This is a genomic window from Providencia sp. PROV040, from assembly GCF_032706145.1.
Classification (GTDB): domain Bacteria; phylum Pseudomonadota; class Gammaproteobacteria; order Enterobacterales; family Enterobacteriaceae; genus Providencia; species Providencia hangzhouensis.
The window spans coordinates 164,192-219,105 of the sequence record NZ_CP120531.1 but is presented as its reverse complement, the minus strand read 5'-3'; the positions used below and the strand labels follow the sequence as shown (position 1 = coordinate 219,105).

The following is a 54,914-nucleotide window of genomic DNA, read 5'->3' as shown; positions in this document are numbered from 1 at the left end:
ACGGTGACAGTCGAGCCCGCTCATTAAAAAACCCGCGATATGCGCGGGTTTCTTTTTTGATTCAGTAAACAATCTTACCGAATTAACTGCCGGTTGTGCTGAATAGTACAGACCGCACCAAGACCCGCATGCAGCACGAAGACTACCAACACAAACCATCCAGTGAGCGGGATCTGTAACGAACTCTGGGATGCCGCTGACACGGTCAATATCAAGCCTATAAGACCAACATATTTAACCGCCAGTGATAGGCACACCACTGCGGGACTGCGTAGCCCTGGCTGCTTGTGCGTTTCGTGATACTGGTACTTTGCATACAGCCCGCACAGCACCAACAAAGACAATGTCATTAACGTTAAAGTACCGATCAGTAATGCCAGCATGACAACCCCCTTTCACCAGATTTTGTCAGCCAATATGGCAGACGCTTTTCCACAGCTTGCGTGCATCACCGCCCACGTCGAATGAGTAGCTCTCGCCAAATTCCTTATCGTCGAATTTGCACACTAGACCATATGGCGTAATGAGCATGTGGGCACCCGCCACGCTGATCCCAAACAGTCTGATACTGATATGCACGGGAACAGACACTACGCCCTTACCGCCCTGGCGAAACCGCTCCAATGCCGAACTGAACATGCCGCGATTAATCAGCACCTCCAGTAAGTGCTCGTTGACCCAACTCCCCTGGTCACCAAAGACGGTTGAATTCGGTTTAACGCTGATGATATTTTGTGGCTTCATCTCTCCCCCTGTGCTATTTCAGCACCCTATTCTGGATGGACGTTTTCCCGGATTTGGGATCTTTCCAGTATCGCTCCGCTAACGCTACTGACGAAAAAACCGCCCGTAGGCGGTTTTGGTGTTGGTGGTTAAAAGTCGATTTCCAGCAGAACAGTTTTCACCAGCGTACCGGACTCTTTGAAGGCCTTGTCCTCCAGCTCAGTGAATGAGCCCCCGAGCAGCTTCACCCGTTCACGGAAGGCCTTGGTCAGGGCATCTTCTCGGAACAGCACGCCAGCTGACAGGATGCCCCGCAGGCGACCGCCTTGCGTATACATCCCGCCAGACAGCAGCAGATCCAATGCCCGGTTCGTGTGCTTGATATCAGCCTTATTTTTGAAAGGCGGGTTCATGATGATGACATCGAATTTCTCATCCATTTCAAGGCTGAGAAAATCAGCATTGACCAGTTCAAGGCTTGTGCCCGTCAATTCAGGGTTTACCAGAGCCATGATTTCAGGATCATTGTTCAGTTGCTGGACACGCTTTTCATCCAGTTCAACGGCGACAATATTGAGGTTTTTTGCCGCTTTAGCCACCGCTTTGACGATGCGACCATCTCCGCAGGACGGCTCCAGAACGCGATCCCCGTCCTGAATATTGGCGCTGGCGACCATCGTATTGATAATTTTTTCCGGCGTCGGGAAAAAGTTGAAGTCGTCTTTCGGCACCACAACCGATCCGCTCAGGATGATGTCGTCGATACGACCTTCCGCACTGCCGTCAAAAATATGGGCTTTTTCTTTACGGTTCCACTTCCCGCCAGCGGCTTCCAGCACCTTGTTGGTGTTGGTGTACAGGCGGCGATCTAGTTGACCTTCCAGGAAGAGTTTATTGCCTTCTACTCGTGCTTCTGACAGAACTGCGAGGACGTCGTTTGATACTTGCATTTCTTACCCCAACCTTTGCTATTGAAATTAGCCACCAGCCCCACGCTGATGGCCTGAGTTTTGTTACCCGATCACCTCGACAGATTGATAGGTTTCATCTGCCAGCACGTCGTCTTCGTTGCTGTCCCGCCCGAAAATTGCAGGTAGGCGATCAACTTCAAGATGGCTTGGCATCCATCCCAAAGTACGCGCCACCCAGAAACTACGGGTATACCCAGCATTATCGACAACGGATACCCGCGCACCTTCGTAGCCCACCAGCTGAGGACTCAGGTTACCATTGCACTGCAAACCGGTGCGTTTGGCGTGCTGATGGCCTTTTTCCATCATCGCCATACACTCGGTGTAATGCTCGAAAGAACCTGCTTTACTCTTCGGTTCGGCAACACCCATCCACTGCGCCACAGCTTTTGCACGCTTTGCCAGCAGGGCAATTCCGATAGGGAAAACACCACTGCCTTGAGTGAAGATGTATTGCTGTTTCTGTTTGTCAATTTTCAGCTGGTTCATAACGGGTTTCCTCGTTGCGATAATTGTTCGGCCTGCAATCAGACCGAACGGCTAATGACTAATACATAAATTGGACGTTTTTTTCGTCGTAAATCTGCTTAACCACCGTTTCACCACTTAATTCCATCGGTTCAATCCCATCAGGAAGGCTGACTGCCGCAGAAACTTCGGTATGAAAGAATCCGTTCTCACGGTAAAAAACGCTGTTCATGACAATTGAATCGGCACCGTCTTCCACGAGCTCAGCCAGAAGCTCTTCCGGCGTCCACTCCATCGCGTTGATAGCGTCACGCAATTCCGTCAGTTCCTGCTCATTCGGTGATTCGGATGCCAACAGTGCATCTAATTGCTGAATGTAGGGATGTTGCGGCTTAAACCGACGCAAGAACTTACCTGCTTCACTTACGCCATCAGTACGATTCAGACCAAAGGTCATGCTGCGTTTATCGGCGCTGATGGTCTTTTGTTTGCGCTCTTCACTGATAACCCAAGGAATTTGCGCATCACGCTTGTAGGTCACGAAATAGCACTGAGTACATGTTGAAGTTGTTGACATAAAAAAACCTCTTTTTATTGGTATCGTTGTTTTGTTTACCAAACCAGTAAAACACGACCTAAGCCGCTGACGAATAATAAAAAAGAGGTTATTTTGAGAAACAATATCGGCCGCTGAATATGGTATTAGCGGAAGGATCCCACGGCAATTTTTCCGTGGTAATAATGCAGCGCGCGAACGCTTTCCTTGTGGTCGTCATCACCCGCCTTGCCCGATTGGCTATTTATTTTGGTTGTCTGGTACCGCTCAACCAAAGCCATGTACTCCGGATCATTTGCCCGGTCATAACGGACAGCAAAGCGACGGCTGACTCCGAATTTATTTCTGCGATTGGCACCCATAGGACATCCCCATTAAACCCTGTTGGCTTGATGTGATAATCATCTCATAGGCGAAGTTCTGGCAAAGGGGGGGAAGACTGACTGATACTCAAAGCAGCTGCCTACTCAAAATATTTGCTTCTAAAAAAGGCTTGATCTTTTACCTTCTAAAGGTAAATTTTATTTAACTTTAGAACAATCTCACTGGAAAAGGAATTAAAGTGAATCCCAAAAAGAATCCAACAAAAACACAAAAAGGCATTTTCATTTTTTTAATTGCGTTATTAGTGGCTCATATTTGTATAACAGCGAAATACAACAGAGAGTTTCGGAGCCAACCCTACACTGATTTTTTTGACGATTTAAAATACAAGTTTGAGCACGTAAAACTCAGTGAACTACAACAATATCCCTCTTATGGAACCTTAATAATTACATCGAATGACAAGATATGGGCAAACCAAAATAGTGATTTGACGAAAAATGTTGAAGTGATGTTCTGGTATGAAAAAGCAAGCCTTATCAATGGTGTTCGTTTGATAAGTGTAGTTGACCCACCATTTAAATCCCCTAACGAAACAACATTCTCAATTCCAATTCCTGAACTTATTGGCTACAAATTGACGCACATAAACCTAGGGGAATTAACTATTCCTTTTGACCGTAATTCGGGAAGACAATTCCCGTTCAACCAGCCTAACACAATAGGTACGGCTTATGATTATTACACCCAAAAATACTCAACCGAAGAAGAAAAAAAACAAAACTGCTGGGCTGGCTATGATTGTCTACATCACCGACTATTTACTGAGATGACGATACAAATCGATTTAGAGGGAACAAAAAAATTATCCTCTTCAGACACATTTATAATGTATGACAGTTCTAGCAGCAAGGGAGCTGCCGCATACTGACCTTTTTCATTTGAAATAAAAGATTACTGCCCCATCAGAGCGCGTATAATCAGGTCACTACCTTTGTGGGTGTAATGGATACCGTCCTCAGTTCGTACCTGAACGCCTCGGATTTCCCTTGCATATCCTTCCCCCAAGGCTACCTTGGGGTCGAACAGCGAGATCCTCGTTTCTTCAGCAGCCTGCCGGATAGCCTCTCGGGTATACTTCAGGGCATTTTCCATTACCGTATTTTTCATTGCAGGAGGCAGCACCCAAACAACAGAGGCTGAGGGGTTGTCTTGCTGAATTCGACGAATGAACTGAGTTGCTTTATGGCGATACCCCACGATTTGGCTTTCACCTATCCCATCATTGGCACCAAGTGAGATCACCACAGTCTCGTAGTCCTGGAAAGATATCGTTTGAACGTATTCATTCCACTTCACCGCACTGCGATCGGTAAGGCCTGTACTCTCTTTGTAAATGCCTTCAACTGGCAGATGTTTTTTGGCGCTGGTGGCAAGGCTATAGGTCAGGCTGTCACCGATAAATAGCGGTTTGGCAAAGGCAAAAACAGGCAGGTACAGCATGAACATTAACACGGATTTCATCATCTAATTTCCTCAGCAGAATACAGCCAATGATTTTAAAAAAGATGTTTTTTTTAATCCACGTTAAACTCCGACACTTTGCAGACAAAAAAGCCCACGCCATTTGGCGCAGACTCTTAAAGCTATTTGTGGTGGCTACTCGTCAGGCCACGGCTTCCTTAGCCATTGCCAAAGCTTGCTCTTGGGTTTTCGCCACGCCGAACCACAAGATCCGAGCTGGAGGGAAGTCGCAACGTAGCATGCTAAGAACGCGCTGTTCACTTTCGGCGAGTTCAGGCTTGTACGCGGCCACACAGCGTTGGTATTCTGGCCCTCTACGTAACTGCGGGATAGCAAAAACAATGAAGCAGCGGTCTTCTGGCTCAGCGCTTTGCATACCTATCTGCGACACCGCATAGTCATACGCAAACTTTTTTACGTCGTAGAAACTGCCGCTTCCATCGTGAAACATCGTGTATTCGATTTTAGTACCGGCTTGCGCACGCTTCTTCATATGCTCAGTTTGCTGGCTATTGTCCCAACGGTGCATCTGCATACGGCTGGCTTCTTTGCCCTTCAGAACAGCCTTGGCATTCGGTTTGTAGCCTTGTGCGATCAGCGCGTCAATCCACTCACGGACAGTCACTACTGAGCCGTTGAAACGGATTGCTGAAGCTAAATGGTTTTTAGCGCGTTTTTCGTTTGCATTTACTAATGCGATCATTGTGGTTTCCTCTTCTTGTTCATTTTGTTTACCTAATTATTTAAGCATGAGCCGCACCACTGACGAAGGGATTACCCAATGATTTTTATAATAAAAAATGCCCATCGAGGGAGATGGGCATTAAGGGGTATCGTGGGTTTGGGAAGCCCACTTCATGATCGGACGCTAAGCATGTGTGGCAGCGTCGAACTCGGGTGAAAACTCAGGGTTTATGCGGATGATAGTTGCCATTTCGACTCTCAAATTTACCTCCACATATTCCCCGTGCTTTAGAAACTGGACTCTTTGGTCGATACGACGCATTCCAATGCCGTTGGATTGAGCCTTAACCCACCAATCGACGTCTGACGGGATTGTCAGTGTTAATCCCTGCCACTGGGTCATGAACACGTTACCCATCGGCTTATACGTTTTCTGAGGCTTGCACCAGAACGGAAACAATTGCTGAACCAACTTTCCATTGCGCGGATCTACAAACTCCAGGAAAACACCAAAAGGCGACTCGCTTAAGATGGTTTTAAAATCCATCCACGCTGCGTGACAGAAGGCGTTATCTCTCAATATCTTTACTGTTTTCACGTCGTTCATTTCGTTTTGCCTTGTTGGTTTCTATGTAATAAGTAAAGCATGACCCCAATCGCTGACGAATAGTGAAAACTATATTATTTTGAATTATTTCTTTCGTGGTTGATTTTGCTTCAGGTAAAAAAAACGCCCACCGAAGTGAGCGTTTCAAAATGGAGGGACTTAACCTTTCCCGTTGATAACCCGGATCAGTTTTTCATTCTGCTCTTGGACCAGCACTTCTGCCCTGGACTGAACATCCATCATCCGCCGGGTTGGCATCGCCTCACCGAATAACGACGCGGTTGCAATGGCCTGAAGATACTCAGACTTCAGGTGGCTTGCCTCTGAGTCCGCAATAGGAAAAGCAGGTAACGGCACCCGTTTCACGATGGAAACGGCCACTGATTGCTGCGTTTTCATCGCAACATTGGTCACCTCGAACAACAGGAGGAACCCCGCGAATGAGCAAAGAGCAATTTTTGCGATCTTTGCTTTAATTCCATCCACGGTCAACCAGACTATCGCGGAACAGGGAATGCCGAGAACAATGAAAAGCAATGCCCCACCAGGCGTTGAGGCTACTATTGTGAACAAGGTGATCATATTTCCTCACTTAAAGGCTGTAGTTGACCAGGACATTGTCCCCCGCTGACAACCGCTAAAGAAATTTTTAAACACCAAATCACGAGCCTCCCCTTACTTGACATCTTGGCGAGTGTCGTTAATGTTGAGATTAAAATTAATAACAAAGCAAATAATATGGATACTCGTCTTCGTAACCTCATCAACGATTACCTAAAACGCATTTCTGAAGCCATTGAATTAATGAAACTCTCAGGGATCGCGTTACCTAAGTCTAACAACGAATGGGCATGCAATGCTCTCCCTATCAAAGGTGTATTAAATGGAGGGGTGAAGTATTTCAAACACGGTTACGGCTGTGCCGTGCATTTAAAATCAGGCGTTGTAGATTTTGACTTTGGTGAGCATGGAGAGATAAATGGATTTGACTATTGGCGGTTAAAAAGCATTTCAGATAATAGTTTAAACCAGTACGGATTCAACTCCCCTAATGAATTAAAAGAATGTTTTGAAACTGAAATATCAAATGGCAACCTGATATTTTCTGGCTACATTCTCTACTACAAGAAAAACACGTCTGTCTGATATGGTTAACGACCAGTTTCCTGGTCGCTAACATTACTTCATATTATTTTTGTTCTGATGCAAGAATTGCTTGGATGGCTTCATCTATTTTCTCTTGAACTTCTTTATCTATACGAGAGAATTCATAAGAAAACGTTCGATTTTTCGGGTTTACTTTACGACGTGCATAAATCCGTCGATCTGAACCTTTAAATAATTCAGTGGTAACAACCGGGCTTACCGCTGATGGCGGTTTCCGGCTTATCTGTGCATCCCTGAAATAAAGCATAATTCTGGCTTTAACTTCTTCCGGAGACATTGAAACGATCTCATCATCTCCGTCTATTTTATCCATTATTTCAAGGGTGATTTCTTCCAGATCAGCATCTTTAGCTTTCACCTCTTCAGAAAAATCCAGCAAAAATTTGTAATCTGGCAAAGTCAGTTCTGACACGACAGGGAATAACGACACCATAACACTAGGGACAGCGGCCGCCTGAAAAGCTCGCGTAACTTTGGCATTCGAAATACCTTCCGCTTTTGCAATCTCAGATTTGCTCATGCCTTGGTCATGCATGACTTGAAAACGGAGACCAAGCTCACGCAGATTATGTTCTTTTGCAGTTTGAATATCAGCTGCGAGTTGCCGTGCATCATCAACACTGATAGTCTCTGATGCCACCAACACTTCAAAATCCACGTTGGCAAATAAGCAGGCAGCGCGACGGCGAGAGCCATCCAGAATTTCAATTCGATCACCAACCACTCTGCCGATAGCTGGGAAAAACTGCTGTAAAACAATGGTTCTGACAATATCTTTAACGGACTCTTCAGTTAGCGTGTCCTGATCCCGGCCATTGATTTTTGCATCGACAAAGGTACGTGATTCTATTTCAGCCGCTGGAATGATTTGTCTTGAAAAAGTTACTTTCAGACCAGATGCGAGCGTAAACACCTTGCTCTGGTTTATGCCTGATTCAAGCATCGTAGTTATCGGGGAACTCCCCATTTGGCGACCAATTTTTTGGACTGGTTTGAATGCTGATCCGCTCACTTAGAACTCCTTAAATACTCAATTCTGTCAAACACTGCGCGCGCAAACTCATCGGCCTGCCCTTTTGCCTTTCTGAGTGCGTCAGCACTCCCTGGATATGAAGCGGGGTTTGCGCTGATAACTGTATCGAACGATTCACCACATCGTTCAAATCCATCAAGGCGTGATAATGATGCATCAAGCATCGAACCGGCATAAACCTCCCTTGCAAAGCTATGAGAAGTCTGGTGATCCTGTTTTGTGCCCATTTTTGACATAAAACCAATATTGCCGAGCAACTTCAGATCAATACCTTCATTTTCAATTCTTTCTACCATTTCTGGCAGTCTTGTCAGGTATTTCATTGTTGAATGAAAGTCTACCTGAGCTGGAGGTGTCGGAGTTAAAAGCAGATCACTGGCTGCTATGCCATTTAGCATAAATGCATCTAGATGAGGACCGGTATCGATCAAGATAAAATCATAGTCATCTTTCAGACGCTCTACGATGTTTTTGCGCAATACCTCACTTGGCGAAGTACCTGGCAAATATTGTTCCACTAAAGACCCCCATTCACTCGCCACAAAGGCATCATCAATAGAAGCAGGGATAACATCAACACCAGGCATAACAGTTGGCTTAACAAACTGCTCAATTAATTGTTCTCTGCTTAGATTGTTAAGCATGGCCTGCGCCGCCGTTTCGGCTACTGAGCCGATACTATTTTGATGGCTAAGAAACATCGTGCTCGACGCTTGGGGATCGAGGTCTATAACAAGGATCCGTAAATCGTACTGAATAAGAGATGGGTGAGCTCTCATCCCATGAGCGAGAGTAACCGTACTAACAGTTTTTGATACTCCACCTTTAAGGTTGATAACAAATATCGCGAATCCGCCCTCACGCTTTTCTCTGTAAGTTTCTACTCCGCGATGTTTGTAGATATCAATAACGTTTTGTAGGGTTAGCGCATATTGCGACGTTCTTCCTGTCTGGCGTTTATTAAACTCGTACCCACTTTCTTCCATCTCAGCGACCGCAGAATCTACAGCCCGTTTATTAAGCATAGGCAGCTTAGCTACGGCGTTTTTAGTGAATGTTTGGTAATAACCGGTTTGATTAAACTCGAGCCGCTGTTGCTCGATTTGAGTGCTTAAACCGTTCAACATAATATCAGCTCGTTGAGCAGTTTCTAAAATGCCACCATAGCTTTTTTTCATATATAAGCCACCTAATAATGTACAAAGTTAATTGCATTGTACATGTTTTTTGTCTCAGTACCAGTTTTCTTGTACGGTATCTTTTTTTTATATCAGGACAAAAAAAGTAGTTCCATTCCCAATAGTTGGTCTCAAACCTTTATCTATCATTTATTTCCGAAGAATAAGGGTGTAATTTGCACATAAAAAAACCGCCGAAGCGGTTTTATTTTTTGAGCTATACGTCACATTTAACCGTGAAAGAAAATCGGCATATTCAGCACCCCGCCAATAAAGTCCTTTTCATCACTTAACTCTCGATAAAACGGAGAGTGAGCCTCTGCCAGTGCCAACAGCGCTCCACGCTCTGGCCCGAACTCATTGACCTTTTGGGTGATCTCCGCGAATATTTTACGGACCGTTGCCAAGTGATTTTCGGGCAAGCCATCTTCCTCCAATAATTGAAGGAACTCCGTGAACATCACATTGCGTGGGATCGGGCTGTACTCTTGAGACATGTTCCCCTCCAAGTTTTGCCCCGCCAGGGGCGGCTGATAAACCTATTCATATCGGATATTAATAACGCGATTTCCAGCGCACGACGCCTTCTGGCAGCTTCGGCTCGTTGTCATTGCCAAAACCACTGTGAAAATCGTCCTTGTATTTTCTGACATCAGGATTCCGCGCGATGATGTATCGCATCGCCAATTCCTTATTAGCAAACGTCATGCGGGTAAATGTTCTTTTCGGTGCGATCAACCCTTCAAGGCAGCGAGTCTCATCAAAACCAACTGGGCAAATATCAAACCAGTGTGATAAACCGAATGGTGCTTTGGTCTTAGCAACCTTAGCTTTGGCCTCATCGTCATAACATTGAGGTAATACCACCTCAATGACATCGACCGGGTCGTCAAGCTCAAGCGCGCTATTGCCGATCAGCGCATCCATCATGGGTTTCCCATTTTCGTCACGTAGCGAATTCGCCAACCATAACGCTTTAATGCCATGTTGCGGTTGTTCTGCATATGCTTCAGCATAACGCCAGCGTGCATCGAAGCTGCTGATTTCGCCGACTAAGTTGACATGGATGTCATAGTCCAGCCCGCCGTAATCCAGATCTTTATTCGCACTGAACATATTTATATCCGGCATTTCTTTTGTTGCAAAAAGCCAAATATCAGCTAACTGAGTGCCCAGCTCCTGCTTCCGTCCTTCAGGGTACCGGTAAGGAGACGCGTACATTTCTGCCAACTTATCCTTGGTGCTTTCATTTTCCAGTCGCTGGTAAATGCAATGAGCCGCTTTGCTCAGCGAGCCCAGGTATACGAATTCCCATTTCACTCCAGCATAGCCGTCTTTAGCGATTCGAATACCGATCGGGAACATCAACGCGGGTCGCTGTACTTCCCCGCCTGTCGCTCGGTTGTAGTTCATCTCAACGTAGGCCTCTTTCCACAAATGCGCCATTTCCGCCAAGCGGCGTTGATTTGCTGGGTTTAGGCGATGTATCTCGACAGCGCCTTCTTCGACGAACTGGAACGCTTCTTGTTTTTCTTCGTAGCTCCCGAATGCAGCGGTTAGATTTTTCCACTCTTCCGCTTCCGGCCATTCGTAGAGGGTGGTTTCTGCCACATTTGAGGCGATCAACGTTACCCAGGAGCGTGACACTTCTTTGATGCCTGTTTTGGTCAAGTTAAAGTTAACCCGCTGAACCCAGATATGTGGCTCCAAGCGGTCATCACGCTCATCTGGACGAGGGGCTATGTATAGGGATAATTTACCACTAGCGTTAACAATCAAACGTAGTGGCTGCGCCTGGTTTTCGCATGCGAAATCGATCACCTTCGGCAGTAAATGCATGCCACGGCAGGCGATCATGTCCATCATGTTCAGTAAACTTTCCCACTGTTTTTTATCGCCCATCGCATCCGAGAGCGGCGCGCCACGGTTGGCTGCACGCCAGGCTAGTACCGTTTTATCAATGATGCTGTCATGTTCGGTTAACTCACCGACCCGCCCGGCCACCAGCGCTGCATTAAGTAAGTCACGATATTTTTGTTCAGACCGTCGTTCTTCGCGCAGGTATTTCGCCAGCGATTTAAACAATGCAATGTAATACGAGTGGTTAGAGCGTACCGAGCGGGAATAAATGTAATATTCCAAATCTTCTGCCGTTACTGCATCCAGACACAAGTATGGCAACCGTTCACAGCCTTCATCCCATTGTTTATTATACTTTTCAATACACACGTTCACGTTATATTCACGGGTGGTATTTCCCCGACGTGAATAGCTGGTTTTCTTGACCGGTGCTTTTACCGTTAATAAGCCGTCTTTAATAAAAGCCACGGCAACGTTACGTTCATCCTTAAAATCAACGGTGAAGCTGTACGAGCCGTATGAGCGGTCGTCATTCTCTTTAGCAGCTCCTGGTGCGGTTGTCGGATTCACCAATGAATGCCATTGGCACATAACACGCGAACCGCTCCGCATATGGCTGTTTGCCCATTCAATGTAGCTGTTCAGAGACATGCGCTTGCTTGCTTCGGGATTGCTTAACAAGCTGGTTCCATCGGCATCATGAATGAAACGGCAATACTGCTCCTGGAATTTCATTGATACGAAATTCACACCGGAAGTCTGGTCGTAGAAATCACCAAACAGCTTTTCACGATGGTCCAGACCACAGCACATGATCAGAAAACGTTTATAATGAAGAGCCATGCGTTCATGAGACTTCAGGCGGTCGGAGTACGCCACATCCTGAAATTTGATTTGCTCCCCGTCGATACCTCTGAACAACCGTTCTTGTTCATCCTGAGACGGGAACAGCATATTGGCACCCAGGTGTGATTCGACAGGTGAGACGATGCGATATAGATTTTCACCATCACGCACCATCAGGAAGACTTTGGCATTTTCAGCATTGTTGATGATATTTTCCAAGCGATCCTTATAGTCAATGTAACGACGGGTTGAAGCCATTACTAAAACGCAACGCGGTGAAGGAAATATCTGGTTTACCAGGGCGTCATTTTTACAGAGCGCGTCAAAGAATTTGCCAATATCGCTGAAGTCAAACCAGTCATTGAGATCGTAATGGATCGCCAGTTCTTCATCGACCATTAACTTTTGCTGGACAAAAGTCAGCGGCTCGTCGGCCGGTGCAGACGCTCCCTTGCGGATCACCTTCACATTGACATCTTTGCCAATATAGAGGTCCAGCGACTGAATGCCATCCATTAGCTTATCAACTTGGGTCCGTGCATCTTCCGTGGTCGCCAACTGCGCCGCTGCCATTTCAGAAAAATATGGCACTACCGCCTGCACGGCCGCAGTAATTTCCTTGTTCCGTTCTTGGATCCATTCCGATTGAATGGTTGCTATCTGGAGGTTTTGTTTTGCAGCGTCCTGCATGCTTTTAATATCATTCTCAGTAATACCCGATGCAAGTGCCTCCCCCAGAGACCCAGTAGCCAGGCGCACTGCATTATTACTGATTGCTGGCATTGTGCTGGCACTTTCCCCTTTCGCAGCTGCTTGCTGCTCGATACGTTGAGTCACTATAGACTTCATCGACTCTGGACTGGCGAGAGCATGAGAAAGCGCATTAGTCAGTTCGGTAACACGCTTTTGGCAGGCAGCAACTTCTGCATCACGGATCTCTTTTGCATCATCTGCGAATTCAAAGCGCTCAACAAAGTCGTTAAACAGGAAGCGGTGCTCTTTGACGGTACGCTTTACACTTCGGGAAACACCATCTTTATCAACACTTACAAAGGTAGCGTATTGGTCGTAATGCTTCGGATGGGCCCGCAGAATAACAGTATGCAGCTGGTTTTCGACCCAGCGTAGAGACTCAATGAGAAGTACCTCATCGCCCAGGATTGCCTCTTCTGGGATATCCTGCTTTGCGCGCCAGTATTGACCGCTCTGTAGGGAGTTGAAGCGTTGGATGCGCTCGACTTTCTCTTCGCGAACTATGATACCTGTCATGGTGCTACCCTCAGTTATGATTCATTTTCTTTCATTAATAGTCACATGACCACAACAGGTAACGAAGCTTTTGAGAGTTTTTAACGCACAACCCCCCTAATAAATTGTTACTTTATCCAATCCGATTTGATCGCAGCAAAGTCAACATGATTGAATATTGTTGATGCTGGACTATAAACCCTCCAACCCTGTCACTTTTCATGTAACTTTTCACAAATCCACTAAAATCGTTGATGCTAGACGATTTTAATATCGTTGACGCTAGATTATTTATGTAACAAATAAATTGTTGACGCTAATCGAATTGAAATTATTTTTGTTGATGCTGGTCTATTTTTGGGGCGAGGATGTGTTATTTAACAGCTCAAATAACCAGGAAGGGATAACGGGATATACACCGCAAAAGTGAGCAACAAGCAGTGATACCGCTAGTTCAAACAAGGAGAAGTTTCACGAAACTTAGGCCTAAGTTATAAGTTTTACAGCCTTTTTAGTGCATCGAAAATCGTCTTGCTCCAACGATTTTCGCCCAGCGTTAACACCTTGAATCGTCTTGCTTCTACGAATATCGTCCAGCGTTAACACCTTAAATCGTCTTGCCTCAACGAATATCGTCCAGCGTTAACACCTTAAATCGTCTTGCTTCAACGAATATCGTCCAGCGTTAACACCTTGAATCGTCTTGCTTCAACGAATATCGTCCAGCGTTAACACCTTAAATCGTCTTGCTTCAACGAATATCGTCCAGCGTTAACACCTTAAATCGTCTTACTTCAACGATTATCGTCCAGCGTTAACACCTTAAATCGCCTTGCTTCAACAATTATCGTCCAGCGTTAACACCTTAAATCGTCTTGCTTCAACAATTATCGCCCAGCGTTAACACCTTAAATCGTCTTGCTTCAACAATTATCGTCCAGCGTTAACACCTTGAATCGTCTTGCTTCAACGATTATCGTCCAGCGTTAACACCTTAAATCGCCTTGCTTCAACAATTATCGTCCAGCGTTAACACCTTGAATCGTCTTGCTTCAACGATTATCGTCCAGCGTTAACACCTTAAATCGCCTTGCTTCAACAAACATCATTCCACATCATAATCAACAACATAATTCATTGTTATTTATGATTAAAAATATACTCATGGGTTTCGTTTGTGTATTTTAAATTCAATTTTATGCCCAGCTTTCTTCTCTGTATATTCTAAATATCCAATCTCTTCAAGTTGCTTCATAGCTTTACGTATTACAGAGTTTTGAACATTACTAGCGGATTTTAGGGCAAGACGATCTTTTAAACGTTGCATACTGATCGGATAAGGGTTTTCAGGAAGAGCCTCTAAAAAAAGATACAAAGCTTTCGCGGTTTCTTTTCTTCCAAGTTTTTCAAGGGTTCTTACTTTAAGAATCTTTTTATAATCAACAGAATAAAGCTCTGCTAACTCTGGTGTGGGTTTGATATGAACCATATCATCTGCATGGCTGAACTTCCCTGCCTCTATAAGATGAAGTATGTGAGAGTTGATTCTATCGTCATCCGTGGCACGACTGAATTTCATCGTTGTTGATGCTAGTCGATAAATAGAGTCTTCAATTAGTTTTCTAAAACGTTTAGATAGACGGCTTTTTGGGTAACCACATCTTTCGATGAATTCATCGAAAGGAATAACAGCATACCCCTTGTGATTAGGCTTGTAATCGAACAAACAAGAAACAATACCCATCCAAACCTTAAAATCAGTTTCTACATCTAATCGCCTACCTGTAATAAGTATATCGGAGTAACCTTCCTTCTCTGCAAAATGCAAAGTCAGGTCATCCGAAGCATCCATACCTGTAGCTTCCCTGGAACCCGATCTTACCGTTGGAACAAATAAACCAAGCCTCAATAATGCGATAGGCTGAACTGTACTTGAACCATTAGGTTTAAGGTAATGGACTTCACCACTATCTTTTTCAGTCTCTGTGACAGATAAATAACCGGATTTTATAGGTTTACTCATGATTTCCTTATTTTATTACACTTTAATTGTTATCACCCTGCATCAAAACAAGTTGAGTAACCGTAGCTGTGAATAAATAAATAGCAATTTTAAAAAGGATCATGACTTTAGCAATATACATCAAAACGTTGATGAAACGATCCTAATGTGCGTAAGTTTAGACTAATCTAGACTAGCGTCAACAAAATATCATCCAGCATCAACAAAAAATAGGCTAGCGTCAATAAATAATAGGCTTGCATCAACAAAAAATCGTCTAGCATCAACATGAACATGCTATAAATGCTTTATATTTAATTAGTTGCAAGAACAAGGATCTCTTTTGACCTTATATGATCTTATTTGAATTTATTATTGGAACTATCCTGTTGATATGTGGATAACTTTCTTTTTAAAAAAAGATCATACAAATAAATTTCAGTGGGTAAAAAATAATAAGTTTAAAACTATAGATATCTTTTATTGTATTAAATCAATTGGATATGAAGAAAATAACGAACGGTGGATAACAAATAATAAAATCGTCTTTCTTCATCAAAATATCGACTAGCATCAACAAAAAATCGACCTCCATCAACTTTTTTTCGACTAACGTCAACAAAAAATCGACTAGCATCAACACTAACCTTTCTCTACCCCTTGGTACGAGAGAGATCCAGAATAGTAGGATCTCTTTTGACCTTTTCAATCTTATTGGAACTTTATTGTAACTATCCTGTTGATATGTGGATAATGTTAGAGTAGTCTTTATCAAGATCCGTATCAGATCAACAACTAGATCCATTCATTAAGATTGAGCTATTGCTTTTGCCAAACCAAAAACAAACTCATCTGTAAAAGTAAAATCACGCCAAACCAGAGTTCCGTCAACGCCTCGAATTTCCACCTGAGTTGATGTTTTGCTGTAACGGATGATCTCAACCGTTTTACCTGATAATCCACCAGCCTGGATCAGCGCTTCTGTCACAAGCAAACCTTCATTTTGGCGAAGGTCATAACCCTCGTCATCAGAATCAAGAGAGCCTTCTTTAACCACTTCAATTTTTGCCGCAGCTGAACGAAATAAGTCCGCCAATTTTTTACCTTTCTTGCACTCTACTCCTGCAAAAATTTCTTCGAGATACGTCATATACTTATCCTTGTGACCAATTTGAAATGATCGTCTTTATAAAACCAACGATCTCTTTTGAGATCATGTCATCTACTCCCAACACATCAATGCAAACTTCTTTTGTGCCTGAGGCCAGTTCTACCCGGCACAACGGGAAAGTGCCCATGACATCCCTTTTAAGCTTCGCCAAATGTTCACTACGAGATTTTTCAGAGATATTTGGGGCTAAGTGAGCAGGAACAGAAATTTGCAGGCAAATCGCTTCTGGGGCGTTACAAGCGCTATCACACATCAAGCTCATCGTATCGTACCCAACTAAAGAGCGATGATAGAACACTGCTTGACCCGACGCTGATTCATGGCTGGAAATCAATGTGTAGCCAATTTTCTCCAGTTCGAGATAAGCGCTTTCAGCAATACGTTGAGAATAATCTTCTCCCCAGGAGGCGTTGTTTCGTCCTTCAAAGCGGGCATGGTGGTAGTGTGATTTTAAAAATGCGTAATGCGCTTCGCGAGAAGGCATCGGAATGTGTGAGTAATTCATTGTTTAAGCTCCGTATGCGACAGAACCTCAGTATCCCTCTGACCAGACAGCTGACGAAGCATGTGAAAACGATAAATTCAAAAACATTATAGGGATGGGGAATTGGGTGGGATACCCACCCATAGCGTCATTGACCTACACGATTCAACATTTCGCGGATCTGGTCGATGATTGCTTGTGCTTTATCATCTCCAACCCCAGAGCCGCGATTGTGAATTTCAGCGGCAGTTAGGCACACCTGATTAATCACAGATTCTGGCACCGCCTGAGTTACGCTCTCTGGCCGTGCCAACACCAGGTTCATTTCGTTGACAGTAACCCCTGCGCGCCGAGCCATCGCCTCCCGGCAGCCAGCTGCCACACGCAGATCATCAATCGCCTGTAACATCACTTCATTGTCCGGCTTACACCCGAGCTCATCAGCCATTTCTTTGATGAATCGCGGGAGCACATCGACCGAGAAATACTGGAGCCGGAATTCGATGAGAGCCAGCTGTTCCTCCGGCGTTAATGTTACTCCTGGCCCCCAGAACGAAAGGCGATTTTTCATATCAACCAAACGGTCATGATTGGTCAGTATGTCAGGATTTCGAGCACCATCAACATCAGGCCCTGCGTTCAAATTACCGGTGTTATCACTCATAAAAACCTCTTTTCTGGGAGGGGTTAAGGAAACATACATTTCGACAACAGCTGCTGAAATGTCATATCTGATACCGTTACGGATTTCTTTGGCACTTCAGCACCCAGTTCTCGCAGGTGCGTTCGGAGCTCGTCCCGCTCCTTCATCGTTTCAATCAGCAAGCGAGATACCTGCGCTACCCACTCGGGGCGCATATGGACTGGCGACTCGGGATAATTATTCCAGTGCGCCATCATGGTTAAAGCCACGCGCAATGTATCGCGCTCAAAAACAGTGAGTGACTTAACGCAGATCCCTGGAGGAAATTTTTCAGCCTTAATTAATTTCAGGTAGTTAACCTGAGGCTGGTTGTTTTCCTTACTCATTATCCCCTCCTAAAAAAGCAGGTTTTTTCACGATGACTTCCACGTCCATACAACGGTTGTCTTGGCACATTTGCGCCTGGCCGTTGCCGTAGAACAACAACTCAACACGCTCGCTGGGCAAAGGCCAATCTTTCTCATTGGGAACTTCACCCACCACGTCTATGCGGACAAGGTTGTTGTTGCTGAACAGGCTCAAGCCGTCACGTTTTTCAATATTCACCCGATATTCAGCCACGACCGAATCGGATTTATCTTCGCGATGTGCTTGGCCGGGGGAGACGACGAACCCAGCGATAAGGGTACCGCCTAACACCATCATTAGCGCACCATTTAGCAGAATGTCTGTCACTTTCGTTTTCATCACTCATATCCTGTATGAATAGCCTGTTTCAATATTGGCTCAACCGGAACCGCTGACGAAACGAACGGGCTCACTGCTCCCCCTGAGCGAAGCGATCCATCGTCCTGACGACAAGACGAAGATGTCTTGCCAACGCAACTGCGTCCCGTTCAGCCATTTTGGTGATAGGGTAGGAGTCATGCTCCAGCGTCAAACCATCATCAAGTCGCCAAAGCATGCGGAGATACTCCAGCTTCAGCTGATTGATGGTAGCCTCTCGCAGGCTCGGTGATAGCCCCAAGCAGCTTTTGAATGCATTGCGACGCGTATGCTGGTGGTATCGCCGAAACCCTTGCTCAGTGGACGTGCCAGGCGCACTTAACCTCAACGAACACCAGGCACTGGTATGGCCTATCACGAAAACCGAAACATTGTTCTTGGCTCTATTTTTCTCTTGCAGTACAGATTGCTCATCCTCATGAGCCAAAGCCGCACGGATCCATTTTCCCGTTTGGGTCTGATTAGCCTGGTGCCACTGCATCGTAAAGGCCAGGTTCGCCCACCAACGCATACGAATAACACTGGCTTTGACTTTGTTGGCGATCAGCGATTGATAGCGATCAGTCGTCAGTACACGGAGGTCATTACGAGAGGCTATCCCGTCAATCGTCTGGTGGCCGTTCAAACCCAACTCACGATAAGTCTGCCCACGTTGCATCATGCGGTTGTACAGCGCTGACTTGCCTTTACACAGAGAAACCGCACCAAAGCGAAGATAGAATTGTGCGGCACTGCCGGACGTGTACTGCCCTGCCAGCACGGCATTACGCAAGCGCGGATATTCTTCCCAAATGATGAACTCAGCGGCATCCGCGTCTATGGTCACTTCGTTGTCTTCACTGAAGCTGACTACCCGGCGCTTTCCGTTCGGTGTGTTGATAACGCGACTTGCACGTTCATCATCCCCACCGTCAAAGTAGGCCATCTCTGCAACGGGATCGGCCAGGCCATCCATGCCAGAGTCATCCCCAAACTGCCCGACCTGAACCCATAAAGCTTTAGGTATGGGTGTTTTCGGTGCGACAGGCATATCCGGCTCATCGTCCAGCAGATCTAATTCGCCTTTTGCCCAGACACGGCGATAAATTTCCAGAGCATGAAACGGCTTGTCGTTAAATTGATGGAACGACCACATGAAGTCGATGTGGATCAGGGCTGACTCACTGACGATACGGAATTGCGGTGATGCCATACGCCGATTATGAGCGGTGTTTTCCAGCTCTCCCGAGCGTAGCTTCTCAGCCACATCATCGGCGCGCAGCTGTTCGACGTAATCCATGCTGCAACAGATATGAAGCAGGCGCTCCAGAAAACGCGGAGAATAGACATCGGGCTGAACTTTGATGAATCCCCCGGCGTACAGCGTGCGCCCTACAGGGTGCCTGTCTTCCCACGCATTGCGACGTTTGGACAGAAACCGCTGAATACGATTGAGCCCTGCCATGTAACCGTGGCGATCGTCATCGGAACGCAGCAGATTTTCCATTGACTTGTCGAGCCCGACAGCCTGGCATGCCCAACAACCGAACCGGCTCCCACAGGCTTCGCTGGATTTTTTCTCAGAGCCAGACCAGACACATTCTCCCGTTGCGGCTTTGTAGAGCTCCGCTGTGTCGTTATTGTTCTCCAGATAGCTGGGTAGCAGGTATTTTGGGGCGCTCCCAGCACTTAACAGAAATTCCCACACGTCGCCCTGTAACCAATGGCGGACGGGGTACAACTCCCCGCCCTCCTTGGTAGTCTTAACCTGGCTCGCACTCCCACCTTTTAAGGCGATGTTTTTGGCACGAATAACACCCTCTGCATCACGGCTCCCCAGCAGAAGGCAGACTCGCTCACGCACAGGTTTTGGTAGGCTTTTCATGTATGCCGTTTTGGCGCGTTTGGCCGCAAAAATCTTCAAGTCGTTGGAACACTGACGCACTGAACTGTTGGTAAACGTGGGCAGGCCCCGCCCTGTCAGTATCCTGCCTGTCCAGCTTGAGGTCAGGCCAGGTTTAGCCATAACGATAGACAGAGGCAGGTTTTCTTGCTCAATGAATTTTTCCAGAGCGGCCAGCTTCTGATCGGCGAGCCAACGTATCTCTGGGTTTTCAATGCCCGTGTCGGTATGTAAAAGATAATGGTGCTGACTGATGGGAATGCCAGCACGGACAGCGCGCACCAGCGCCATGAGGAATAAGTGCAGGACAACTTCAGAATCTTTACCGCTGCTCCAGGCGAGAGATATCGTCCAGTTATCAGCAAGGGCTTGATAGATGGAGGTGGTGCCATCATTGATGAGGTCGGCAAGGCTAACCCCGCGACTGGCATCACGATAATTCAGGTCGGCATCATTCTTCAGGGTCTGCCAGACAGACTGCCACTTGTCCGCCTTTAAGACGGATATGGAAGCCGGTGCCGGATTTTCAAAGTTGAAGGAATGCTGCATAAATCACCTGTTATTTGTTTTGGTTACAGATGATTTTCTCATGAGGGTGACAGCTGACGAAGTTCACTTAACTAAAATTGCATGTTTATCAAGTTTCGCACACAATATTTCTAAAAATATTAAAACGCTTACGAGGGAAAAATGGACGTTACAGGAACTATAATTATTTTTTCAATATTTATATTATTTTCTATCATGATTCTAATCAGTAATCACCACAAAAGAAAAGAGTTAAGCCTGAGTAGAATTGAAGATGCAATGTTCGCTATTGCGAAGCATATCAGAATCCACAGAGATGGAGGGTATGTTAACCCAACAAAACCACTGATGCCTCATAAAGAGAGGGATTACTTAGAATATAGAAACGGATATGATTCCGATAACTCACCAATACAACATGACAGTGACATTCTAACTTATTTTGTTAATGACTTGACTGGGTTTTCCCAGAGAATTCGATACCTAACCAATGAAAATATAATTATGCGGGTTGATTATTATGGAGAGTTATCAGACATATCAGGGGAAGGGAAGATTGTTAAAACAGGCACAGTCAAGCGGGTTCAGACTTTTATCTTAAGGAAAGGCAGGTCGGGGAAATATAGCAAAAGAGATCTATTTGAGATTACCCAGTGCGGGGGGGATCTGCTTTCTATCGTGAATGAATTCAGCATTCTAACAACGGCTATAAATAATATGCCAAGCTGCACAAGAAATTAAGTAAAGCCAGGTTACCCCTGGCTATTTGGTTTAATACTCTTCGAATTGTGGCCCACTGTAGTTATCAAACCGCGACCATTGGCCGTTGAAGGCCAAACGCACAGAACCGATCGGCCCATTACGCTGTTTACCCAGAATGATTTCGGCTACGCCTTTGTGCTCACTGTTTTCGTTGTATACCTCGTCACGGTAGATGAACATGATAAGGTCTGCATCCTGCTCAATGGAGCCCGATTCACGCAGGTCAGAGTTTACCGGCCGCTTATCCGCGCGCTGCTCCAGTGAACGGTTCAACTGGGACAACGCCACGACGGGCACTTGAAGCTCTTTTGCCAGCGCTTTAAGGGAGCGGGATATTTCCGCAATTTCCAGCGTTCGGTTGTCTTTCAACGCCGGAACACGCATCAATTGAAGGTAGTCCACCATGATCAGGCTCAATCCGTCGTTTTCACGGAAAACTCGCCGCGCCCGAGATCGCAGTTCGGTTGGAGTTAGGCCGCTGCTGTCGTCGATATAGACGTTTCGCTTTTCCAGTAAAATGCCCATCGTACTGGAAATCCGCGCCCAGTCCTCGTCATCCAGTTGTCCTGTCCTGATTTTTGTCTGGTCAACGCGGGACATGGAAGCCAACATGCGCATCATGATTTGTTCACCCGGCATTTCCAGGCTGAAAATCATCACTGGCTTATCCTGCGTCATCGCCGCGTTCTCGCAGATATTCATCGCAAAGGTGGTCTTACCCATTGAAGGGCGTGCCGCGATGATTATCAGGTCAGAGTTTTGCAGCCCAGCGGTCTTTTTGTTCAGGTCGGTATACCCGGTATCGACGCCTGTCACCCCGTCGTGCGGCTTCTGGTACAGCTGCTCGATGCGAGTCACTGTTTTCTCCAGAATGGTATCAACGCCCATTGGACCGCTGTCTTTGCTGGTGCGAGCCTCTGCTATCTGAAAGACACGGCTTTCGGCCAGGTCGAGTAATTCAGCGCTATTGCGGCCCTGGGGATCGTAACCGGCGTCGGCAATATCATTGGCCGCAGCGATCATCTCTCTAACCACAGCGCGCTCGCGCACGATGTCGGCATATGCAGCGATGTTTGCTGCGCTTGGGGTGTTTTTCGACAGCTCAGCCAAATAGGCGAAGCCGCCGACTAGCTCAAGCTGGTTGTGCTGCTCCAGTGCTTCGGCAAGCGTAATCAGGTCAATCGGTCGGCTTGACTCCACCAGCCGTTGCATCATGCCAAAAATACTTTTGTGCGCACGGGTAAAGAAATCACTTTCCACAACACGCTCGCTGACCTGGTCCCAGCGTTCGTTATCCAACATCAAGCCGCCCAGCACCGACTGCTCTGCTTCAGTTGAATGTGGAGGCATACGTAGTCCTGCCAGACGCGTATCTTGTTCTTGAGCTGGCAAGGGTGTACGGCTGTTTTTCTCTCTCATCCCTGACCTCACAGTTCGTTACGTTGTGCGATTTGGCGCTCACATTCCGAGGCCAACAATGGGTAATGCTGAGCGATTGCGGTATACAGCTGTTGGCTCATACAACTGGCTTCACTGACGCGGCCGTTGTTGCGACAGGTGCTTTCTTTTTCGTGATCGTAATTACTGAGTTCCTGACGCACATAGTTCACCTTAATACGAGCCAGGAATGCGTCGGTATTTTTGCCTTTACGGCGAATGGAATGGCTTTTTCCCAGCGCTCGGGGTTTGCACCCACGACTTTCATAATGGGCGATTGCCAGTTTTTCCAGTAAAACGTCATCAATGACACGGATGGTGATTTCTTGCAGCATTGGCAGAGATTGATCCACGGTAACCTCCTGATTTGTTTTGGAGGGTCATCTATTAATGAACACCGCCAAACAGGGTGAAGTGTGATAAAAAAGGCCGGATAACCGGCCTATTCTGCGATGACAGCGCGTTGGCTTATGCCTCTGCGTCGCCCTCACCTTCACCGTCATGAGCCTCAGTGGCTTCGTCACTGCCTTCGTTTTCAGCCTCAGCGGCTTCTTTCGCGGCCTGCTCAGCTTCTTCTTCCAGTTTGGCCGCTTCTACGTCGCTCAGCGCAGCCATCAGTTGGCGGGCAACTTCAGGCGACAGACGCAGCACCACTTCTTCCGGCACAGTTTCAGCGATTTCAATCTGGTTTTCGTGCTCAGCCGTTGGAGCTGGAGGGATCTGCGAGCGCAGCTGATCCAGCGTCGGCAACAGGCTTTCGAAGGTTTTGCGCACGACTTTCGGTTTCACCTTGGCTTTCTTAGGCGAAGACACGTAGCGCGCTGTGACGCGGTTTTTACCTGCTTGCTCGGCTTTAGCCAGAGAAGCCATCAGGATTTCGAAAGCGTCACGGTCGGTGCCTTGGCATTCCGTAATAACGTCGATCGCAACGTCACCAGAAACCTTATCTTCCCGAACCAATTTTTTAATGCGCTCTTCGGCTTTAGCCAGGATCAGGCTGCGGCGGACAGTTACGCTGGACAGACCCAAACGGCGAGCGATAGAGTCGATTTCATGGCCCCAATCAACCAGACGACGGAAACCTTCTGCACGTTCAATCATCTTCAGATGCTTGGTGTTGGCGCTTTCGATCATGTTGAAGACTTCTTCGTCTTTACCGCCTTCGAACTCTTCAATGATCAGTTTTTCAAATACCGCACCTTCAGCGATTGCGGCCATCAGGCCAGTGTAGCGGTGGTGACCGTCGATAATCTTCAGGCGAGTCACACCGTTCACAACAACGACTTTAACGCGGATAGCCGGTACGCTGCTCGGATGGTTGAGGTATGCGTTCTTGAACATCTCAGCACGCTCTACATCAACTTCACGCAGGTTCAGGCCTTCTTCAACGTACAACCAAGAGACGCTGACGGCGTACACGTTGTTACGGCCAACGTTCAGCTCTTCGAACAACGCGCTGTTAGTGGCTGTTTTGCGCTCTTTAGCAACGAAGTCACTCAGACCACGCAGAGTGGATGGAGCCTTGTCCATCTGGCGCATGATAGTGCCCAGGTTACCCATCAGCTCGTTGTCACGGGAAGCTTGGAAGATCTGTTGTACGTTGATAGTCATGATAGTTACTCCGCAAATTGTTATTGGTTGTTTACGTGTTTGTGCTTACTTCTGAATCCAGTTAAACACGGGGTGTGCCGGTGACGAATAGCAAATGCGGAAAAAAATAGTCTTTTTTCGATTATTTCTATCAATGGTAAATGGGCATAAAAAAGGCCAGCATTGCTGGCCTCAGATTGATGACGAACCCCATGTTTTTAGCATGGGGTTTATTGTTTTAGCGACCGAAGGTCGCGATCGCGATATTTTTCTAAAATTCCATCGGCGATATTTGTCTTGGCCTATATTTCGTTCTATATAAGGCTAATTGACCTTTCATGTGTCCAAAAATATAAAAAAGAAGCGCCAGCAGCGCCATCTTCTTGATATTTTGCGCTGTGGCCGCTAATAAGCACTGCATTTGAACTTTACTCAGCCCACGGAACCGCGCATAGCGGTGACCATGATGTTGTTTGGCATCCGCAAAGCTTCTTTCTACCGTCTCTTTTCGCCTTGCATACACTTTTTTTCCCCATTTAGTCAGTCTTAACGCATTTGACCATTCCTTCGCTTCCTCCCAGACATGTCGGGTCACGGTTTTTTCGGCCTTCTGATTTTGCGTACAGGATGAACGATGTTCACAGCCTTGGCATTGCTGACGGTTTGATTTGTAATGCTTATAGCCATTTCGGTCGGTTGTACAGTAAGTGAGCTGTTCTCCAGCGGGACACACATACACATCGCGCTTCGCATCATATTGGAAGTGTTTCTTTTGATACGTATTTTGGCCTTTATTGGGGCGTCGATAACCAGGCACGAGAGCGATACTCATTTCTTTCGCAAGGTGACAAACAGGGGCGGTAAAGTAACCAGCATCGACGCCTGCTGCCACGGTATTCAGGTTAAAGCGGGCAATTTGTCGTTGCAATCGACCAATATAAGGTTGGCTATCATGGACATTGCCCGCTGTAACGTGGGTATCCATGATGATGCCATGTTTGCCATCCACGGTACGATGGTCGAGGTAAAAGAAGCCTTTGGGCTTGTTATCCCGATGCATAAAACCACTTTCAGGATCCGTCGTGCTCACTTTAGTGTTTTTGACGGCGCTGTTTCCGTTGGATTTTTTTGCGTCGGGTAACGGCTTTTTTGCATGGTTTTTCCGGTCTTTTTCGACGGCAGCATTGAGCTGTTCAATATATTCACTTGGTGCAATGGGACGCTCTTCGTTAATGGCTTTGCGCGGGTTTGCATCCGCTTTTAAGTGAGTACTGTCGGTGTAAAGGACTCGTCCATTCGCCATGCCACCACTAATGGCCTGCTCAACAACACGGTCAAAAATCTGTTGGAAAATCTCACTGTCATTGAAACGACGAATACGATTTTGGCTAAGAGTTGACGCATCGGGGACTTTTTCCGTTAATCCCATACGAAGAAACCAGCGATAAGCCATGTTGACTTGGATTTCTTTCACTAACTTACGCTCTGATGGGACACCAAACAGATAGCCTAACAACATCATTTTAATCAGGCGGACAGGATCAATCGCGGGACGGCCATTATTCGGGCAATAAAGGTGGGCAACGGCATCACGAATAAATTCGAAGTCCATAATAGCATCGACTTTGCGAACGAGATGGTCTTCAGGAACGAGTTCATCAAGAGTGACAGTTTCGAACTGATATTGTTGAGGAGAAGGTTCTTTTAGCATATCGGTTAGCTCATTATTTGCACTAACCTTATTAGATCAAAGTCCTCAATAAAAAGCGAGGACTTTGTCAGCAGTCTGAGGCCAGCATTGCTGGCCTTTAGTTGGAGAGTTGCGCTACTGCGAGTTGGCTTTCGCCTCTGTCATGATTTTATTCATTGCAGCGCTAAGCTGTTCACTTTCCCCAGCAGTGTAATCCGGCCAAGGAACGAAAGGACGATTTGTTTTGTTCAATAAAGAGAACCCTGTCGGGCACCGCCATTCCATTGGACTCGTTTGACCTTCAGTGAAGTTAACCAACATCAGGTCTTGGTCACATTTGACATCTTTCACACCGCCGATCTCAATCAGGCGGGTGCTCATTATCCCAAAGTGTTCATCAGCAAACTTCAAGTGGTCAAAGGCCGCAAATGTGCTGTAAAGTCCGACCCAGAGAAGGATCTGGATATTAAGGATAGAGCCTATCTGCCCGAGGGTTTTTTCTTTCACTGCTTTACGTAATAAAACTGCGGCACCAAACAGCAAGTACAGACCACCAGCCAGGTAAAGCCAAACAGGTAAATTGGAGCTAGATTGGTCCATCTGTTCGGAACCTGCATCCATGAATGATTTGATGAATGGAGCAAGAAGCAAAAAGAAAGCCGGTACATAAAGTAACCAAGTCAATTTTACTTGTCTGATAGCTACCATGCGTTTTTCCTTGTCTGGGCTTGCTTCTTCGAGCACAACTTTCATTGTTTTTGCGAAGGAAAACACTGCTGCGATCAGAAATAGTGAGGTCATTAATAAATACATTTACTCTCCAAAAATTAGGAATGCATACTTTGATGTAATGGTACAGTGTTAATAGTTATAATAATAATTAATTCAGTCGCAAATTGAGCGGCTTTTTAAGATGCCGATAGATAAACTGCCATCCTTTCCCGTGAGGTGTACGGTAATCTAGGCGCGGAAGTTGTTGCTTTGCATTTTTCGACTCGAAGTTCCGAGGGTGTGTATTGAATTGAAAGAAGTGAGCCAACTCATGAGCCACCAGCGCCTTAAGGTGATCAAGCCGGTTAATGGAGTAGAACGAGCCGATCTCATTGTCCATGCAAACATGCGCGTACTCATGAAAATGGCAGGCAAATATGCGCTGGCCGTAAATTTCAACCAAGTCAGGCTCATAAAGGTAACCGGGGCTGATCGTAATATTCCGATGCCCGCCCCAGGAGTTCTTCGCAGCCCAGTTCACGCGGACGTCAGGGCTTTTACCAATATAGCCAAATTCACGTCGGAACATGTTTGCAAGGTAATCGGTATAGAGTTGGATGATCCGCTCTGCGGTAACGATCGTTTTTTCGCCGAATACCGCAACTCGTTCACGACGGGCAATCACCTTTGCTGGTTCAACGACTTCACGAACCGGCGGAGGCTGTTTTAAAATGGCGGTTTCCAAGCACCATTGGTCTTCGAAATCACCCTCAGGCGTATCCAGATGGATAGTCAGTTCTGAAGGCATACCCATTTTTTCTAACCAAGTGTCCAGTGACCTCCCCACTTCGTCAACGCTTACGAAATCTTCAAACCCAGGGGCATGCAACCAGATTATCGAGCCAGCCGGAATTGTGCGGTACTGGCGGATGTGCGATGCAATTATCTGGCGCGGTGTCATGATTTAATATCCCATACGTTGTTCGTGTGCGGATTGACGACGATATTCGGCATCTTCACGGGCTTCCCGGCGCTGTGCAGCCAAAACACGTTTTTCAGCAAACGTCATGCGGCTGATATCGGGTTCTTTGACCTTTCCCGATCCTTTGCATACGCTGCACTGAACATCGTAAGTACCTTTACGATACTCATCGCGAAACTCATCATCGAGCTCGTTCCATTCACTCCCTGTAAACCCATCAGAGAAAGATGGATTATCCACCTTCCCGTGTCCTTCGCAGCAATAACAAATCACCCAGCGGAATTTTTCTGTTTGCATGATTCACCTCTGTTATTTTCGGATAGTTGAGCGTGATTAACCGGAAGAAAAGCACCCCGAAGGGTGCGCAGGATTTATTCAGCGTTTTGCCAATCAAAATCGACAATCGGCTCTGAACCGTCCACCAGCGCCAGTGCGTGATGCAGGCGCGACAGAACGGCCGCTTTTTTATCAGCTGGCACATCGTTTTCGATAAGGGCAATGGCATCCGTAAGTGTGGAAATCAGGTCGGTACCCTGCTTGTCATTTTCGGGGTAAGCGTGCGGAGATTCAGCGCGAATTTTGGCTTCTTCGGACGGATTGGTTTCCCAACCATTTTCGTTGATGATGCGGCGCGGATCAGGCCCAACAAGAACAGCTGCACCGAGCTCAAAGCTCATATCGGCGTATGGCAGTTTTTCGGCGAGCATGTCCAGAGCGACTTGATTGTTCATGTGAAAACCATCAGCGACCCACATAGGGGCGACGTCAACACGAATAAGCCAGGAGAAGGGTTTAACTTGAGACATAGAGAGTCCTCTGTTATTTAAAATGCCCGCACCCGTAGGTGCAGGCGCATTCAATACAGAGACAGTGTTACACGACCTTACCGGCCGACAAAATTAGCCTAAGTCAGACCGTGACTGGGTTACCGTCACGGAAGTGCTCCCATATTTACGGGCGACATTCATCAGATCTGAAAAAACAGCGATAGGCTGTCCTGCACCTTTTGGGGTCTGGGCAACGATTTCCAAAAACTTCGAGACATTCCAACGCCACAGGGCCAACTGGCGGAGGGTTTTATCGCGGGAAACGTAGCCCGCAATTTTCTGGGGTAACGCTTCTACTGACGCACCTTCAGAGAGCAGATACACTGCGATCTTCCCGGCATCACGAACAGCCGGACCGTCATCATCGACACCCAGTGCGGTACCTGTCGCATAGAACAGAAAATCAGTATCGCGGATAGGCTCTGCCCCAGAAACCTGATTACAGGCCATCTGGAATTCGTCATACAGGAAATAGAGCGCGGCATCGCTAATACCAGACAGTTCAGGGTAATACTCCCGCAAGGTAGCGATAACCTGTTTGTCATCCTCTTCAGGTACCCAGGTCGTTGCGTAATCTGCGTTGAGCCGTTCAAGCGGCAGGAACGAGATACTGGAGATGGCTTCATCATCGTGCTCCGCAGCGCAGTGCATCCAGTCAAGTTTACCTTGCCATTTACCGGAAACCTCACTGATCCCCGTAAACACGATTTCCGTCAGCAGAGGGTGACCGGGAATGTATTGCTCAACGCTCAACATTTCAACACTGTCCGCCGTCATGTCATCCCACTCAGCCAGCGGATCGGAAGGGATATCAGCCAGGCTGACGATGCTTTTGTAAACCTGTTTTTCAAAGTAGAACAGGTTAGGCTCCATCAGCTCGCAGGCGTCGGGTGTGATAGAACGGCCCAATAGTAATTCTGCCATCGCTTCTTGTACCTGGCCGACGGTATCGAATTTTTTCGGGATCACTGCATCGAATTTTGTGTGGTGCAACACCCAGTAATTTCCATTACCGATCACCTCAAAAGGATACGGCACGATTTTCCAGTCGGTAACCGCCTGCATCGGAGTGACATAGGCTTGAGCCAGAAGCTCTAGCGCCTTTTGCGGCTCGGTCGATTTTTCGCTTAGCATCAGTGAAACCAGCTTTTCAAACACAAACACCTTTCCGTCTTTCACCAGGTATTGAACATTGGGAATACCGTCAATGGCACGAAGAATTTTGCGCAAGCTATCTTTGATACCCATATCATTGAACATCAAATGCAGTTCGTCGGTCACGATCTGGTTCATAGTTTTTTCCTTCTCCAGTTTCATAGCCTCGGCCAGGCGAGACGCGGGTTATTTTAGCGTTGCAGCGAATTTACGACGGCTTTCAAGCCTGTCAAAATATTATCCGCTTCCTCCGGGCCAAGCGGCTCGTCGCTGAAGTTGTTAAATGCATGATGAAACACCTGAACGTGGTCTAAATTCATTTCAGGCAGAACAACAGACTGGCGCAGCACGGCGCTGAGGTCGTCGGCTTGCATCAACATTTGAGCCCCGCTTATAGGCAATTCAGGCTTACTCAGTCCGGCATAAACAAAAACAACACGAAGCAGCTGTGTTAAGGCTACCAGCTCTTCACGCAGCTCTTGGCTGGTTTGTTCGAAAACTTGGCTGATAACATTCTTCACTGCATCTTTCGTTGTCCAGCCGTGGTGGATCATCATGTTAGCGTAGACTGCGAGGTCTCTCGGGTCGCCCTTATCGACATGCCGGAGAAAATCGTTGATGCAAGACGATCCCCAATCGGGTTTTGCCCATTCGTTCGTGAGCCCCCGCTTCAGTTCGGTAGATCGCATTTTTTCAGCCACTACCTCAGCCGTTTTCAAAATCAGAGCCTGGCTGTCTTTATGCAGGTTAGTCGGCAGATTGATAACGAAACTCGTCTTTGGTTCTGTGTTGTTATGCATGAAAACCACCCTTGTCGTAAAAGCACTAATTATTCCCCAATAATTCTTGCCCACGAAATATTTAACGTTAGCAGACTAATAAATATTGCACATTTAGGTAGTACCCATTACTATAGTAACAGGTACCGCTTAAGGGGATAATGTGGCGTTCTATAAAATCTCATCTTTTATCCGAAGCACCAAAAAAATACCTATAACAGACAAACAGTTACTTGATGCTGCTCATGAAGTTCAACAAGGACAATTTGAAGCTGATTTAGGCGGTGGAGTGATAAAAAAGCGCCTTGCAATGAAAGGACAAGGCAAAAGTGGAAGTGTTAGGGTTATTATCTTTTTTAAGATAAACAATCATCTTTTTTTTGCAGATGGATGGACTAAAAACATGGTCAATGCCAAAGGTACAAAAGAGATTGAAGATGATGAATTGGAAACCTATAAAAAATTAGCTGCTGAGTTTCTGAGTTTTGAAGAAAAAACCATTAACAACTTAATTTCTAAAGGAATTCTGGAGGAAATTACTGATGAGTAACAAACTTAATAACATGCTTGAATTGGCTAAAGAGTTAAATGCAGCTGGTGCATCACCTGAAAGCCTGGTTAAAGATATTGAAAGCACCCTCCGTGCTCGTGAAATTAACGATAAAATAAAAGAAGTTTCAGCGATGAGCGGCTCTGAGATCAAGATGTTGCGGACTAAATATTGTATGTCTCAATCTGTGCTCGCTCGTGCATTGGGAATGTCGAAAGAGAGCATATCCAAATGGGAACGAGGGGAAAAGAAACCAAGCGGCCCTGCATTGAGGATGTTGCGTATTCTTGAAAGCAAAGGCCCAGAAGTTTTGGTGGTCTAAGGCTAAAATAAAGCCCCTAAATCAGGGGCTTCAGACTGCTGACAAAGTCCTCGCTTTTTAGTGAGGACTTTGATCTAATAAGGTTAGTACAAATAATGAGCTAACCGATATGTTAAAAGAACCTTCTCCTCAGCAATATCAATTCGAAACTATCACACTCGATGAGTTGGTGCCTGAAGACCATCTTGTTCGTAAAGTCGATGCGATTATGGACTTTGAATTTATTCGTGATGCCGTTGCTCACCTTTATTGTCCCAATAACGGGCGACCTGCGATTGACCCTGTTCGTCTTATTAAAATGATGCTGTTAGGCTATCTGTTTGGTATCCCATCAGAGCGAAAACTGGTTAAAGAAATCCAAGTCAATATGGCTTATCGTTGGTTTTTACGCATGGGGTTAACGGAGAAAGTGCCCGATGCTTCAACATTGAGCCAAAATCGTATTCGCCGATTTAATGACAGTGATATTTTCCAGCAGATATTTGACCATGTCGTTGAACAAGCCATCAGTGGAGGCATGGCGAATGGACGCGTTCTTTATACTGACAGTACCCACTTGAAAGCCAACGCGAACCCGCACAAAGCCATTAATGAAGAGCGTCCCATCGCCCCAAGTGAATATATTGAACAACTCAATGTCGCTGTCGAAAGAGACCGGAAAAATCACGCAAAAAAGCCGTTACCCGACGCAAAAAAATCCAACGAAAACAGCGCCGTCAAAAACACTAAAGTAAGTACCACTGACCCTGAAAGTGGTTTTATGCATCGGGACAATAAACCCAAAGGCTTCTTTTATCTTGACCATCGTACGGTTGATGGAAAGCACGGTATCATTATGGACACCCATGTCACCGCAGGAAATGTGCACGATAGCCAGCCTTACATTGGCCGATTACAGCGTCAAATTGAACGTTTTAATCTTAACCCCATTGCCGCAGGCGTGGATGCCGGTTACTTCACCGCCCCCGTTTGTCATCTCGCGAAAGAAATGAGTATCGCTCTTGTTCCTGGTTATCGACGTCCCAATAAAGGGCAAAATGCGTATCAAAAAAAACATTTTTACTATGATGCACAGCGCGATGTGTATGTGTGTCCAACCGAAGCGCTTTTAACCTACAGTACAACTGACCGTAATGGTTATAAACATTACAAATCCAATATGGCTCAATGCCAATTATGCGAACATCGACAATCGTGTACTCAAAACAAAAAAGGACAAAAAACAATCACTCGACATGTATGGGAAGAAGCGAAAGAGTGGTCAAATACGTTACGGCTAAGCAAGTGGGGTAAAAAAATCTACGCAAGACGAAAAGAGACGGTAGAAAGAAGTTTTGCCGATGCCAAACAACATCATGGTCACCGTTATGCGCGGTTCCGTGGGTTAAATAAAGTGCAAATGCAGTGCTTATTAGCAGCTGTTGCACAAAATATGAAGAAGATGGCGCTACTGGCGCTTCTTTTTTACTTTTTTAAGTTAATACAAAGCCAATTAAAGGCATATAGAACGGAATATAGCTTGAGAAAGTTATTGATGATGGGATTTTAGAAAAATATCGCGATCGCGACCTTCGGTCGCTAACACAATAAACCCCATGCTAAAAACATGGGGTTCGTCATCAATCTGAAGCCCCTAAATCAGGGGCTTTTATCTTTCATCGGGCATTACTTTTTAACATATTCAATGCTGCTTTTTGCCATCGCATGGCATGTTCCAGCAGGATCACAGCCTCTTCCTTACCCTGGAAGGCATCTCCAGTAAACACCTGCGCATCGAATTGGTCGCAAATTTCTGCGGCCCTGATCTGTTCAGGGCTTTGTTCATTACGCTGCATTATCTTGCTGCCTTTCGTTTTTAGAGCGGATTTGTACCCCCCGGAACATCGCACAACGGCGGAACATCTCAATGTCTGGGATTGCCCCATCACCATGCTTGGCTCGGCACATACGCAGTGTCAGGCGAAGCAGCATCTTGATATCGCGAGGAGGCATTGTAGGGAATCGTTCCACCAGCTGATTCAGTAGATTTTCGCTGAGTTCGACACCAAAGTTGTCTGCCATCACCTGCCAAATTTTCTTGGCGTCATCAATCGTAGGCACGTCATAGCGAATGATCGCTGCACAACGAGGGATGATAGCTTCATCCAGGTCATCTTCACGGTTTGATGTCATAAACATCAGGCCGTCGAAATACTCCATCGTGCGTAGGAATTCAGCGACCACTGCGTTATGAACCATATCCAGCCCACGAGCCATAACGAACACATCCGCTTCGTCCAGGAGCAGCACACAATCCCAGCGACGGGCACGCATTAGAACGGTTTTCAGGTTCTTGTCGATCTCTTCAGCGTTAATGCCCAAAGTGCCTGCATGGATGGAGTACAGCGCTCTTTCCGTCAGTTCTGAATACACTTCGGCAGTCAGCGTTTTCCCCAGCCCCGGCTTGCCTACGCACATGATGATATTGCCCGCACTTTTACCTTCGATAATGTCGCTGGTAAAAGCGGTAATATCGGTGGTTAGGACATCCAATAAATCGCTATGCGATTCTGGCAAAATCATCTTGTTACGCAGGTTTTTGTCGTACTCGTATGGCTCGACATTATTCGAATGCACCCAGACGAACTGATGAAGTGACAGGTCGAAGAAACGAACTGCTGTAGCTTCAGGCAACACGCCGAAACCATCAGCCGTATCAGTACACAGCAAGTCGGTTTCAACCATCTCACTGACCGGCCCGCACTCGCTGGTGGGCAAGTCATGGATTAGCTTGTGACCCGCAATGTTCAAATTGCGATCGTAACTGCCATACCCTTCGATTTTGTTTGCCGCACCGATAGCACGGAATTGGCGAGGGAACTGGCCTTGTACCTGCTCGTGATACCGTTTCAGCTGTTCATCGTATTCAGCACGCAGCTCCGGCGTTTCTTTGAATAGGTTTTGCTCAGCCAGAATTTTTGAAACATGACGGCGAGCTACTTCTTGGGCATAAAACTTAATGCTGCCAGTGTGGACGGAATAGGGTTTATCACGGTTCGAATTATTACCGTAGCCATACCATGAAATATTGATGTCCACAGACGGCGGCTGGTTTCGGTAGCTGCCGCTGGTATTGTGTTTAACGGATGTAACCAGCGCGACATACAGATTACCATCACCGTCACGACGGTAGATCCAGCCATCTTTGGCATCACGACGTAGGTATTCAAACAGGACACCATCAAAAGCCTGAAAACTCGCAACAGGCTTAGAAAAATCACCGTTCTTTGCCGCAACGATCGAGTCAATGACGCGGACAATTTTCTTTTGCCCCATTTTCTCACAGGTATTTCGTAGGTCGTTAACCGCCTCTTCACTTAGCATGTCAGTGTCGATATCAACTTCCTGACTATTGCTTGCGTTAGAGAAGGCCTTGCTGGTCAGCTCTTCGAGCGTGGCGTTACGTAAAATGCCATTGGTGATGGTAATAGCCATAAAAGCTCCGATAGGTGGTTGTTTAGGGATTATCTGGGAATAAGCACAGTTAACGAAAAAAGCCCGCCGAAGCGGGCTGAGGTGGCTTACTTCGTCCCCATCGTTTTCTTGTAGAGTTCCCAAGCCTTATCTTCAGGCAGCTCAGCTAAAATGATGATGTCTTTGCCGTTGTGCTCACGGCAACCTGTGAAAATTGCGGTTTTGTCTTTAGCCTTGCTAAGGTCTATGCCGTTGATGCCGTACAAAGCATCATTTTTCACATAGAGCAGCTTTTTGGGGAATTCACGCTTAAAGCGGGCGCGCAGCTTTTTCTCTTGCTGCATATCGGAAACCAGCAGTTCCACCAAAAACTCAAGATCCATGTCATGCATCATTTTTTTGCCTGTTTTCGGATCATTGAATTGAGACTCCAGAGCCGGAAGGGTTTTGGCGAAGGCTTCAGCCTCTTCTAACATCTTGCCTTTACCATCCAGCGCGTGAATAAACGTGCAACCGCCTTCACCGCTGTTGTACGACGTTGCGATCGCCTTACCGTCAAAGCAAACCTTGGCTTCAAAGCACCAGGTTTCGTGGCTGGCGAACGAAGACACTTTCAACGAAGTCAGAGTGATGCGGGTCTGATTGATTTGCTGAGTCATGGTAAATCTCCAATTGAGTTATTCGTTTTGTTTACTGCCTGTGAATCCAGTATCACCCCACCCTAGCCGCTGACAAACAGTCAAAATGAAAAAAATATGTTTTTTTGTTGAGTTACCCACATAAGAAAAAACCCGCAGATTGCGGGCTCTCATGGCGTTTTTCGTTAAACCAATCGACAGGTACCTCTTTGGATGAAAAACAGTAAGATGAGTGCGCCTACAGCATGAAAAATGAGATATGTGTTTAAGAGAAAAACAGCACTGAGATAATCGGTAGCACTTGGCGTATACCCGAAGCATGCTTTCCCTCTCTTATTCATACCTTGTATGATTAGGAATCAAAAAGGCCGATTACCGGCCTTTTTTAATGTATTTCTGGTTTACTTAGCGGCTTTAAGCGCAGATGTACGCGGCCAGTAATGCTTGGGTTTGGCCTTACCCGTTTTACCCTGTGGCACGCTGACTACGTAACTGATTTCATCGCGGGGGTAACCCACTCCCGCGCTTTTAAATAGGTCGGGAAAGCTTTCCCGGTGCTTGTTGGTGAAGTTAGCATGTGGTTTTAGTACGGCGACAACTGTTCCGGTTTTTTCACGCTCATAGCCCTGCGCCTGGCTTGTCCAGGTAACTTCATCACCAACTGCAAATTCTTTCTGGCTCATGTTGACCTCGTCGGTTTGAAAAAAGATGTGCGGTGCCGGGTGCCTCCCAGTGAATCGGTGTATCAAGCCGACTCGCCTTCACCGAACCCCAGTGCTTTTCATACTGAAAAGGGACAACTGAGTTGTCGTTAGTCACTGTTTGATACAAAGCCCCTGCGCATAGCGGGATTCACCGCACAGCTCTATCTTGTCTCACGTATCGTGGCTGACGAAATTTCAGACAACAAAAAGGCCAGCAACGAATGCTGGCCTTGAATTTACTTTGGATAAAAGGTGTTTTAATTACCAGCCACTGGCAATGCCTACACCGATCGCGTTGTTGTTTTCACTATCCAACGATACGTTAAAACGGATTCGAGTATTCGGCGAAGTTTTGAATTGCACGCCACCCGCGATTGCGTTTCCGTTCTGGTAATTACCCAGCCCGATGCCGTAACTGAAGGTGCTATCATTAGCATAAGGAATGGAAGAGATAGCCGTGACACCAGCAATACCAGCATTCAAACGCTTTTCAGCTCGCTCAATTTTTTCACCCAGCTGCTTGAACTGTTTGTTGGACGAGTCACGCAACTCCCGGAACTTGGTATCGGTATAGTAGTTCGCATTCAACTCCGCTGTATCTGCGGCGTTCTGAGCGTAGGCCACACTTTGCTGATAACGAATATCGGTATAGCTATTCGATTTGGTTACCGCGTTTTTCTCTGCCTCTTCCGCACGGCCAAAGGCCTTGTCGGCTTTTTTGTCGGCCACTTGCGCCGCTTTGATTGCGGTTCCAGCCTTCTCTTTCGCATCGTTAGCGACACCTCGGACCTGATCAACTTTGGTATTCGCCTCGTCGGCTGTAATTTGTGCCCGATCAGCTTTCGAGCTTGCGGTATTTGCAGTCGATTGAGCCTCATCCGCCTTTCCAATTGCCGTATCTGCTTTTGAAATTGCGGTATTAGCACTGGCCTGAGCATTGTCCGCAGAGGACTGAGCCTTATCTGCTTTAACGTCTGCCGCATTTGCCGCTGCATGAGCATTATCAGATTTAGCCGAAGCAACGTCAGCGGTGCTTTGTGCCTTATCAGCTGATGCTTGGGCGTTGTCCGCTTTTTTGTCAGCCGTGGTAGCTACCGCATGCGCATTGTCAGCGGTGGTTTGGGCTTTGTCTGCGGACGCTTGAGCTGTGCCAGCTTTGCTACTTGCATCGTTCGCAGCCTGCTGTGCTTTATCCGCCGAGGATTGAGCGCTGTTTGCCGTTGCCTGTGCATCATCCGCCTTCTTGTTTGCCTGGTTGGCAGAGGTTTGAGCGCCATCCGCTTTTTGGCTCGCCTGATCAGCTGAGGATTGAGCTTTATCAGCACTTGCCTGAGCGTTATCGGCCTTCTTACCAGCGTTGTCCGCCGCAAAATGCGCCTTATCGGCAGAAGTTTGCGCGCTGTCCGCTTTTTGGTTTGCCTGATCGGCAGAGGATTGAGCTTTATCAGCACTTGCCTGAGCGTTATCGGCCTTCTTACCAGCGTTGTCCGCCGCAGAATGCGCCTTATCGGCAGAAGTTTGCGCGCTGTCCGCTTTTTGGTTTGCCTGATCGGCAGAGGATTGAGCTTTATCAGCGCTTTCCTGTGCGTTATCGGCCTTTTTACCAGCGTTGTCCGCCGCAGACTGCGCCTTGTCCGCAGAAGCTTGCGCGCTATCTGCTTTTTGGTTTGCCTGAACGGCTGAGGATTGAGCTTTATCAGCACTTGCCTGAGCGTTATCGGCCTTCTTGCCAGCGTTGTCCGCCGCAGACTGCGCCTTGTCAGCAGAAGCTTGCGCGCTATCCGCTTTTTGGTTTGCCAGATCAGCAGACGATTGGGCTTTATCTGCACTCATTTGTGCATTGTCTGCCGTTGCTTGTGCCTTATCGGCAGAAGCTTGAGCGCCATCCGCTTTTTTATTTGCCTGGTCGGCTGATGCTTGGGCGTTATCAGCTGAGACCTGAGCATTGCCTGCGGAATTAAGGGCCAGATCGGCAGTGGATTGCGCTTTATCAGCGCTGGATTGGGCTGCATCGGCTTTGTTCCCGGCATCGGTCGCGGTAGATTGTGCCTTATCAGCAGAGGCCTGCGCCTGATCAGCTTTCCCGCTGGCATCGTTGGCGGTGCTCTGGGCTTTGTCCGCAGCCGATTGCGCCTTATCTGCGCTGGACTGAGCTGCGTCCGCTTTGTTTCCGGCATCGGTCGCGGTTGATTGAGCTTTATCGGCCGAGGCCTGTGCCTGATCGGCTTTCCCGCTGGCATCGTTGGCGGTGCTCTGGGCTTTGTCCGCAGACGACTGCGCTTTATCAGCGCTGGACTGAGCTGCGTCCGCTTTGTTTCCGGCATCGGTCGCGGTTGATTGAGCTTTATCGGCCGAGGCCTGTGCCTGATCGGCTTTCCCGCTGGCATCGTTGGCGGTGCTCTGGGCTTTGTCCGCAGACGACTGCGCCTTATCAGCGCTGGACTGAGCTGCGTCCGCTTTGTTTCCGGCATCGGTCGCGGTTGATTGAGCTTTATCGGCCGAGACCTGTGCCTGATCGGCTTTCCCGCTGGCATCGTTGGCTGTGCCCTGTGCTTTGTCCGCAGAAGACTGTGCCTTGTCTGCACTGGATTGCGCGGCATCGGCCTTATTCCCTGCCTCGGTCGCGGTTGATTGAGCTTTATCGGCCGATGCCTGCGCCTGATCGGCTTTCCCGCTGGCATCGTTGGCGGTTTCCTGGGCTTTGACCGCAGCCGATTGCGCCTTATCAGCGCTGGACTGAGCGGCATCCGCTTTGTTTCCAGCATCGGTCGCGGTTGTCTGAGCCTTATCCGCCGAGGCCTGTGCCTGATCAGCTTTCCCGCTGGCATCGTTGGCAGTGATCTGGGCTTTATCCGCAGATGACTGTGCCTTGTCTGCACTGGATTGCGCGGCGTCCGCTTTGTTCCCAGCATCGGTCGCGGTTGATTGAGCCTTATCCGCCGAGGCCTGTGCCTGATCAGCTTTCCCGCTGGCATCGTTGGCAGTGATCTGGGCTTTATCCGCAGATGACTGTGCCTTGTCTGCACTGGATTGCGCAGCGTCCGCTTTGTTCCCAGCATCGGTCGCGGTTGATTGAGCTTTATCGGCCGAGGCCTGCGCCTGATCGGCTTTCCCGCTGGCGTCGTTGGCTGTCGCCTGAGCTTTATCTGCACTGGATTGAGCCGCATCAGCTTTTGCGTTCGCTTCTCTTGCGGCGGAAAGTGCGCTATCAGCTTTACTATCAGCGCTGTTTGCCGTTGCCTGAGCCTGCCCTGCCGCATCTTGCGCCTTAATGGCGTTGGCATTAGCTTCCCCGGCCGATGTTAGAGCTTGATCTGCTTTACTTGCTGCGGTCTTTGACGCTGCCTCTGCTTCAACGGCCTTCTTGGCAGCGTTATCAGCTTTTGCGTTGGCATCTTCAGCAACATCAGCTGCGTAATTGGCTGCATCCTGGGCGTTATTTGCCACACCCAGTGCCTCTTTCGCTTTTTTGTCCACAACATCGAGCTGATTTTTATTAACAGCATCAGTGCCGCTTGTACCTTCTGCTACCGATGTGATTTGACGTTCGTTGCCGTAATCACCAACGGAGACCGAATTTTTACGGTTCGTGACGCTACCATTGCCGATCGCAACGGAATCTTCGTAAGTTGAGCGCGCAGTTATACCGATCGCCACTCCACCTTTATCAGCGTTAGCACCATAGCCAACCGCGATACCGCCATTACCCGCCGACGCAACGGAACCAAGCGCCACAGAGCCCTGCCCCGAACGTCCGGAGCTGATTGTTTTCGACTGAGCACCGATCGCCACACCATAGTTGGAATTTTCGCTATTCGAGCCCTGACCTAATGCAACACCGTTAAAACCACCTTTAGAACCAGCGCCGATCGCCACACCTAACGTCTTACTGGATTCACCACCGATCACAATGGCCTCTTCGCCAGCGGTCGCTTTATTGCCCAGGATGATGGCCCCGGAATTAGCCTTGTTACCGTTCCCGATGATCAGACGTGACTTGTCAGTGGAAGTACCATAGAGCTGGGTAATGTTTTCGTCACCGATGACGATCGAAGCGTCATGCTGAGAATCGTTGTTATTACCGACTACGACACCTTTTTTACCTTCCACCACCTTGTTGTTTTCGCCGATGTTAATGGCTGGTGACTCCGCAAACGAGGTCCCAGTGAAAACGCCTGCAACCATTAGCGATAGCATGACTTTGTTCAGTCGTTTTACCAAAACTTTGTTCTCAGGCATTGATGCCAGAGACTTGCCCGCATTGGAACGACCTTTGCTGGCCAAACTGCTTTTACTGTTCTCTTTCAACCAAGAACTGATCGACATGTACTTACTCCACTGGGTTAACGTAAAACGGCGTAATTGCCTTTCATGCACGGAATGGCACCAAGGAAATTATAAAAAAGCAGGTATATCTATTTACAGGGAAAAGCCCCTCAAAACGGGCTCGTTTTCGGTCGGAAATTTTCTATAAAAAAGCCAGCAAAAGCTGGCCCTTTGGATTCTTTTAACACTAAGAAAAGGTTATGGTTTTTTCAAATCTATCAAATCAATGCACTTTACTATGGCGTTAAACTGTCGTTCTTCAGATGACACATACTTACTGTGATTTTGTTTCTGCTTTTCTGTTAATTCTTTCCTTGGAATAGTCTCGACGTATTGGGCGTATTTAAATCGAATGCAGGCATACAAACTCAGCGTCAGGACCACACCGAGGCAAGCTATGACCGTCCATAGGTTCGGGAGTTCTCGGTAGAATGGAAAAATAATTGCGTATGCAATAAACAGATTGCGTACTACGATATGCGCTTTCCGTAGGGCAATAGAGGGTAGGCTCGTCGCTTGCCATAGGGTGCGTTCTTGGCTACTTCTAACCTTATTCATTGCCAACCATGATGAAGATATGCCGATCATTGTAATCACCATAAATCCAACCATCAAAATGGCTATTGATTCAGGAAGGTATGCGAAAAAGCTGAAGTAATTAGACATCTTGACCTCGTTAGGTAGGAAAAACACACAGAAACATCTGGCTCAACTAGCGGCATCTTTCAATTCTGCTTTAGCGCGAGATGTCAGAGACATGTTTTCTCCAAGTTGTAGGAAGAAGATTTGAACGTTGGGGGGGCAAATGACAGCGGTGCTGGGTGCCTCCCAGTGAGTTGACCGTATCAAGTCAACTCGCCAATTCGGAGGAGTAAAGCTGCAATACAGGCCCCTGCGCTTAGCGGGATTCACCGCTGCCATTTGAGATAAGTATAATTACTCAGTTCAATTGACTGACAAAGAAAAAAGGCCATCGAATTGCTGGCCTTTTCCTTGTAGGTGGCATGTTTGGTGGCGGTCGCGGCTCCGTTATCCCTCAAACCCCCAAAAGTACCTTGGGGAGATCATCGAACTAACATAGGGATGGGGTGTTAAAACCCCTCCCCTATGTCATTCCGAGCCCATTCCTCGGGCTTTGTGGGTCGCCTGATAATAGTCCCTATTTTATCCGGGCGAACAGTGTGGGTTCGCTGAGAGCTCACCCAGGGTGCTGTGGCATCCTTCCCACAAGGCTGGTTTATGTGACCAGCCCAGATCGCGCCGGGGGCGCTCATCAATTCTTGGGGAACATGCCCGAAAAGGCGGCTTGGCAGGAAAAAGATTCAAAGGAAAATAAAAAGGAGAGCCTGAGTTCCCCTTTGATGCATTGCATAACCAGTTATTACATTGAGCCGTATCCGAAAACACCACCAGCGGACAGTTGACCACCAATCGTATGGTCATAAACCATCTGGAACATGGTGTCATTCATCTTTTGGACTTCATTGCTGCAACCATAGCGGCGTAACGGCGCGGTCTCGATGTCTTCTTCGACGAAGTCTTCTTCCTCGTCGTCGTAGTAGTAGTGCGTAACGGCCAGGTGAGCGATAGCGCTGAGATCTTCCTCTTCGGTGAAGCGAATACCCTGGCGCTCGTACTCCAACTCTTCTAGCTCTTCCTGAGTGAAGAACTCTGGTTGCTCTTCTTCAAAATCGACCTGGATATCAGACACAAAACTGGTTGAATGTGCTTTTGCTTTACGATTACGACCGAACAGGTTTTTGATGCTGATTGCCATTTTTGTGCCCTCCAAATCTGTAAATGTGTTTGTTTTTAACTAAGATAATTATCTCACACCCGCAGATCTGACGAAGGAAATCGGACAAAAAACATCTTTTTTTTGAATAAAAAAAGAGCTCTGAACAGGCCAGAACTCTCAATTTTTAAGAATACAGTAAGGCTTATTTGGGGTTTCGTTTAGCGGCCATTGGGCTGGCTTTCACGGGTAACGGGTCACCTTCCCCTACACCCAAGGCGGATCGAACCAGGCTGGCATTAACCTGATCTATGACGTCGCTTTGGGTGCAGCACTTGAAAGTGACGCGATGATGACAGTTCGCCTGGATAGTGGCGCTTGGGTCGATGGAGTTGCGGACATGTTCTTTAAATGCTTCGCTTTGCATGATGGCCTCCTGTAAGTAGAGACTTCATTATGTCCCGCTGTAACCGGTTAACGAAGTACGATCACCATTCCCGGCGTGTCGGCGTTGTATCCCTCGGCTCATGAGACAGACGGCAGCTAACACTACCATCAGCCCTCACGGTTAGAGTGGCTGTATCTGGTTCTCCTCTGGAATTACGCACAGCTACATTCACGCGGCCATATCCAGGAAGGATGAGGAATATCCTGTTTGTGCTTTCGGTCAGAGTAAGCCCCCTTTCTTCCAGAGCGGCGAGAGCTTTTTTAAACGTGGAGTCTGTCATCGCGCCTGTCATTTTGAAAAGGATAGTTGGCAAATGAAATCATATGTTCGATTTTTGCGCAACCCTTACCCTCACCCCAAATCACCCTCAGGGTTAAGGGTATTACCCTCAGGGTGATTATCATGGTAGCCGCTTTGAGTGGAATCGAAGGCAAAAAAAAAGCCCCCTAGCCGGGAGCTAAACACCGTCAGTGCTCTACGCTGACGGTAATGGACTAGGCGTTACCCCGACCCCTTGGGATTGAGTTACTTCAGTGGCTGAACACCGAACAGGACGCCGCAATACACCAGGCCGAACACCATCAGAGCGAAGAGAACAGCGCTGGTGGCCTCATGCATGATTACTGCATTGATGACGCTTGCTGCGCGGGCTTTAATGGCATCAAATGAACGGTTGCGAACAGCTTGAGCTTTCATGATGACTCCTAATTGCGTGTTAGTTTTCTTACCTTGTGCAATTAGTTTCGCCCTACCCGATCAGCTGACGAAGGCTCTACAACCCTATTGCGGTCTATATTTTCAAAAACAATGTAGCGCTCTGAAAATGCCTCATTTCTCAACGCAAATCGTCACGTATGCCCCACAGGAACCGCAGCAGTAATCATTGATGTAGCGGCCGTCGTCAGTCCAGTTATTGGCACCACAAGTACATCGGAGCACTCTTATCTTCCCTGCGGGGATCGCCACACTGGGGAAATCCTGAACGTATGCGCCACCGTCAAAGTTGAATGCGGTCACTTTGACTGTATGACGACGTCCGTTATAGGCGGTATAGCGAAAGTACAGATCCCTGGTCGTTATGGTTCCGGCACCTTGTTTGATAGCTTCAGGCATAGCAGTTCCTTATATACAGGTCCAGATGATGAACAAGATGGCTACTAACCACATGAAAATGAACCCTGATACGCCATCTGTAAAAAAGGAAAAAAGCATCTTGATACCATTTCAAAGGGGTGGATACCCTAATTATAGGGGGAATGCGGCGGTGACGAAAAAAGGAGACAAGGTCGCTCATTGTGAGCGACCTGGAAAGTTAACGCGATTTTTTTCTCTGGACGGTGAGCAACGTATACCGATTGCCGCAAGGTTCGCAGTTAGCTTTCATAGAGCCGGAACGAACCTGCTTCAGTACCCCGCCACACTTCGGGCAGGGCACATCACGAACACGCTCTTGCATTCGTTGGTTGATGGCCTCAGTTCGTTGTTCTCGCGCCGGGTCAGATTGCCGCTTTACCGCTGGGATGTCGTACCCTAACGCTTTGGCTACGCGGCGATACTCCTTGCTGATCCATTTACCGCCCGGCTCGTGATGGAGGCCGTCGCCCATCATATCACCCAGGCGGATTAGCTGCCGGTGTAGATCGGCCTTATCGCTGGCTTCACTCATCGCGTTTCCCCTGTATAGCCACCAGCTTAACGGACAGTTCGCCAGCGCGCTGAACAGCATCACAATACCGGCCATGTAGTTTGGTGTATTTGCGGCAAACTGTGCTCAGCACATCCATAACCTGTGATTTATCCATCTCACCGATACGGTCCCACAGCAACACGACACTTTCTGGGGACGTCTGCTTGTCCTCTTGACGGCGAGCCAGGAGCTCTTCGGCGATGATACGCAGCAACGAATTTTCAGGTTCGTATTTGCAGATATCGATCAGTTGCTCTTCCCCCATCACTTCATTTTTCATCGGGCTTTCCTTCTGGTTCCGCATCCAGAGCCGCTTCGTAGATGGATAAGGCTATACCGCCGCAGCAACGGGCTTCTTTTGCGATCGCCTCACCGATCTCATCGGTCATTTCACGCGGCATGGCCTTGTATTGAGGCGCGGGCACCGCTGCTTTCAATACCACCAGCTTATCCAGGGTGGAGATATCATCGGGCAGCATATTCGGGCTGTCTTTGAAGATCATGTGCCGACGGTCTTTCGTGACATACCCAACGTGCTCACACTCCACGTTAATGCGCGGAGCCTGCGCCATCATGGCTGCGTAATCGTCCGGGTGAACCCCTGCCATTACGGCAAACGCCATCTCTTCAGTTTGGCGTTTAGGCGCAAGCATGAAGCCTTCCGGCACAGCGAACAATGGGATCGCTGGGCGTGCAAGCTCGGCGCGCGCCTGCCATACACGCCATAGCCCAGAGATAAAAGCCTTCTCGTCAGCTTCAGTGACCGCACCGCTTTTGTCGGCAGAGTAGTCAGAAGCCAGCATGGCGTTAAAGGCTTGGCGTTCGTTAATTTGCCCCGTGCTGTTTAAAGCCGTAGCCTGCAATTGTGCAGTAAGGTCGTGCAACGCGGTTGTGATCTGCTCCACCAGCGTATGGTGCATGACGGTTTCGCCGCTACTGGTAACCGCAGCACAGCCTTTGATGTGATTGAGGTGAATAGCTAGGCGAGCGATCTCGTCCATACGTTCAACTGAAAGCATTACTCTTCCCCTTGGTCAAACATGATGCGTGAATATTTGGCCGTGCTTGATACTTCCAGCCAGCCGTTGCAACGTTGCTCAGAGATGAAGGACAGGCGCGCCGTATGCTGGTACTGACTCCCCCTCACTTCTTCGATGGTGTCTTCAGAAAAGAACATAGCGCGGCCACAATGTGGGCATTTGCAACCCCATTGACCATCGGCGCGCCCAATGCGTGTAACCTCTCGGATTTCTTCGCTTGCCACTGTTACCCCCTATGGGTGGAATGAACCTTCATTATCAGCTGAGTCATACCTATGACGAAAAAAAGCCCGACAATGTCGAGCCTTTAAAAGAGTTTTCCGCTGAGATTATCAGCGCCAGGTGTAGATGATGGTTTTGCCTACAACCTGCGTTTTGTCCACTTTGGAGTAGGTCGTTTCTTCTTCGACGCTTTGCAGCCGATCGGCTACGTTTGCGACAGGTTTACCTTTAGCGGTTATCAGGTGCGCCGGTTCGACGATTTCACCCACAAAACGGATCACACCGTCATACGCAGCTGCGGTGGTTGCAGCCAGCATAAAGATAGAGCCAACGAGCAGTTTTTTCAGCATATACAGGTCCTCAGTGGTTTTCGTTGTCGTGTTGCTTTGGAATTTCAGTATCACCCCGCCCTTTCAGCTGACGAAGGGTATTCTCGTTAAAATTTTTGATTTCTTCTGGTCACGGACGAAAGTCACTTTTTCTTGCGAAACTGCGTGGCTTAAGGGGGAGCTATTTTGCTGCCTCGACGGGCTAAGCTCGGTATATTTGCAATGCTCACTGCTTGATACTGCAAGGTGATCAGGTGATCACACAAGCTTTCAATGAATTTATTTAAGGATGTACACGATGAGAATACTCACTACCAGCAAAATTAAATCAGTTATGGCCGCCACTGCCGTTCTGGCGCTGGGCGTGACCACTGCATATGCTGAGGATGGTTTTGATGATGTTTACTACGGTGCAGGATGGGATTCGGTATGGGAAGTTATTTACACATATATGCAGGGGTCTTTAGGCCGTATTCTTGTGGGATTGATTGCTCTCGTAGGGACGGCTGCTGCTGTCATTCGCCAGTCATTGATGACTTTCGCTGTTGCGATCGGAGCGGCCTTGGGCTTGTCCTTCGGACCTGGGGTTATCCTTGAAATAATGCTTCCGGGTGCTACATATGCGTGACTTAACCAAACCGTTGAGATAAAGCAGCGTGTTGAATTAGGTAAAAAAGGGGCGTAGAGCCCCTTTAATTTTGCTGGTGGTTTTAGCGGGGCGTGAACCCAGCCAGATAGACGATAAAGTCAGGCAGGCTCAACGATGCGACCCACTGACTTTCCTGTGCGTGTTTCGCCTGGTACATCTCAGCCTCAGCAATAAGCGTTGCGCTCCAGCCAGCCAGATCAGGATGTAGCACCTTCAGTTCGTCCCCACGCGCAGCCAGAATTTGGCTGTCCATGCCTACACCGTAATCTGGGATACGCACACCGCAGTAGTCTATCAATTCACTGTTGGCTAACAGGTCCGCACGCGTGGCGTCTTTACCATAGAGGTGAGCAGGCAACACCTTCGCCTCCAGACTATTCAACATCCGTTGGATCATGGCCGGGTTAAAGGTTTCAATGAAGGCCATGTCTTCCTGGCTTACGCTGACACACGGCACGCCATCAGGGGCTCGGAAGGCCGAAATGATATCGCCGTCCTTGCCGGATTCTACGCAGCTCAGCCTTGCGTTACTATTGCTCGTGAACCACTTCCAGTTTTTTTGCGTTGCCGCTTCCGCGACCCGGCGAAGTGTAGCGATCTCATCCAGTGTGTATTGGAGACACTGTTGGCTTTTACCGGGCAATCCACCTGGCCCGAATTTGGGGGCGATAACTTGGTTGGTCAATTGAGGCACTCCTTGTCGTTGATGTTGTCTTTTGGGAAGAGAACGGATTTTCCGAGCGAAACATAGATAAACCCGCAAATGCTGGCTACGAGCCCGGCAATGAAAAATTCGGTTAATAGGGTAGACATAATTTCCCCTGTCCCTGTCAAAGACCCGATCGCTCCAACCATGCACAAGAACATGTAAAAAATAAGCATATTGAAATTGAGCCGTTTATTGATGGCTTCAACCTTCATACCCCCCCAAATTACGGTGAACAAAACCACACCAGCCCCAGCGCCATACGCCATGTACGACATGCGCAGCCTGTGCTCCATCAAAGCAACGACGACATCAACCGACATGAAAACCAAAAAATATAAACCGGTTGCTGCCCAAAAAATCTTTTCATCGTCCAGGCGCATTTTCTTCATGATAACCTCTGTTAATTTTGGCTTCAGGAAAGCCGTATTGATTGAGCCAGCCCGACCATAGCGATCGGGCTGGTGGACTGGTTAGTTCGATTCCGGATTGAGAATCGACTTACCGGTACTGACATAGAGCGCTGATATGCCACACATGACAAACCCAGCGATAAAGATGATCAATGGGTAGTAGGAACGGTTGGCGTAAGATACGGGCTCCCCTAAATAGGAATAGATAAAAACGATAGGCAAGCTCGCGAGTACCGCAGTAAGCAAAACGATGCCTTGATACTGCCTGACCACGGCGAATTTCATCAGTCCTTTATAGGTCGAAAAACAAAGGACGCCAGCAGGTACACCGCATAGGATGTAATCCTGTACCGATCGGTCGTGAAGCACTGCACTGACCGTTTCCAGCACTGTGAAAACTGCACAGATCACCATAACGCCGAACCAGATACGCTTTTCTTTTTTAAGGTCGTTCGATGACATGCTCTTTTGCCCCCTATCGAAGTTCACTGCCAGGCTGCTCCGCAGCCAGACGATAGCCACCGCGCTTACCGTTGAAGCGTTCGGCACTTGCCCAAACTGTCCGGCCGCTAGGGCTTTTGATGCGGATCCCCTTAGGCCCGGAGACTGATACAACCTCCAGCACCTCAATGCGGCGTAACGGAGTATATCGAGGGTCAACTTCTTCCCAGATCTGCCCCGGTTTAATTTCCAGCATTTTCACCACCTTGTTTTGCGAGTTGATTTTGAAGGTCACGAATTGTGGTTTCGTGAATTTTACGTTCATTGCGGATGAGTTCCCGCTCGTGATAGAGGGATTTCTCCTGAAGCTCAACCTCTTTTTCCCGGCGGTCCAGTTCTTTGATCCGTTCGGCCAGAGCGTTTTCCTTTTCGCTGCCACCCTGCAAAAGTTGGCTAACCTGCGCCTGAGAGCTCTCATAATTTCGCTTCCAGTTTTCGCAGCTGGTTAGCGCCTCTTGTAATTGCTTATGCAGAGCGCCAAATGAGTTCCCTACGCCTTCAGAAATGGCGTAAAGCGGGGTGACGGCATAACCGTCCATCGCTTCGTCAACGCCTTCTGACCAGCGTTTCAGCTCGCGCTCGCATTCCTCTCGGGTAAATGCCTGGGTATCACCGCCGATTTCTTCGACTTTGCCGTGGCAAGTAATGCTGAACATGGCCGGTTCAGCGCAGATGATATCCAGCAACTGCCGGGCAATCTGGTGTGCTACGTGATTTTTGCCATACTCAGCAAGAACCTGGTTCAGGGTAGCGATACTGACAGTCATCATTTCCTCTTCTGTTGTCAGTGATGAGAGTATTGATTATCCGGGAAGGGAGCCAGGTAACGAAAAAAAAGCCCGAACGACTCGGGCTTTTGCTGGTGGGTAATCTGGTTAGGTTTTTTCTCGGCACCCTTCCTTTACTTGGTACTCTCGGTAATAATCGGGGTACTCACCACTCATCCTGCTTTCAAGCACCCCCGCATCGTATAGTCGTTCGCAACGATATTGCGGCCGAAGGATATACAGGCTCATAGGCTTAAACCAACCTTCAGGTAAGACCCATAACGCATCCAGGTCGGCTTTCGTCAGGTTCGCGGCTTTATCTTTTGGGATCTGCATTGATGTTATCACGCGGGTCTTCAGGGCTAATTTGCTTAGCTTAGGATTTTTGGCGGTGATCATCTCCACCAGCGTCATGATAACCGCAGACAAACCGCCCAATTCTTCAAGCTGTCCCAGCAATACGGCGGATGCCTCAAGCACCTCGCTATCGCTTCCTGAAGTTCGCGCTTGCTCGCCACGTTGGGCAGCAGTCAGCAACTGCGCCAGCTGATCAGGGCTATACGTCATAGTCCAAATCCTCAGCGGAGTTATCAGACTCGGCAGCATTAAACGGCAGCGCCTCTTGGTGCTCTTCTGCGGTAAACTGATGCACTGGACTCGCCATTTTACCGGCACCAGCGCTGAGCAGTGTCAGACCTTGTTTCGGCGCGCATAAACCTGGAATACTCTGGCCGAGGAAAAGTTTCACCGGTGTGATGTGATCAGCAACATCGGCCATGCTGTTGTAGGTTGTAGCCACTTCCTGCACGACGGCTTCTTCACCGACACAGCACTCATCAAAGAACGGCCCACCGTCAGCGGTCATCAGTCCCCACATGAAAGGCACCGTAGCCGCGTTATCGCGCGCCTTTTTCAGCTCGGCAACTTCGGCCTCGCTTTTCTTCAGGCTGTCGATCGCTTCAGTTAAAATAGCGTTGTAACGCTCTGCCTTTGCTTCCAATTCCGCTAAGGCGTCAGCGACCAGCATAGGGGTAGCCGTGCTAGCCCAGGCTCTGGTTGTTCCACCTGCGTGATAAATCGGGAGTGCCAGCTCGATAGCTTCTTTTAATTTCGAAACCGCGTTCTCTTTTTGCATGATTTTTGCCTTAAAAATGGGTAAAGAAATTTTAATTCACATAACGCGTCATGCACGGCGCATGTTCATGGTCACTTGCCTTCCTCGGCCTTGCGCACTCGCTGGATGAGGCCAATAACGGCCTGCGGGTGTACGGCAGCGATATAGTTGCCATTTTTGTTACGCTGAACGCCTTCGACATCACCTTTGATTTCCCCGCTCACCATGCAGGTGATGATACCGGCATCTTCAGCGTCATAATCGTCAATCCGATCTGGCTCGCCGAATTCGATTGTGGTTACACGCGGGTCATAGCGCCACGGCCCTTTGGTCGCTTCTCGCGCTAGCTGCTCCATTTCGGTGAGATCGTCACAGCGAGCGATGGCGGACTCTTCCACCAGCTGAATGAGTTGAAGGATAACGTTTGGACCCAGAGCACCCAGATACTGAACCAGCGCGCTGCGTTCATGACGGTTGAACTCTGTATTCTCAAAACCGGGATCGTCAATCAGACAGCGGTCGTCACCTTCATCGCCGCTGAACAGCATTTGATAGCTGGTTTCCGGGAATGGCTTATTGCTCCATGAAGCATGAAAAGACTTAATGGGGCAGGCCGCTGCCAGGCGCTTCAGTTTTTCGATGAGTTCTTGGTTCATTTGTGCTCCTAACTCTGCGTTTCAAAATTACTCGGCTGGTGGATATAGGCTCATTATCCTGGCTTTTGACCGCTGACAAAGAAAAGCCCGGACATTGCCGGGCTCAGTTCGTGCTTGCTGATGAAGGCGAACTGCTTTCATTGGATTTACTTTTTGAACAAACGCGAGATTAACCTGGCACCGAATTTATCCAGGCCGTCCAGTTGCTTGTTGATGACCTGTGACAGTGTATGCAATGACAGAAGACTCATACCTACGAATACGCAGGCGAACAGTAATGCGATGCATCCGGCACCACCAATAACGAGATAACCCCAAAACGTCGTAGGGGCTTCAATGATGGTCAGGCAACCGGGCTCAGGTTGCCATTGGCATGAAAATCCCCTGAGTGCATAAGGGAAAGCATCAAGCCCGTTCATAACGGTCGTAATCAGCCATCCTGCACCGAAGAGCAATGCCACTCCAGCACAGAGCAGCAGGAAGATGAAAGCCACCCCCACTCCCCTAGGTAATTGACCGCTTCGTTTGGAAGTCATTACAGCCTCTCGATTTTGACAGCGATACTCTGCGTTTGGTTTATGACTGCGCCTTTGCGGAGGCGATACCAGTGAATTGCAGCCCTGCCTTTCTCAGCCAGAAGGCGACTGCTTTTTCAACGGCATCTTTGGCTGAGGCCATATCAGGATAATGCCCCAGATCGCCTTTGAGTCCCGGCAGGCTGCAACGCGTCGCATAAGAATTACCGGCACGGGCTTGGGTGGCATCGTAGTAGGCTGACCCGATCTTAAACTGGCCCATGTAGAGTTGTTCGCCTTGGTTCCACCGGCTTTCGCTCGGCTTCCAGATGAGAGTAGTCATTGAAGTGTCTCGCGATGAAAAAGGTGCTTTTATTATGCGAGCAGTAAGACGGTTGACGAAAAAAAAGCCCGAAATTCCGGGCTTGGTCAGTTCGGGTGAATACCCATAGCGAGTTGCAGATCGCTGAGCGTTATCATTAGCATCATCGGGTCGAGCGGCGAAGGCAGGAAGCCAATATGCTCATAGAACCGTTTAGCATCATCAGTAAGAGCGTGAACCACCACCCCTCTAATGCCCACCAGCACTGAGGCCTGAATAACGCGATGACAGGCATCTTTAACAAGCCCTCTTCCGATCCCAAGGCCTTTAGCCCTTGTATCAACCGCCAGCCTGCCGAGTAGAATGACGGGAATATCGGTGGGCATATTACGGCGGAATCGACCAACGGCTTGATTGGTGCTGACGACCCCTGTTGACAGAGCATAATATCCCATCACCTGGTTATCCGAAGTGGTCACAAAAGTGCGCGACGCTCCGGAGTTTTGATTACTCATCGCCCGGTTTTTTAGCCAGAGATCTAACGCCTCTTCTCCAGAGGAAAAACCTTCCAGCAGATGGTCTGATTTGAGTGGTTCAGGTGCTGTTAGCTTCAATGTCATTCCTCCCAAGGGGATTTAGACATCATTGTTTTTCGTAGTGCCTCATTGCTCCCAGGCGCGGCATCAAGCTGGTTGATAAATTCCTGGTAAACTTCGGGACTGACGTTGATGACTCGCAGATCTGCCAGCGTTTCTTCAGCTGCACGTCGAGCGGCTTCCAGAACAAATTCGGTACGGTTTTTCCCCACTGCATTCGCGGCACGGTCGATCAGGATTTTGTCTTCTGGCTTTATTCTCAGGTTCAGTGATGAACGTGTTACGGCCACATTATTTTGAGTTGGCATATTAACCTCCCAATTGATTACTTTCATTGCTAAGTATACAGGAGTGTAATGTCGTTGTCATTACGCTTGGTATGGGTGCTTTGGTTGGTCTACAAAAGCACCTCTGATACGGGGTTGTTTTGTGCAGTAAAAAGCCCGACGTGAGCCGGGCTTGCTGGTGGCGTGGGCACTATCAACCTTACGAAGTGTGGCGTGGCCTGCTCATCAGTTGCTTAAGTGCATCCGTTGGAGCCACTGGTGAGTCAATCAGATCCGTTAACTGTTCCCACGCATCGGGGCAAAGTTGTTTGCTATTATCCTGCGCAGCTGGCGCGCCGGAAGCAGTGCCTGATAATGGCAGCATAGCAGCCCGGCAGGATAACCACTGTTCCCAGCGGGACTGAACGGATTTATCAGCGTAACCCAGACCAGATTTTTTCAGTGCGGTACCGTTATCACTTTCCTGTTCGCTGCGCTCAAAAGCAACTCGTAACGTCGCAATATCAGGTAAGGCTGTAACCGGGAGCTCGGTAACGTTGCACAACGCAGCACGCAGGCCGACCTTGATTTCTTCCAGTTCGTCGTTACCAATACTGCCGTCAGTCAGCGCGTGGTGAAAATCGAGCGCCATCCCGTCAGTCACTTGCAGCGGCTTCGGCTCCTGGCTCGCCAGCCCCTTCCACCCTTCCCACATGGCCGCAGCCATCATAAACCAGACGTTGCCACAGCCGTCTTTTTTGTGGTCGAAGAACCAGTCCACAAAGTCCATCGACATGGCGTTATCTTTGGCAAACTGCTCACGTTCGGTCATGCTACTGTTTCCTCTGACTGCCCGGCCAAAGCCAGGTGCTGTTGCAGTGCAGCCCGAACGATGTCAAACATGCTATTCAGGCGGATAAAGGCCGGGTTCGGTATCGTCGGCCACGGCAGGTACCACGGTTCGGTGCTAAAGTATGGCACTTCACTGATCACTGAAGAATAGCCACAGACTGTGCTTTTGATATCGTCAGATCCGTCGATTTCTTCCCAGCACACACGGGCTTGGTCTTTGGATATTTCCCCTTCCCGGCGCAGGCGCAGCACTTCACTGAACATGAAACGCATATTCGCCTCATTGTCATTGTCGATTTCGCTGCTCACGTTACCGGCCATGTTGGTGATCAGGTAGTCGTTCCCGCAGTCACAGAAAAACTGCTCAACGGAGCGGTCGCTCATTGCATACCAGGCAGAGGTCCACGCTTTACCCTCGCAGGTAACCGTAATGCGACCACGCCCTGGCCCATAGTTTTCAGTCATGACGCGGATCGGATCAAAGTCAAGCAGCTCACTGATTTCGAGGCTCAGCACCTTGGTCTCAGTTATTTTCATCGTCGGCATCTCCCACCAGGTTGTTCTGTTCGAACTCGGCATGAATTTCTGCCCAGCGCTCTTCTTTGGTCATGGTTGAAACAACAGCCGCGTGATGCGCCGGATCCAGCACAAAAACATCTTCATCCGGGTGAGCATCAACCTCCCGTTCAATCACCACATCCTCCGCTTTGCGTGCGTCGTACATGATGTTGTCGTACACGTAGGCATGTTTGCGGGGGTTGCCCAGGATCACGTAGTGGAACGGCACCTTAAAACTATAGAGCACGGCCACATCACCCGGTTGCAGATCACGCCATTTCTTGGCGCGGTAGCGTAGCTTGGTCACTCCTTACCTCCTTCAGACAAAACAACTTCCGGCGCGGCACCCATCACCGCAGCATACTGACGGGTAGCGATATCAATATCGTCTTCCGTCTTTTTCGCTGACTTCGGCCCGTTGTCAGGGTGGCGCAGGTATTCGCGATAAGTGGCCGGCGACTGAACAGCAAGCATCGCCCGCAGCTGTTCGTCGGTTGGCTTTTTCGGTACCAGCATGAACCCGACAGGAATATGCAGTGCTGGTGGAGCGGCAAACACGGCGACCGGATTTTGGATGCGATCGGCGCGGTCAGCCGGATAAATGAAGCCCTTACCGTTTTCGGCATAACCCAAAGGTGGGGCTTCCTTCAGTTCGGCCAGTTCTTCCAGTGCATCAGCGTTGTCCCGCAACCGCTTAGTGTTTTCGGAATACCCCATGTCTTCCCAGCGCAACGCCTCCAGACGAAATGCCGCAGCGCGCGTTTTTAACTGCTCTACTGTCATTGCCATTACGACTTCCTGTTTTATTACGTCAATTATTTGGTGCTTTGCCTTTCATACAGTTCACGGAATTGGTGTGAACCATCGGAGTGCATTGCCCGCATACGTTGGTACAGCGATTCGTTAGGAATGGAATGCCAGGCGCTC

General features: G+C 48.1%; 70 protein-coding genes (1 of these 70 cut by a window edge). 8 read left to right on the top strand and 62 right to left on the bottom strand.

Going from position 1 to position 54,914, the window contains the following annotated elements:
* Positions 1–74: 74 nt before the first annotated feature.
* The 6 genes from P3L40_RS23830 to P3L40_RS23805 all read right to left on the bottom strand — a co-directional run bounded on the left by P3L40_RS23830 (position 75) and on the right by P3L40_RS23805 (position 3,080).
* Entirely contained in the window at positions 75–383 is a 309-nt protein-coding gene (locus P3L40_RS23830) for a hypothetical protein (protein ID WP_131680264.1), read from the bottom strand.
* A 25-nt stretch (positions 384–408) separates the two neighbouring features.
* Positions 409–744 (bottom strand): hypothetical protein, encoded by a 336-nt coding sequence (locus P3L40_RS23825; RefSeq protein ID WP_131680263.1) that lies wholly within the window; start codon positions 742–744, stop codon positions 409–411.
* Positions 745–872: 128 nt separating this feature from the next.
* On the bottom strand, positions 873–1,673 hold the full coding sequence (locus P3L40_RS23820; RefSeq protein ID WP_131680262.1) for a methyltransferase: 801 nt from the start codon (positions 1,671–1,673) through the stop codon (positions 873–875).
* A gap of 63 nt (positions 1,674–1,736) precedes the next feature.
* Positions 1,737–2,183 carry a hypothetical protein gene (locus tag P3L40_RS23815; protein WP_131680261.1) on the bottom strand — a complete coding sequence of 149 codons (447 nt, stop codon included), beginning with the start codon at positions 2,181–2,183 and terminating at the stop codon, positions 1,737–1,739.
* Between the two features lie 58 nt (positions 2,184–2,241).
* A complete protein-coding gene (locus P3L40_RS23810) occupies positions 2,242–2,739 on the bottom strand; it encodes a hypothetical protein (protein ID WP_094963109.1) in 498 nt (165 codons plus the stop codon).
* Positions 2,740–2,864: 125 nt separating this feature from the next.
* Positions 2,865–3,080 carry a hypothetical protein gene (locus tag P3L40_RS23805; RefSeq protein WP_094963108.1) on the bottom strand — a complete coding sequence of 72 codons (216 nt, stop codon included), beginning with the start codon at positions 3,078–3,080 and terminating at the stop codon, positions 2,865–2,867.
* 200 nt (positions 3,081–3,280) lie between these two features.
* On the opposite strand from P3L40_RS23805, the gene P3L40_RS23800 reads away from it, so the two are divergent.
* On the top strand, positions 3,281–3,973 hold the full coding sequence (locus P3L40_RS23800; protein ID WP_136135334.1) for a hypothetical protein: 693 nt from the start codon (positions 3,281–3,283) through the stop codon (positions 3,971–3,973).
* A 23-nt stretch (positions 3,974–3,996) separates the two neighbouring features.
* Here the strand turns inward: P3L40_RS23800 and P3L40_RS23795 are convergent, their stop codons facing one another.
* The 4 genes from P3L40_RS23795 to P3L40_RS23780 form a co-directional block, all read right to left on the bottom strand.
* Positions 3,997–4,569: a GDSL-type esterase/lipase family protein gene (locus P3L40_RS23795; protein ID WP_131680258.1), complete on the bottom strand. Its 573-nt coding sequence runs from the start codon at positions 4,567–4,569 to the stop codon at positions 3,997–3,999.
* A gap of 139 nt (positions 4,570–4,708) precedes the next feature.
* The gene (locus tag P3L40_RS23790; protein ID WP_131680257.1) at positions 4,709–5,269 is read right to left on the bottom strand and encodes a hypothetical protein; all 561 of its coding nucleotides are present in this window, start codon (positions 5,267–5,269) and stop codon (positions 4,709–4,711) included.
* A gap of 165 nt (positions 5,270–5,434) precedes the next feature.
* A complete protein-coding gene (locus P3L40_RS23785) occupies positions 5,435–5,857 on the bottom strand; it encodes a hypothetical protein (protein WP_136135335.1) in 423 nt (140 codons plus the stop codon).
* 159 nt (positions 5,858–6,016) lie between these two features.
* On the bottom strand, positions 6,017–6,439 hold the full coding sequence (locus P3L40_RS23780) for a hypothetical protein (RefSeq protein WP_136135336.1): 423 nt from the start codon (positions 6,437–6,439) through the stop codon (positions 6,017–6,019).
* 156 nt (positions 6,440–6,595) lie between these two features.
* Here P3L40_RS23780 and P3L40_RS23775 point away from each other — a divergent pair, with 156 nt between their 5' ends.
* On the top strand, positions 6,596–7,003 hold the full coding sequence (locus P3L40_RS23775; RefSeq protein ID WP_094963102.1) for a DUF6896 domain-containing protein: 408 nt from the start codon (positions 6,596–6,598) through the stop codon (positions 7,001–7,003).
* A 43-nt stretch (positions 7,004–7,046) separates the two neighbouring features.
* Here P3L40_RS23775 and P3L40_RS23770 read toward each other — a convergent pair whose 3' ends face one another.
* From P3L40_RS23770 to P3L40_RS23720, 11 genes are all read right to left on the bottom strand, one after another.
* Entirely contained in the window at positions 7,047–7,991 is a 945-nt protein-coding gene (locus tag P3L40_RS23770; protein ID WP_094963125.1) for a ParB family protein, read from the bottom strand.
* 41 nt (positions 7,992–8,032) lie between these two features.
* On the bottom strand, positions 8,033–9,235 hold the full coding sequence (locus P3L40_RS23765; RefSeq protein WP_094963101.1) for an AAA family ATPase: 1,203 nt from the start codon (positions 9,233–9,235) through the stop codon (positions 8,033–8,035).
* A gap of 230 nt (positions 9,236–9,465) precedes the next feature.
* Entirely contained in the window at positions 9,466–9,732 is a 267-nt protein-coding gene (locus tag P3L40_RS23760) for a hypothetical protein (RefSeq protein ID WP_094963100.1), read from the bottom strand.
* A 58-nt stretch (positions 9,733–9,790) separates the two neighbouring features.
* Positions 9,791–13,210, bottom strand: coding sequence for a hypothetical protein (locus tag P3L40_RS23755; RefSeq protein ID WP_131680939.1), 3,420 nt, complete (start codon positions 13,208–13,210; stop codon positions 9,791–9,793).
* Positions 13,211–14,351: 1,141 nt separating this feature from the next.
* A complete protein-coding gene (locus P3L40_RS23750) occupies positions 14,352–15,212 on the bottom strand; it encodes a RepB family plasmid replication initiator protein (protein ID WP_094963098.1) in 861 nt (286 codons plus the stop codon).
* A gap of 787 nt (positions 15,213–15,999) precedes the next feature.
* Positions 16,000–16,341, bottom strand: a complete 342-nt coding sequence (locus tag P3L40_RS23745) for a hypothetical protein (RefSeq protein ID WP_131680940.1) — start codon at positions 16,339–16,341, stop codon at positions 16,000–16,002.
* A gap of 4 nt (positions 16,342–16,345) precedes the next feature.
* On the bottom strand, positions 16,346–16,867 hold the full coding sequence (locus P3L40_RS23740) for a hypothetical protein (protein WP_180359561.1): 522 nt from the start codon (positions 16,865–16,867) through the stop codon (positions 16,346–16,348).
* 127 nt (positions 16,868–16,994) lie between these two features.
* Positions 16,995–17,510 (bottom strand): hypothetical protein, encoded by a 516-nt coding sequence (locus tag P3L40_RS23735; protein WP_131680941.1) that lies wholly within the window; start codon positions 17,508–17,510, stop codon positions 16,995–16,997.
* A 23-nt stretch (positions 17,511–17,533) separates the two neighbouring features.
* On the bottom strand, positions 17,534–17,875 hold the full coding sequence (locus tag P3L40_RS23730) for a hypothetical protein (RefSeq protein ID WP_136135338.1): 342 nt from the start codon (positions 17,873–17,875) through the stop codon (positions 17,534–17,536).
* Positions 17,868–18,236: a hypothetical protein gene (locus P3L40_RS23725; RefSeq protein ID WP_131680943.1), complete on the bottom strand. Its 369-nt coding sequence runs from the start codon at positions 18,234–18,236 to the stop codon at positions 17,868–17,870. The genes P3L40_RS23730 and P3L40_RS23725 overlap by 8 nt, the downstream gene beginning before the upstream one ends.
* A 70-nt stretch (positions 18,237–18,306) precedes the next feature.
* The gene (locus P3L40_RS23720; RefSeq protein ID WP_131680944.1) at positions 18,307–20,706 is read right to left on the bottom strand and encodes a phosphoadenosine phosphosulfate reductase family protein; all 2,400 of its coding nucleotides are present in this window, start codon (positions 20,704–20,706) and stop codon (positions 18,307–18,309) included.
* A gap of 141 nt (positions 20,707–20,847) precedes the next feature.
* On the opposite strand from P3L40_RS23720, the gene P3L40_RS23715 reads away from it, so the two are divergent.
* Complete coding sequence (locus tag P3L40_RS23715; protein ID WP_131680945.1) at positions 20,848–21,426, top strand: hypothetical protein; 579 nt, start codon at positions 20,848–20,850, stop codon at positions 21,424–21,426.
* 30 nt (positions 21,427–21,456) lie between these two features.
* Here P3L40_RS23715 and dnaB read toward each other — a convergent pair whose 3' ends face one another.
* The 10 genes from dnaB to P3L40_RS23665 form a co-directional block, all read right to left on the bottom strand.
* Positions 21,457–22,866, bottom strand: a complete 1,410-nt coding sequence (dnaB, locus tag P3L40_RS23710; RefSeq protein WP_131680946.1) for a replicative DNA helicase — start codon at positions 22,864–22,866, stop codon at positions 21,457–21,459.
* An 8-nt stretch (positions 22,867–22,874) separates the two neighbouring features.
* On the bottom strand, positions 22,875–23,237 hold the full coding sequence (locus tag P3L40_RS23705) for a hypothetical protein (protein WP_131680947.1): 363 nt from the start codon (positions 23,235–23,237) through the stop codon (positions 22,875–22,877).
* A gap of 115 nt (positions 23,238–23,352) precedes the next feature.
* Positions 23,353–24,495, bottom strand: coding sequence for a ParB/RepB/Spo0J family partition protein (locus tag P3L40_RS23700; RefSeq protein WP_136135339.1), 1,143 nt, complete (start codon positions 24,493–24,495; stop codon positions 23,353–23,355).
* Between the two features lie 250 nt (positions 24,496–24,745).
* Positions 24,746–26,185 carry an IS1182 family transposase gene (locus P3L40_RS23695; RefSeq protein ID WP_136135613.1) on the bottom strand — a complete coding sequence of 480 codons (1,440 nt, stop codon included), beginning with the start codon at positions 26,183–26,185 and terminating at the stop codon, positions 24,746–24,748.
* A gap of 114 nt (positions 26,186–26,299) precedes the next feature.
* Complete coding sequence (locus P3L40_RS23690; protein ID WP_272693346.1) at positions 26,300–26,965, bottom strand: hypothetical protein; 666 nt, start codon at positions 26,963–26,965, stop codon at positions 26,300–26,302.
* A 79-nt stretch (positions 26,966–27,044) separates the two neighbouring features.
* Positions 27,045–27,836, bottom strand: a complete 792-nt coding sequence (locus P3L40_RS23685; RefSeq protein WP_131680950.1) for a hypothetical protein — start codon at positions 27,834–27,836, stop codon at positions 27,045–27,047.
* A 3-nt stretch (positions 27,837–27,839) separates the two neighbouring features.
* The gene (locus P3L40_RS23680) at positions 27,840–28,097 is read right to left on the bottom strand and encodes a hypothetical protein (RefSeq protein ID WP_240704996.1); all 258 of its coding nucleotides are present in this window, start codon (positions 28,095–28,097) and stop codon (positions 27,840–27,842) included.
* A 131-nt stretch (positions 28,098–28,228) separates the two neighbouring features.
* The gene (locus P3L40_RS23675; protein WP_094962665.1) at positions 28,229–28,663 is read right to left on the bottom strand and encodes a hypothetical protein; all 435 of its coding nucleotides are present in this window, start codon (positions 28,661–28,663) and stop codon (positions 28,229–28,231) included.
* 93 nt (positions 28,664–28,756) lie between these two features.
* Positions 28,757–29,977 carry a hypothetical protein gene (locus P3L40_RS23670; protein WP_131680952.1) on the bottom strand — a complete coding sequence of 407 codons (1,221 nt, stop codon included), beginning with the start codon at positions 29,975–29,977 and terminating at the stop codon, positions 28,757–28,759.
* A 53-nt stretch (positions 29,978–30,030) separates the two neighbouring features.
* Positions 30,031–30,639: a hypothetical protein gene (locus P3L40_RS23665; protein WP_094962663.1), complete on the bottom strand. Its 609-nt coding sequence runs from the start codon at positions 30,637–30,639 to the stop codon at positions 30,031–30,033.
* 142 nt (positions 30,640–30,781) lie between these two features.
* On the opposite strand from P3L40_RS23665, the gene P3L40_RS23660 reads away from it, so the two are divergent.
* From P3L40_RS23660 to P3L40_RS23650, 3 genes are all read left to right on the top strand, one after another.
* Complete coding sequence (locus P3L40_RS23660; protein WP_094962662.1) at positions 30,782–31,168, top strand: type II toxin-antitoxin system RelE/ParE family toxin; 387 nt, start codon at positions 30,782–30,784, stop codon at positions 31,166–31,168.
* Positions 31,161–31,490, top strand: a complete 330-nt coding sequence (locus P3L40_RS23655; RefSeq protein ID WP_094962661.1) for a helix-turn-helix domain-containing protein — start codon at positions 31,161–31,163, stop codon at positions 31,488–31,490. The genes P3L40_RS23660 and P3L40_RS23655 overlap by 8 nt, the downstream gene beginning before the upstream one ends.
* 109 nt (positions 31,491–31,599) lie before the next feature.
* Positions 31,600–33,039 carry an IS1182 family transposase gene (locus tag P3L40_RS23650; protein ID WP_136135612.1) on the top strand — a complete coding sequence of 480 codons (1,440 nt, stop codon included), beginning with the start codon at positions 31,600–31,602 and terminating at the stop codon, positions 33,037–33,039.
* Between the two features lie 106 nt (positions 33,040–33,145).
* On the opposite strand, the gene P3L40_RS23645 is transcribed toward P3L40_RS23650, so the two are convergent.
* The 9 genes from P3L40_RS23645 to P3L40_RS23605 all read right to left on the bottom strand — a co-directional run bounded on the left by P3L40_RS23645 (position 33,146) and on the right by P3L40_RS23605 (position 43,490).
* Entirely contained in the window at positions 33,146–33,325 is a 180-nt protein-coding gene (locus tag P3L40_RS23645) for a hypothetical protein (protein WP_094962660.1), read from the bottom strand.
* The gene (locus P3L40_RS23640) at positions 33,315–34,964 is read right to left on the bottom strand and encodes an AAA family ATPase (protein WP_094962659.1); all 1,650 of its coding nucleotides are present in this window, start codon (positions 34,962–34,964) and stop codon (positions 33,315–33,317) included. Before P3L40_RS23640 ends, P3L40_RS23645 begins: the two co-directional genes overlap by 11 nt.
* Before the next feature lie 86 nt (positions 34,965–35,050).
* Positions 35,051–35,602, bottom strand: a complete 552-nt coding sequence (locus P3L40_RS23635; protein ID WP_131680953.1) for a hypothetical protein — start codon at positions 35,600–35,602, stop codon at positions 35,051–35,053.
* A 380-nt stretch (positions 35,603–35,982) separates the two neighbouring features.
* Positions 35,983–36,264: a hypothetical protein gene (locus tag P3L40_RS23630; RefSeq protein ID WP_094962654.1), complete on the bottom strand. Its 282-nt coding sequence runs from the start codon at positions 36,262–36,264 to the stop codon at positions 35,983–35,985.
* Between the two features lie 282 nt (positions 36,265–36,546).
* The gene (locus P3L40_RS23625) at positions 36,547–40,611 is read right to left on the bottom strand and encodes an alanine-zipper protein (RefSeq protein ID WP_316928039.1); all 4,065 of its coding nucleotides are present in this window, start codon (positions 40,609–40,611) and stop codon (positions 36,547–36,549) included.
* Between the two features lie 198 nt (positions 40,612–40,809).
* Positions 40,810–41,277: a hypothetical protein gene (locus P3L40_RS23620; RefSeq protein ID WP_131680429.1), complete on the bottom strand. Its 468-nt coding sequence runs from the start codon at positions 41,275–41,277 to the stop codon at positions 40,810–40,812.
* 715 nt (positions 41,278–41,992) lie between these two features.
* Entirely contained in the window at positions 41,993–42,388 is a 396-nt protein-coding gene (locus tag P3L40_RS23615) for a hypothetical protein (RefSeq protein WP_131680428.1), read from the bottom strand.
* Positions 42,389–42,551: 163 nt separating this feature from the next.
* Positions 42,552–42,773 carry a hypothetical protein gene (locus P3L40_RS23610; protein WP_136135456.1) on the bottom strand — a complete coding sequence of 74 codons (222 nt, stop codon included), beginning with the start codon at positions 42,771–42,773 and terminating at the stop codon, positions 42,552–42,554.
* A 546-nt stretch (positions 42,774–43,319) separates the two neighbouring features.
* Positions 43,320–43,490: a hypothetical protein gene (locus P3L40_RS23605; RefSeq protein WP_163768363.1), complete on the bottom strand. Its 171-nt coding sequence runs from the start codon at positions 43,488–43,490 to the stop codon at positions 43,320–43,322.
* A gap of 330 nt (positions 43,491–43,820) precedes the next feature.
* Here P3L40_RS23605 and P3L40_RS23600 point away from each other — a divergent pair, with 330 nt between their 5' ends.
* Positions 43,821–43,955: a hypothetical protein gene (locus P3L40_RS23600; RefSeq protein WP_255468643.1), complete on the top strand. Its 135-nt coding sequence runs from the start codon at positions 43,821–43,823 to the stop codon at positions 43,953–43,955.
* A gap of 151 nt (positions 43,956–44,106) precedes the next feature.
* Here P3L40_RS23600 and P3L40_RS23595 read toward each other — a convergent pair whose 3' ends face one another.
* The 5 genes from P3L40_RS23595 to P3L40_RS23575 form a co-directional block, all read right to left on the bottom strand.
* Positions 44,107–44,460: a hypothetical protein gene (locus P3L40_RS23595; RefSeq protein WP_094962649.1), complete on the bottom strand. Its 354-nt coding sequence runs from the start codon at positions 44,458–44,460 to the stop codon at positions 44,107–44,109.
* Positions 44,453–44,761, bottom strand: coding sequence for a hypothetical protein (locus P3L40_RS23590; RefSeq protein WP_094962648.1), 309 nt, complete (start codon positions 44,759–44,761; stop codon positions 44,453–44,455). Before P3L40_RS23590 ends, P3L40_RS23595 begins: the two co-directional genes overlap by 8 nt.
* Complete coding sequence (locus P3L40_RS23585; RefSeq protein ID WP_094962647.1) at positions 44,751–45,500, bottom strand: hypothetical protein; 750 nt, start codon at positions 45,498–45,500, stop codon at positions 44,751–44,753. Before P3L40_RS23585 ends, P3L40_RS23590 begins: the two co-directional genes overlap by 11 nt.
* A complete protein-coding gene (locus tag P3L40_RS23580) occupies positions 45,500–45,745 on the bottom strand; it encodes a hypothetical protein (RefSeq protein ID WP_094962646.1) in 246 nt (81 codons plus the stop codon). The genes P3L40_RS23585 and P3L40_RS23580 overlap by 1 nt, the downstream gene beginning before the upstream one ends.
* A gap of 108 nt (positions 45,746–45,853) precedes the next feature.
* Positions 45,854–46,093, bottom strand: coding sequence for a hypothetical protein (locus tag P3L40_RS23575; protein ID WP_094962645.1), 240 nt, complete (start codon positions 46,091–46,093; stop codon positions 45,854–45,856).
* A 277-nt stretch (positions 46,094–46,370) separates the two neighbouring features.
* Between P3L40_RS23575 and traA the strand changes: the two genes are divergently transcribed.
* The gene (gene traA / locus P3L40_RS23570) at positions 46,371–46,700 is read left to right on the top strand and encodes a TraA family conjugative transfer protein (RefSeq protein ID WP_094962644.1); all 330 of its coding nucleotides are present in this window, start codon (positions 46,371–46,373) and stop codon (positions 46,698–46,700) included.
* Positions 46,701–46,782: 82 nt separating this feature from the next.
* Here the strand turns inward: traA and P3L40_RS23565 are convergent, their stop codons facing one another.
* The 17 genes from P3L40_RS23565 to P3L40_RS23485 all read right to left on the bottom strand — a co-directional run.
* Positions 46,783–47,406, bottom strand: coding sequence for a hypothetical protein (locus tag P3L40_RS23565; RefSeq protein ID WP_131680425.1), 624 nt, complete (start codon positions 47,404–47,406; stop codon positions 46,783–46,785).
* Positions 47,403–47,819, bottom strand: a complete 417-nt coding sequence (locus tag P3L40_RS23560) for a hypothetical protein (protein WP_094962642.1) — start codon at positions 47,817–47,819, stop codon at positions 47,403–47,405. Before P3L40_RS23560 ends, P3L40_RS23565 begins: the two co-directional genes overlap by 4 nt.
* Positions 47,820–47,900: 81 nt before the next feature.
* On the bottom strand, positions 47,901–48,302 hold the full coding sequence (locus P3L40_RS23555) for a hypothetical protein (RefSeq protein ID WP_131680424.1): 402 nt from the start codon (positions 48,300–48,302) through the stop codon (positions 47,901–47,903).
* 13 nt (positions 48,303–48,315) lie between these two features.
* Complete coding sequence (locus tag P3L40_RS23550; protein WP_094962640.1) at positions 48,316–48,537, bottom strand: hypothetical protein; 222 nt, start codon at positions 48,535–48,537, stop codon at positions 48,316–48,318.
* Positions 48,524–49,111, bottom strand: a complete 588-nt coding sequence (locus P3L40_RS23545) for a hypothetical protein (RefSeq protein ID WP_136135458.1) — start codon at positions 49,109–49,111, stop codon at positions 48,524–48,526. The genes P3L40_RS23550 and P3L40_RS23545 overlap by 14 nt, the downstream gene beginning before the upstream one ends.
* Before the next feature lie 105 nt (positions 49,112–49,216).
* Positions 49,217–49,588, bottom strand: coding sequence for a hypothetical protein (locus P3L40_RS23540; protein WP_272693345.1), 372 nt, complete (start codon positions 49,586–49,588; stop codon positions 49,217–49,219).
* A gap of 76 nt (positions 49,589–49,664) precedes the next feature.
* On the bottom strand, positions 49,665–50,243 hold the full coding sequence (locus tag P3L40_RS23535; RefSeq protein WP_094962637.1) for a hypothetical protein: 579 nt from the start codon (positions 50,241–50,243) through the stop codon (positions 49,665–49,667).
* Positions 50,244–50,314: 71 nt separating this feature from the next.
* A complete protein-coding gene (locus tag P3L40_RS23530) occupies positions 50,315–50,878 on the bottom strand; it encodes a hypothetical protein (protein ID WP_131680421.1) in 564 nt (187 codons plus the stop codon).
* Between the two features lie 146 nt (positions 50,879–51,024).
* On the bottom strand, positions 51,025–51,414 hold the full coding sequence (locus tag P3L40_RS23525) for a hypothetical protein (protein WP_131680420.1): 390 nt from the start codon (positions 51,412–51,414) through the stop codon (positions 51,025–51,027).
* 40 nt (positions 51,415–51,454) lie between these two features.
* Positions 51,455–51,736 carry a hypothetical protein gene (locus P3L40_RS23520; RefSeq protein ID WP_131680419.1) on the bottom strand — a complete coding sequence of 94 codons (282 nt, stop codon included), beginning with the start codon at positions 51,734–51,736 and terminating at the stop codon, positions 51,455–51,457.
* An 86-nt stretch (positions 51,737–51,822) separates the two neighbouring features.
* Complete coding sequence (locus P3L40_RS23515) at positions 51,823–52,335, bottom strand: GNAT family N-acetyltransferase (RefSeq protein ID WP_131680418.1); 513 nt, start codon at positions 52,333–52,335, stop codon at positions 51,823–51,825.
* The gene (locus tag P3L40_RS23510) at positions 52,332–52,619 is read right to left on the bottom strand and encodes a DUF1778 domain-containing protein (protein ID WP_131680417.1); all 288 of its coding nucleotides are present in this window, start codon (positions 52,617–52,619) and stop codon (positions 52,332–52,334) included. The genes P3L40_RS23515 and P3L40_RS23510 overlap by 4 nt, the downstream gene beginning before the upstream one ends.
* A gap of 178 nt (positions 52,620–52,797) precedes the next feature.
* Positions 52,798–53,409 (bottom strand): hypothetical protein, encoded by a 612-nt coding sequence (locus tag P3L40_RS23505; RefSeq protein WP_131680416.1) that lies wholly within the window; start codon positions 53,407–53,409, stop codon positions 52,798–52,800.
* Positions 53,406–53,966, bottom strand: a complete 561-nt coding sequence (locus P3L40_RS23500) for a hypothetical protein (RefSeq protein WP_131680415.1) — start codon at positions 53,964–53,966, stop codon at positions 53,406–53,408. Before P3L40_RS23500 ends, P3L40_RS23505 begins: the two co-directional genes overlap by 4 nt.
* Positions 53,953–54,294 carry a hypothetical protein gene (locus P3L40_RS23495; RefSeq protein WP_131680414.1) on the bottom strand — a complete coding sequence of 114 codons (342 nt, stop codon included), beginning with the start codon at positions 54,292–54,294 and terminating at the stop codon, positions 53,953–53,955. The genes P3L40_RS23500 and P3L40_RS23495 overlap by 14 nt, the downstream gene beginning before the upstream one ends.
* Entirely contained in the window at positions 54,291–54,776 is a 486-nt protein-coding gene (locus tag P3L40_RS23490; protein WP_131680413.1) for a hypothetical protein, read from the bottom strand. Before P3L40_RS23490 ends, P3L40_RS23495 begins: the two co-directional genes overlap by 4 nt.
* Positions 54,777–54,802: 26 nt before the next feature.
* Positions 54,803–54,914: the 3' portion of a hypothetical protein gene (locus P3L40_RS23485; protein WP_131680412.1), read on the bottom strand. The gene runs 212 nt beyond the window's last position; the window shows 112 of its 324 coding nt (coding positions 213–324); its start codon lies beyond the right edge, outside the window — the gene reads right to left on this strand; it ends in the stop codon at positions 54,803–54,805.

Coding starts and splice junctions, on each gene's coding strand:
- P3L40_RS23515 (WP_131680418.1), bottom strand. CDS start 52,335: ATGACATTGAAGCTAACAGCACCTGAACCACTCAAATCAGACCATCTG.
- P3L40_RS23500 (WP_131680415.1), bottom strand. CDS start 53,966: ATGAAAATAACTGAGACCAAGGTGCTGAGCCTCGAAATCAGTGAGCTG.
- P3L40_RS23740 (WP_180359561.1), bottom strand. CDS start 16,867: ATGAATTACTCACACATTCCGATGCCTTCTCGCGAAGCGCATTACGCA.
- P3L40_RS23605 (WP_163768363.1), bottom strand. CDS start 43,490: ATGAAAGCTCAAGCTGTTCGCAACCGTTCATTTGATGCCATTAAAGCC.
- P3L40_RS23550 (WP_094962640.1), bottom strand. CDS start 48,537: ATGCTGGAAATTAAACCGGGGCAGATCTGGGAAGAAGTTGACCCTCGA.
- P3L40_RS23625 (WP_316928039.1), bottom strand. CDS start 40,611: ATGTCGATCAGTTCTTGGTTGAAAGAGAACAGTAAAAGCAGTTTGGCC.
- P3L40_RS23610 (WP_136135456.1), bottom strand. CDS start 42,773: ATGCAAAGCGAAGCATTTAAAGAACATGTCCGCAACTCCATCGACCCA.
- P3L40_RS23780 (WP_136135336.1), bottom strand. CDS start 6,439: ATGATCACCTTGTTCACAATAGTAGCCTCAACGCCTGGTGGGGCATTG.
- P3L40_RS23675 (WP_094962665.1), bottom strand. CDS start 28,663: ATGTCTCAAGTTAAACCCTTCTCCTGGCTTATTCGTGTTGACGTCGCC.
- P3L40_RS23505 (WP_131680416.1), bottom strand. CDS start 53,409: ATGACCGAACGTGAGCAGTTTGCCAAAGATAACGCCATGTCGATGGAC.
- P3L40_RS23525 (WP_131680420.1), bottom strand. CDS start 51,414: ATGACTTCCAAACGAAGCGGTCAATTACCTAGGGGAGTGGGGGTGGCT.
- P3L40_RS23530 (WP_131680421.1), bottom strand. CDS start 50,878: ATGAACCAAGAACTCATCGAAAAACTGAAGCGCCTGGCAGCGGCCTGC.
- P3L40_RS23600 (WP_255468643.1), top strand. CDS start 43,821: ATGACGACGTCCGTTATAGGCGGTATAGCGAAAGTACAGATCCCTGGT.
- P3L40_RS23830 (WP_131680264.1), bottom strand. CDS start 383: ATGCTGGCATTACTGATCGGTACTTTAACGTTAATGACATTGTCTTTG.
- P3L40_RS23635 (WP_131680953.1), bottom strand. CDS start 35,602: ATGACTCAGCAAATCAATCAGACCCGCATCACTCTGACTTCGTTGAAA.
- P3L40_RS23755 (WP_131680939.1), bottom strand. CDS start 13,210: ATGACAGGTATCATAGTTCGCGAAGAGAAAGTCGAGCGCATCCAACGC.
- P3L40_RS23725 (WP_131680943.1), bottom strand. CDS start 18,236: ATGAAAACGAAAGTGACAGACATTCTGCTAAATGGTGCGCTAATGATG.
- P3L40_RS23810 (WP_094963109.1), bottom strand. CDS start 2,739: ATGTCAACAACTTCAACATGTACTCAGTGCTATTTCGTGACCTACAAG.
- P3L40_RS23785 (WP_136135335.1), bottom strand. CDS start 5,857: ATGAACGACGTGAAAACAGTAAAGATATTGAGAGATAACGCCTTCTGT.
- P3L40_RS23735 (WP_131680941.1), bottom strand. CDS start 17,510: ATGAGTGATAACACCGGTAATTTGAACGCAGGGCCTGATGTTGATGGT.
- P3L40_RS23560 (WP_094962642.1), bottom strand. CDS start 47,819: ATGAAGAAAATGCGCCTGGACGATGAAAAGATTTTTTGGGCAGCAACC.
- P3L40_RS23795 (WP_131680258.1), bottom strand. CDS start 4,569: ATGATGAAATCCGTGTTAATGTTCATGCTGTACCTGCCTGTTTTTGCC.
- P3L40_RS23750 (WP_094963098.1), bottom strand. CDS start 15,212: ATGAGTAAACCTATAAAATCCGGTTATTTATCTGTCACAGAGACTGAA.
- P3L40_RS23645 (WP_094962660.1), bottom strand. CDS start 33,325: ATGCAGCGTAATGAACAAAGCCCTGAACAGATCAGGGCCGCAGAAATT.
- P3L40_RS23825 (WP_131680263.1), bottom strand. CDS start 744: ATGAAGCCACAAAATATCATCAGCGTTAAACCGAATTCAACCGTCTTT.
- P3L40_RS23590 (WP_094962648.1), bottom strand. CDS start 44,761: ATGAAAAATGAAGTGATGGGGGAAGAGCAACTGATCGATATCTGCAAA.
- P3L40_RS23655 (WP_094962661.1), top strand. CDS start 31,161: ATGAGTAACAAACTTAATAACATGCTTGAATTGGCTAAAGAGTTAAAT.
- dnaB (WP_131680946.1), bottom strand. CDS start 22,866: ATGAGAGAGAAAAACAGCCGTACACCCTTGCCAGCTCAAGAACAAGAT.
- P3L40_RS23815 (WP_131680261.1), bottom strand. CDS start 2,183: ATGAACCAGCTGAAAATTGACAAACAGAAACAGCAATACATCTTCACT.
- P3L40_RS23615 (WP_131680428.1), bottom strand. CDS start 42,388: ATGGCAATCAGCATCAAAAACCTGTTCGGTCGTAATCGTAAAGCAAAA.
- P3L40_RS23650 (WP_136135612.1), top strand. CDS start 31,600: ATGTTAAAAGAACCTTCTCCTCAGCAATATCAATTCGAAACTATCACA.
- P3L40_RS23695 (WP_136135613.1), bottom strand. CDS start 26,185: ATGCTAAAAGAACCTTCTCCTCAACAATATCAGTTCGAAACTGTCACT.
- P3L40_RS23745 (WP_131680940.1), bottom strand. CDS start 16,341: ATGACGTATCTCGAAGAAATTTTTGCAGGAGTAGAGTGCAAGAAAGGT.
- P3L40_RS23630 (WP_094962654.1), bottom strand. CDS start 36,264: ATGAGCCAGAAAGAATTTGCAGTTGGTGATGAAGTTACCTGGACAAGC.
- P3L40_RS23760 (WP_094963100.1), bottom strand. CDS start 9,732: ATGTCTCAAGAGTACAGCCCGATCCCACGCAATGTGATGTTCACGGAG.
- P3L40_RS23700 (WP_136135339.1), bottom strand. CDS start 24,495: ATGACTATCAACGTACAACAGATCTTCCAAGCTTCCCGTGACAACGAG.
- P3L40_RS23665 (WP_094962663.1), bottom strand. CDS start 30,639: ATGCATAACAACACAGAACCAAAGACGAGTTTCGTTATCAATCTGCCG.
- P3L40_RS23595 (WP_094962649.1), bottom strand. CDS start 44,460: ATGAGTGAAGCCAGCGATAAGGCCGATCTACACCGGCAGCTAATCCGC.
- P3L40_RS23520 (WP_131680419.1), bottom strand. CDS start 51,736: ATGACTACTCTCATCTGGAAGCCGAGCGAAAGCCGGTGGAACCAAGGC.
- P3L40_RS23585 (WP_094962647.1), bottom strand. CDS start 45,500: ATGCTTTCAGTTGAACGTATGGACGAGATCGCTCGCCTAGCTATTCAC.
- P3L40_RS23490 (WP_131680413.1), bottom strand. CDS start 54,776: ATGGCAATGACAGTAGAGCAGTTAAAAACGCGCGCTGCGGCATTTCGT.
- traA (WP_094962644.1), top strand. CDS start 46,371: ATGAGAATACTCACTACCAGCAAAATTAAATCAGTTATGGCCGCCACT.
- P3L40_RS23575 (WP_094962645.1), bottom strand. CDS start 46,093: ATGCTGAAAAAACTGCTCGTTGGCTCTATCTTTATGCTGGCTGCAACC.
- P3L40_RS23620 (WP_131680429.1), bottom strand. CDS start 41,277: ATGTCTAATTACTTCAGCTTTTTCGCATACCTTCCTGAATCAATAGCC.
- P3L40_RS23640 (WP_094962659.1), bottom strand. CDS start 34,964: ATGGCTATTACCATCACCAATGGCATTTTACGTAACGCCACGCTCGAA.
- P3L40_RS23790 (WP_131680257.1), bottom strand. CDS start 5,269: ATGATCGCATTAGTAAATGCAAACGAAAAACGCGCTAAAAACCATTTA.
- P3L40_RS23765 (WP_094963101.1), bottom strand. CDS start 9,235: ATGAAAAAAAGCTATGGTGGCATTTTAGAAACTGCTCAACGAGCTGAT.
- P3L40_RS23555 (WP_131680424.1), bottom strand. CDS start 48,302: ATGTCATCGAACGACCTTAAAAAAGAAAAGCGTATCTGGTTCGGCGTT.
- P3L40_RS23720 (WP_131680944.1), bottom strand. CDS start 20,706: ATGCAGCATTCCTTCAACTTTGAAAATCCGGCACCGGCTTCCATATCC.
- P3L40_RS23820 (WP_131680262.1), bottom strand. CDS start 1,673: ATGCAAGTATCAAACGACGTCCTCGCAGTTCTGTCAGAAGCACGAGTA.
- P3L40_RS23670 (WP_131680952.1), bottom strand. CDS start 29,977: ATGAACCAGATCGTGACCGACGAACTGCATTTGATGTTCAATGATATG.
- P3L40_RS23690 (WP_272693346.1), bottom strand. CDS start 26,965: ATGACCTCACTATTTCTGATCGCAGCAGTGTTTTCCTTCGCAAAAACA.
- P3L40_RS23685 (WP_131680950.1), bottom strand. CDS start 27,836: ATGACACCGCGCCAGATAATTGCATCGCACATCCGCCAGTACCGCACA.
- P3L40_RS23730 (WP_136135338.1), bottom strand. CDS start 17,875: ATGAGTAAGGAAAACAACCAGCCTCAGGTTAACTACCTGAAATTAATT.
- P3L40_RS23775 (WP_094963102.1), top strand. CDS start 6,596: ATGGATACTCGTCTTCGTAACCTCATCAACGATTACCTAAAACGCATT.
- P3L40_RS23770 (WP_094963125.1), bottom strand. CDS start 7,991: ATGGGGAGTTCCCCGATAACTACGATGCTTGAATCAGGCATAAACCAG.
- P3L40_RS23715 (WP_131680945.1), top strand. CDS start 20,848: ATGGACGTTACAGGAACTATAATTATTTTTTCAATATTTATATTATTT.
- P3L40_RS23510 (WP_131680417.1), bottom strand. CDS start 52,619: ATGCCAACTCAAAATAATGTGGCCGTAACACGTTCATCACTGAACCTG.
- P3L40_RS23535 (WP_094962637.1), bottom strand. CDS start 50,243: ATGCAAAAAGAGAACGCGGTTTCGAAATTAAAAGAAGCTATCGAGCTG.
- P3L40_RS23805 (WP_094963108.1), bottom strand. CDS start 3,080: ATGGGTGCCAATCGCAGAAATAAATTCGGAGTCAGCCGTCGCTTTGCT.
- P3L40_RS23545 (WP_136135458.1), bottom strand. CDS start 49,111: ATGATGACTGTCAGTATCGCTACCCTGAACCAGGTTCTTGCTGAGTAT.